At 56.8% G+C, this 57,671-nt stretch carries 52 protein-coding genes, 1 tRNA gene and 1 pseudogene (2 of these 54 only partly in view); 28 read left to right on the plus strand and 26 right to left on the minus strand.

Annotated features, from left to right (window positions below):
• A protein-coding gene (locus AB4N47_RS10665) for a hypothetical protein (protein WP_341637626.1) crosses the window boundary here: on the plus strand, positions 1-715 show its 3' portion. Its footprint begins 1,631 nt before the window's first position; only the last 715 of its 2,346 coding nucleotides appear in the window; its start codon lies off the left edge, out of view; the stop codon is at positions 713-715.
• 410 nt (positions 716-1,125) lie between these two features.
• Positions 1,126-1,485 carry a DUF6124 family protein gene (locus tag AB4N47_RS10670; RefSeq protein WP_341637627.1) on the plus strand — a complete coding sequence of 120 codons (360 nt, stop codon included), beginning with the start codon at positions 1,126-1,128 and terminating at the stop codon, positions 1,483-1,485.
• Between the two features lie 204 nt (positions 1,486-1,689).
• Here the strand turns inward: AB4N47_RS10670 and AB4N47_RS10675 are convergent, their stop codons facing one another.
• The 10 genes from AB4N47_RS10675 to AB4N47_RS10720 form a co-directional block, all read right to left on the minus strand.
• Positions 1,690-2,670 (minus strand): LysR family transcriptional regulator, encoded by a 981-nt coding sequence (locus AB4N47_RS10675; RefSeq protein ID WP_341637628.1) that lies wholly within the window; start codon positions 2,668-2,670, stop codon positions 1,690-1,692.
• A gap of 166 nt (positions 2,671-2,836) precedes the next feature.
• Entirely contained in the window at positions 2,837-3,784 is a 948-nt protein-coding gene (locus tag AB4N47_RS10680) for a peptidylprolyl isomerase (protein ID WP_341637629.1), read from the minus strand.
• Positions 3,781-4,251, minus strand: coding sequence for a YbjN domain-containing protein (locus AB4N47_RS10685; protein WP_258606381.1), 471 nt, complete (start codon positions 4,249-4,251; stop codon positions 3,781-3,783). Before AB4N47_RS10685 ends, AB4N47_RS10680 begins: the two co-directional genes overlap by 4 nt.
• A gap of 17 nt (positions 4,252-4,268) precedes the next feature.
• Positions 4,269-4,898 carry a DNA repair protein gene (locus AB4N47_RS10690; RefSeq protein ID WP_341637630.1) on the minus strand — a complete coding sequence of 210 codons (630 nt, stop codon included), beginning with the start codon at positions 4,896-4,898 and terminating at the stop codon, positions 4,269-4,271.
• A 17-nt stretch (positions 4,899-4,915) separates the two neighbouring features.
• On the minus strand, positions 4,916-6,613 hold the full coding sequence (locus AB4N47_RS10695; RefSeq protein WP_341637631.1) for a putative porin: 1,698 nt from the start codon (positions 6,611-6,613) through the stop codon (positions 4,916-4,918).
• Between the two features lie 39 nt (positions 6,614-6,652).
• The gene (locus AB4N47_RS10700) at positions 6,653-7,357 is read right to left on the minus strand and encodes an energy transducer TonB family protein (RefSeq protein ID WP_341637632.1); all 705 of its coding nucleotides are present in this window, start codon (positions 7,355-7,357) and stop codon (positions 6,653-6,655) included.
• A 3-nt stretch (positions 7,358-7,360) separates the two neighbouring features.
• Positions 7,361-7,786 (minus strand): ExbD/TolR family protein, encoded by a 426-nt coding sequence (locus AB4N47_RS10705; RefSeq protein ID WP_003201710.1) that lies wholly within the window; start codon positions 7,784-7,786, stop codon positions 7,361-7,363.
• An 11-nt stretch (positions 7,787-7,797) separates the two neighbouring features.
• Positions 7,798-9,597, minus strand: a complete 1,800-nt coding sequence (locus tag AB4N47_RS10710; protein ID WP_341637633.1) for a DUF2341 domain-containing protein — start codon at positions 9,595-9,597, stop codon at positions 7,798-7,800.
• Between the two features lie 12 nt (positions 9,598-9,609).
• A complete protein-coding gene (locus AB4N47_RS10715) occupies positions 9,610-11,208 on the minus strand; it encodes a ShlB/FhaC/HecB family hemolysin secretion/activation protein (protein WP_341637634.1) in 1,599 nt (532 codons plus the stop codon).
• Positions 11,209-11,262: 54 nt separating this feature from the next.
• Complete coding sequence (locus AB4N47_RS10720) at positions 11,263-11,874, minus strand: transposase (RefSeq protein WP_095179898.1); 612 nt, start codon at positions 11,872-11,874, stop codon at positions 11,263-11,265.
• Between the two features lie 414 nt (positions 11,875-12,288).
• Between AB4N47_RS10720 and AB4N47_RS10725 the strand changes: the two genes are divergently transcribed.
• From AB4N47_RS10725 to AB4N47_RS10740, 4 genes are all read left to right on the plus strand, one after another.
• The gene (locus tag AB4N47_RS10725; protein WP_341637635.1) at positions 12,289-13,914 is read left to right on the plus strand and encodes an NADP-dependent glyceraldehyde-3-phosphate dehydrogenase; all 1,626 of its coding nucleotides are present in this window, start codon (positions 12,289-12,291) and stop codon (positions 13,912-13,914) included.
• A 102-nt stretch (positions 13,915-14,016) separates the two neighbouring features.
• Positions 14,017-14,373, plus strand: a complete 357-nt coding sequence (locus tag AB4N47_RS10730; RefSeq protein WP_110599509.1) for a DUF3302 domain-containing protein — start codon at positions 14,017-14,019, stop codon at positions 14,371-14,373.
• Between the two features lie 2 nt (positions 14,374-14,375).
• The gene (locus AB4N47_RS10735; RefSeq protein ID WP_016774598.1) at positions 14,376-15,335 is read left to right on the plus strand and encodes an HlyD family secretion protein; all 960 of its coding nucleotides are present in this window, start codon (positions 14,376-14,378) and stop codon (positions 15,333-15,335) included.
• A 57-nt stretch (positions 15,336-15,392) separates the two neighbouring features.
• A complete protein-coding gene (locus tag AB4N47_RS10740; protein ID WP_281881380.1) occupies positions 15,393-16,433 on the plus strand; it encodes an FUSC family protein in 1,041 nt (346 codons plus the stop codon).
• Positions 16,434-16,436: 3 nt separating this feature from the next.
• Here AB4N47_RS10740 and AB4N47_RS10745 read toward each other — a convergent pair whose 3' ends face one another.
• Positions 16,437-17,330, minus strand: a complete 894-nt coding sequence (locus AB4N47_RS10745) for a DMT family transporter (RefSeq protein WP_123442578.1) — start codon at positions 17,328-17,330, stop codon at positions 16,437-16,439.
• A gap of 148 nt (positions 17,331-17,478) precedes the next feature.
• On the opposite strand from AB4N47_RS10745, the gene AB4N47_RS10750 reads away from it, so the two are divergent.
• Together AB4N47_RS10750 and AB4N47_RS10755 are read left to right on the plus strand one after the other, a co-directional pair.
• Entirely contained in the window at positions 17,479-17,916 is a 438-nt protein-coding gene (locus AB4N47_RS10750; protein WP_056785725.1) for an Lrp/AsnC family transcriptional regulator, read from the plus strand.
• A gap of 58 nt (positions 17,917-17,974) precedes the next feature.
• The gene (locus AB4N47_RS10755) at positions 17,975-18,304 is read left to right on the plus strand and encodes a YceK/YidQ family lipoprotein (protein WP_071172328.1); all 330 of its coding nucleotides are present in this window, start codon (positions 17,975-17,977) and stop codon (positions 18,302-18,304) included.
• Positions 18,305-18,369: 65 nt separating this feature from the next.
• Here the strand turns inward: AB4N47_RS10755 and AB4N47_RS10760 are convergent, their stop codons facing one another.
• Entirely contained in the window at positions 18,370-19,041 is a 672-nt protein-coding gene (locus AB4N47_RS10760) for a Bax inhibitor-1/YccA family protein (protein ID WP_341637636.1), read from the minus strand.
• A 123-nt stretch (positions 19,042-19,164) separates the two neighbouring features.
• Between AB4N47_RS10760 and AB4N47_RS10765 the strand changes: the two genes are divergently transcribed.
• From AB4N47_RS10765 to AB4N47_RS10785, 5 genes are all read left to right on the plus strand, one after another.
• Positions 19,165-19,252, plus strand: a tRNA-Ser gene (locus AB4N47_RS10765).
• Positions 19,253-19,617: 365 nt separating this feature from the next.
• Complete coding sequence (locus AB4N47_RS10770) at positions 19,618-20,637, plus strand: hypothetical protein (RefSeq protein ID WP_460154507.1); 1,020 nt, start codon at positions 19,618-19,620, stop codon at positions 20,635-20,637.
• 278 nt (positions 20,638-20,915) lie between these two features.
• Positions 20,916-21,134: a hypothetical protein gene (locus AB4N47_RS10775; protein ID WP_460154508.1), complete on the plus strand. Its 219-nt coding sequence runs from the start codon at positions 20,916-20,918 to the stop codon at positions 21,132-21,134.
• Positions 21,135-21,412: 278 nt separating this feature from the next.
• Positions 21,413-23,197: an ATP-dependent nuclease gene (locus AB4N47_RS10780; protein WP_460154509.1), complete on the plus strand. Its 1,785-nt coding sequence runs from the start codon at positions 21,413-21,415 to the stop codon at positions 23,195-23,197.
• Positions 23,190-24,971, plus strand: coding sequence for an ATP-dependent helicase (locus AB4N47_RS10785; RefSeq protein ID WP_460154510.1), 1,782 nt, complete (start codon positions 23,190-23,192; stop codon positions 24,969-24,971). Before AB4N47_RS10780 ends, AB4N47_RS10785 begins: the two co-directional genes overlap by 8 nt.
• A 1,000-nt stretch (positions 24,972-25,971) precedes the next feature.
• On the opposite strand, the gene AB4N47_RS10790 is transcribed toward AB4N47_RS10785, so the two are convergent.
• From AB4N47_RS10790 to AB4N47_RS10800, 3 genes are read right to left on the minus strand one after another with little or no spacing between them, the layout of a single operon-like run.
• Complete coding sequence (locus tag AB4N47_RS10790; protein ID WP_460154511.1) at positions 25,972-26,502, minus strand: restriction endonuclease; 531 nt, start codon at positions 26,500-26,502, stop codon at positions 25,972-25,974.
• Positions 26,502-26,945, minus strand: coding sequence for a hypothetical protein (locus AB4N47_RS10795; protein WP_460154512.1), 444 nt, complete (start codon positions 26,943-26,945; stop codon positions 26,502-26,504). Before AB4N47_RS10795 ends, AB4N47_RS10790 begins: the two co-directional genes overlap by 1 nt.
• Positions 26,942-27,571 (minus strand): nucleotide-binding protein, encoded by a 630-nt coding sequence (locus tag AB4N47_RS10800; RefSeq protein WP_460154513.1) that lies wholly within the window; start codon positions 27,569-27,571, stop codon positions 26,942-26,944. Before AB4N47_RS10800 ends, AB4N47_RS10795 begins: the two co-directional genes overlap by 4 nt.
• 605 nt (positions 27,572-28,176) lie before the next feature.
• On the opposite strand from AB4N47_RS10800, the gene AB4N47_RS10805 reads away from it, so the two are divergent.
• The 5 genes from AB4N47_RS10805 to AB4N47_RS10825 all read left to right on the plus strand — a co-directional run bounded on the left by AB4N47_RS10805 (position 28,177) and on the right by AB4N47_RS10825 (position 36,694).
• Positions 28,177-28,692 carry an Hcp family type VI secretion system effector gene (locus tag AB4N47_RS10805; protein WP_007949952.1) on the plus strand — a complete coding sequence of 172 codons (516 nt, stop codon included), beginning with the start codon at positions 28,177-28,179 and terminating at the stop codon, positions 28,690-28,692.
• 134 nt (positions 28,693-28,826) lie between these two features.
• Entirely contained in the window at positions 28,827-30,869 is a 2,043-nt protein-coding gene (locus AB4N47_RS10810; RefSeq protein WP_460154514.1) for a type VI secretion system Vgr family protein, read from the plus strand.
• On the plus strand, positions 30,859-31,596 hold the full coding sequence (locus AB4N47_RS10815) for a DUF4123 domain-containing protein (protein WP_460154515.1): 738 nt from the start codon (positions 30,859-30,861) through the stop codon (positions 31,594-31,596). Before AB4N47_RS10810 ends, AB4N47_RS10815 begins: the two co-directional genes overlap by 11 nt.
• A complete protein-coding gene (locus AB4N47_RS10820) occupies positions 31,596-36,470 on the plus strand; it encodes an RHS repeat-associated core domain-containing protein (RefSeq protein WP_460154516.1) in 4,875 nt (1,624 codons plus the stop codon). The genes AB4N47_RS10815 and AB4N47_RS10820 overlap by 1 nt, the downstream gene beginning before the upstream one ends.
• 2 nt (positions 36,471-36,472) lie before the next feature.
• Positions 36,473-36,694, plus strand: a complete 222-nt coding sequence (locus AB4N47_RS10825) for a hypothetical protein (protein WP_460154517.1) — start codon at positions 36,473-36,475, stop codon at positions 36,692-36,694.
• Between the two features lie 167 nt (positions 36,695-36,861).
• Here the strand turns inward: AB4N47_RS10825 and AB4N47_RS10830 are convergent, their stop codons facing one another.
• Together AB4N47_RS10830 and AB4N47_RS10835 are read right to left on the minus strand one after the other, a co-directional pair.
• Entirely contained in the window at positions 36,862-37,491 is a 630-nt protein-coding gene (locus AB4N47_RS10830) for a hypothetical protein (RefSeq protein ID WP_460154518.1), read from the minus strand.
• Between the two features lie 432 nt (positions 37,492-37,923).
• Positions 37,924-38,877 carry a hypothetical protein gene (locus tag AB4N47_RS10835; RefSeq protein ID WP_460154519.1) on the minus strand — a complete coding sequence of 318 codons (954 nt, stop codon included), beginning with the start codon at positions 38,875-38,877 and terminating at the stop codon, positions 37,924-37,926.
• A 792-nt stretch (positions 38,878-39,669) separates the two neighbouring features.
• Between AB4N47_RS10835 and AB4N47_RS10840 the strand changes: the two genes are divergently transcribed.
• Positions 39,670-40,539: an HNH endonuclease gene (locus AB4N47_RS10840; RefSeq protein WP_460154520.1), complete on the plus strand. Its 870-nt coding sequence runs from the start codon at positions 39,670-39,672 to the stop codon at positions 40,537-40,539.
• 58 nt (positions 40,540-40,597) lie between these two features.
• Here the strand turns inward: AB4N47_RS10840 and AB4N47_RS10845 are convergent.
• The 7 genes and pseudogenes from AB4N47_RS10845 to AB4N47_RS10875 all read right to left on the minus strand — a co-directional run bounded on the left by AB4N47_RS10845 (position 40,598) and on the right by AB4N47_RS10875 (position 46,235).
• Positions 40,598-41,200 (minus strand): annotated as a pseudogene (locus AB4N47_RS10845) (terminase small subunit).
• Between the two features lie 331 nt (positions 41,201-41,531).
• Positions 41,532-41,864, minus strand: a complete 333-nt coding sequence (locus AB4N47_RS10850) for a phage holin family protein (protein WP_008080174.1) — start codon at positions 41,862-41,864, stop codon at positions 41,532-41,534.
• Positions 41,865-42,393: 529 nt separating this feature from the next.
• Complete coding sequence (locus AB4N47_RS10855; protein ID WP_460154521.1) at positions 42,394-42,753, minus strand: PA0613 family protein; 360 nt, start codon at positions 42,751-42,753, stop codon at positions 42,394-42,396.
• Complete coding sequence (locus AB4N47_RS10860) at positions 42,746-44,965, minus strand: VapE domain-containing protein (RefSeq protein ID WP_460154522.1); 2,220 nt, start codon at positions 44,963-44,965, stop codon at positions 42,746-42,748. Before AB4N47_RS10860 ends, AB4N47_RS10855 begins: the two co-directional genes overlap by 8 nt.
• The gene (locus AB4N47_RS10865; protein ID WP_460154523.1) at positions 44,955-45,179 is read right to left on the minus strand and encodes a TraR/DksA family transcriptional regulator; all 225 of its coding nucleotides are present in this window, start codon (positions 45,177-45,179) and stop codon (positions 44,955-44,957) included. The genes AB4N47_RS10860 and AB4N47_RS10865 overlap by 11 nt, the downstream gene beginning before the upstream one ends.
• Positions 45,172-45,690, minus strand: coding sequence for a phage regulatory CII family protein (locus AB4N47_RS10870; protein WP_009049401.1), 519 nt, complete (start codon positions 45,688-45,690; stop codon positions 45,172-45,174). Before AB4N47_RS10870 ends, AB4N47_RS10865 begins: the two co-directional genes overlap by 8 nt.
• A gap of 320 nt (positions 45,691-46,010) precedes the next feature.
• Positions 46,011-46,235, minus strand: coding sequence for a helix-turn-helix transcriptional regulator (locus AB4N47_RS10875; protein ID WP_045123078.1), 225 nt, complete (start codon positions 46,233-46,235; stop codon positions 46,011-46,013).
• Positions 46,236-46,335: 100 nt separating this feature from the next.
• Here AB4N47_RS10875 and AB4N47_RS10880 point away from each other — a divergent pair, with 100 nt between their 5' ends.
• From AB4N47_RS10880 to AB4N47_RS10915, 8 genes are all read left to right on the plus strand, one after another.
• Entirely contained in the window at positions 46,336-47,085 is a 750-nt protein-coding gene (locus AB4N47_RS10880; protein ID WP_460154524.1) for an XRE family transcriptional regulator, read from the plus strand.
• Positions 47,086-47,162: 77 nt separating this feature from the next.
• The gene (locus tag AB4N47_RS10885) at positions 47,163-47,342 is read left to right on the plus strand and encodes a hypothetical protein (protein WP_134827538.1); all 180 of its coding nucleotides are present in this window, start codon (positions 47,163-47,165) and stop codon (positions 47,340-47,342) included.
• Complete coding sequence (locus AB4N47_RS10890) at positions 47,339-47,929, plus strand: hypothetical protein (protein WP_460154525.1); 591 nt, start codon at positions 47,339-47,341, stop codon at positions 47,927-47,929. Before AB4N47_RS10885 ends, AB4N47_RS10890 begins: the two co-directional genes overlap by 4 nt.
• A gap of 10 nt (positions 47,930-47,939) precedes the next feature.
• A complete protein-coding gene (locus AB4N47_RS10895) occupies positions 47,940-48,221 on the plus strand; it encodes a phage antirepressor KilAC domain-containing protein (RefSeq protein ID WP_460154526.1) in 282 nt (93 codons plus the stop codon).
• A 25-nt stretch (positions 48,222-48,246) separates the two neighbouring features.
• On the plus strand, positions 48,247-48,387 hold the full coding sequence (locus AB4N47_RS10900; RefSeq protein WP_164486587.1) for a hypothetical protein: 141 nt from the start codon (positions 48,247-48,249) through the stop codon (positions 48,385-48,387).
• Positions 48,380-48,733: a pyocin activator PrtN family protein gene (locus AB4N47_RS10905; RefSeq protein ID WP_460154527.1), complete on the plus strand. Its 354-nt coding sequence runs from the start codon at positions 48,380-48,382 to the stop codon at positions 48,731-48,733. Before AB4N47_RS10900 ends, AB4N47_RS10905 begins: the two co-directional genes overlap by 8 nt.
• Entirely contained in the window at positions 48,723-48,959 is a 237-nt protein-coding gene (locus tag AB4N47_RS10910; RefSeq protein WP_460154528.1) for a DUF4224 domain-containing protein, read from the plus strand. Before AB4N47_RS10905 ends, AB4N47_RS10910 begins: the two co-directional genes overlap by 11 nt.
• A gap of 2 nt (positions 48,960-48,961) precedes the next feature.
• Positions 48,962-50,029, plus strand: coding sequence for a tyrosine-type recombinase/integrase (locus AB4N47_RS10915; protein WP_460154529.1), 1,068 nt, complete (start codon positions 48,962-48,964; stop codon positions 50,027-50,029).
• Positions 50,030-50,437: 408 nt separating this feature from the next.
• Here the strand turns inward: AB4N47_RS10915 and AB4N47_RS10920 are convergent, their stop codons facing one another.
• Positions 50,438-55,033, minus strand: a complete 4,596-nt coding sequence (locus AB4N47_RS10920) for an NACHT domain-containing protein (RefSeq protein ID WP_460154530.1) — start codon at positions 55,031-55,033, stop codon at positions 50,438-50,440.
• Positions 55,034-55,405: 372 nt separating this feature from the next.
• Here AB4N47_RS10920 and AB4N47_RS10925 point away from each other — a divergent pair, with 372 nt between their 5' ends.
• Positions 55,406-57,112, plus strand: coding sequence for a hypothetical protein (locus AB4N47_RS10925; RefSeq protein ID WP_460154531.1), 1,707 nt, complete (start codon positions 55,406-55,408; stop codon positions 57,110-57,112).
• A gap of 111 nt (positions 57,113-57,223) precedes the next feature.
• Here AB4N47_RS10925 and AB4N47_RS10930 read toward each other — a convergent pair whose 3' ends face one another.
• Positions 57,224-57,671: the 3' end of a hypothetical protein gene (locus AB4N47_RS10930; protein WP_460154532.1), read on the minus strand. Its footprint extends 1,265 nt past the window's final position; the window shows 448 of its 1,713 coding nt (coding positions 1,266-1,713); the start codon falls outside the window, past its right edge — the gene reads right to left on this strand; it ends in the stop codon at positions 57,224-57,226.

Consider the following 57,671-nt stretch of genomic DNA (forward strand, 5'->3'; position numbering starts at 1 on the left):
CTGGACTCATGAGATTTCGGTTGATGAAGGGCAGCATCGGTTGTTTGCGAGGTCGTTGTATCACAGTGGTGAGGTGGATTCTGGGGATTGGAGTTTAACGGTTGTTGCCGAAATGATCGTCGACATAACGCCGGTAGTTCTCTCAGGACGCAACTTTACAATTGATTTAGAAATAATTAAATGGGAGCTAACTGGCAAAGATCTTTCAGGAACAGCTCTCCAAAGAAGCGCCATGGGAGGACTGCCTCCGTATACTTACACCTCAGACAATATCACAGTCGCTTCAGTTGATGGGGACGGAACTATCCGCAGTCAAGGAAATGGTGCAGCCATGATATCCGTATCAGACCAATCTGGCCAGACTAAACAAATCGCGGTGCATGTTTCCAACGTGCGGCAATTGGCTTGTTCAGCTAGTGTGATGACAACTGACCAAGCGAATCTGTGGATGAAAAACATCAACGGCTCCCCATGTCCTGCGGCATATGGCGACGATGATCTCGTTCAAAGATTGAATCTAAAATACCATATCAAGCCGACTAGCGAATCTGGAACCCCACAACGGCATTTTCTGCCGGGATTTATAGTGACGACATCCCCGCACACCTACTATATTTATTTAACATCACCGCCTGACGGACATTTTAATGCACCATTGAGATACAGCTCCGTTCCGTCAACCACAATTGGCTATCCACTTTGTTTTAAGGACTAATATCAAAATCGAGACCATAAAATTCAAATATGGCTCAGACATACAGAGAAAAAAGATGACAATGGGGACAGATCTATTTAATTTTTTAAACTCCACTGTTTAAAAGACACCTCCAGACACGCCTTCCAGGCTACAAATTCTTGCGCCTTTGCCTACAGCTACGCCAGAATCCGCCGGCTTGTGCGTCTTGGGGGCGGATTCTATTGTGGTGCGGTCGCTGAATGTTCAGTGACCGGGTTTAGCAGCCCGGGTTATCTCTAGACACACAAGGTCTTGCCGTTATGGCGGCTTTGCGTGGGGCACTTCGGTGCGCCGGGTTCTAGAGTCCTGGTCTGCTAACCCGCGTACAGCCGCCACCTCCTTCGTTAGCAGCGAACGGTGGCAGCTTCACCACTCTAGAGGCTTCACCCATGATCAAACCAACACCCAACCCACCCGAAACCGACCCCACCTCCCCCTACGAATCCCTCGACTCCAAAAAACTACACCAAGCCGCCGACCGCGCCCTTGATCACTACCTCTGCCCACCCGGCTCTACTCCACCGCCGTACAGCCCCCGCGCCATGTACGCCGTCACCGCCGACACCAAAAACGAAGACCTTCTGGCCAACGCCTGCGAAACCCTTGCCTCAGCGAAAACCATCGCCCAGGAATTCGCGGGACTGGTCAAACCATCGCAGCGGGGGACGCTGATGGGGATTGCGAAGTTGATCATGCTCGGCGAACTGGCGGTGAATCGGGTGCTGGATAATCTGGAGTTGCCACAGTAGCGGGCCTTTGATGATCGTCCCCACGCTCTGCGTGGGAACGATCAAGCCTGCTCGCGAATGCGGTGGGTCAGTCACTGAAGTGTCGACTGGCGGATTGCTTTCGCGAGCAGGCTCGCTCCCACTGTTGATGCGGTTTATTCAGCTACGGATGTGGTGTCTGTGCTGGCGTCATCGCGAGCAGGCTCACTCCTACAGGGGGGCGGGTCAAGGCTGGAACCATTCGTGGCGTTCGTTGAAGGTTTGCTGGATGAGGTCGGTGAGGGCCTGGATTTCGGGGGAGTTTTGCGAGTCGGTGTTGACGGCGAGCCACGCGTGTAACTGCATCGGTTCGGCGAATAATCCGGGCAGTGCGATGAGGCCTCGGTCGAAGCGGCTCATGTATGTCGGCAGCAAACCGATGCATGCGCCGCAGCGGATCATCTCCAGCATGAGTTCATAAGACTGCATCTGCACCACCCCGGCCAACCGCTGCTCGACCAATTCATTCCACGGTCGAAAACTCGGAACCTGTCGATCATGCTGCCACTGCACCAGCATGAAGTCCGCCAGATCATCCGGCGTTTCCGGTCGCGCTGTCACCCGCGAATAGCGCTTGGCGATGTGCGGCAGATACGCAATCCGCGCGATGTGTTGCGGTTCGCTGATGGCAAATGCTGGGCCGGGATCTGGGCTCTCCCCGGGTGCGAGCCACAGGACAATGTCGGCGCTGACCGCACGCAAGGCCAGTTCACTATCCAGAGCAATAATTTCCAGGCGCAGGCTGGCGTTGCGCCGCAGCAGGGCGATGAGGTCGCGGCCGAGAATGTCGTGGAGGATGGATTCGGCGATGGCCAGGCGGATCAGTGGTTGTTCAATGACCGGGAGCTTGCGTTCGTGGGCGAGGGTGCAGAGTCGGGCCTGCAACTGTTGGCCTTCGCGGGTGAGCGTTAGGGCGCTGCCCTGGAAGCTGAACAGGCTGTGTTGCAGTTGTTGTTCGAGTTGCGCGAGTTGTTTGCGCAACAGGGTCGAGCGCACGTTGAGGCTGCGCGCGGCTTGCATGAAGCAGCCGCAGCGGGCGCTGACGAGGAAGTATTGGGCGACTTCGCTGTCGATAGTTTCGGCCTGGTTGAGCCAGGGTTCGGGTTCGGATTGCGGCGATTGATAATCAACGGTGCCCGGGCGTCCTGCGGGTTCGGTGAATGACATTGATGACTCCCTGTCGATCTAATGTGGTTGCTCTGAATACACCGGATCTCATTGTGGGAGCGAGCCTGCTCGCGAAAGCGTTGGCACATTCAACATCTTCGCTGACTGACCCACCGCATTCGCGAGCAAGCTCGCTCCCACAGGGGTGATTGGTGTTTGGCTGACGTCAGTGTTTTTCCTCGAGGATTTTGTTCAGTTCAGCGCCGTCGATGCTCAGGGTGGCGGTGTTGAGCATGCCGTCCAGATAAGCCTGGGCGATCTGTTCCTGGCGTTGCGCACGCAGGGCCTGGGTCAGTTGGTCGCGCAGTTCCTCCAGCGTCGCGGTGCGGGTCGGTTGTTGGTCGGTGAGTTTGATCACGTGGAAACCTGCGGCGCTTTGCACCGGATCAGACACGGCGCCTACCTTGAGCCGCGCCACGGCGCCACGCACTTCCGGCACCAGCTGTTGCAACGGTTGCAGGCCGGTATCACCGCCCCGCTCTGCCGTCACTCGATCCTGCGAATATTGCGTAGCGAGCGCCGCAAAATCAGCCGGTGCTGATTGCGCCTTCTTGCTCAATTCAGCGGCTTGTTTGCGCACGGTTTCCAACGAAGCGGAATCACTGATAGCAAGGAAAATCTGACTGACCCGATACAGCGCCGGCGTCTGCCAATTGGCCTTGCCGGCGTCATAGGCCTGCTGCAACTCGGCCGCGCTCGGATATTCCGCCGGCACCTGACTCACCGAGCGCAAATAATCACGAAACACGATCTGCTCAGTCGCCGCGCGAGTCTGCCGGGCGACGTCGGGGCGCTGCGCCCAGCCCTGCGCATCGGCCTGTTCCAGCACGGCCTTTTCCGCCAGCCGCGTACGAATCCAGCGCTCCAGTGCCTCACGGTTGCCGCGCAGCTGTTCGCGGGTTTGCGCCGGGACAGTGGCCAGCAGCGCCTGCAATTCCTCTGGCGAAACCTGCTGATTGCCCAACCGTGCGACCGCTGGCCCGGCTGCAACCGGCATCACCGGCGACGGCTGCTGAGCGGCAACCGGATCACTGCCCGGCCGCAGCACCAATGCCACGGCCCCCACCAACAACGCCAGCGCTCCGGCGCCGATCACCATGGCAGGCTTTTTCACAGCGCGACTTCCTCTTGTTCGGCGATAGCTGATTTGGCGGTTTGCACACCAGTGGCCTGGCTGAAGTCGCGCAGGTAAACGATGAATTCCTGCAACAGGCGGTCCCACAATTCCAAATTGCCGCGCAGGTGCTCGTTGCTCACGCCAGCAGCCACGACCACGTCCATCTCCATGACCAGAAACTCACCCTGCAACGACAACCGTGCAAAACGTCGAGTAGCATTCCACTGCTCTGCGACTCCCTCAGGCAACTCACCCTGCACGCGCAGCGCACAGCTGAAAGTGAAATCAACGAACCCGCCCTGCTCAAGCGCCGGGTTACCGAACCGCACGGCGTAGCCGATGCCCTGACTGGCGCTGAGCAACTGGACGATGCCGTTCTGTTCGCTCTGGTTGACGCGGTAACCGGCGGCTTGCAGGACGTCGGTCAGCGATTGCGGGGAAACGTGGGTGATCAATTGAGTCATGGCTTTCTTCCTTGTTATCAGTGAGTGATCGCGGCTTGCGGCGCGTCGAATTGGGTTTTGTACAGCTCGTCGCCAAAGCCTTGCGCCAGCTCATCGAACTTGACCCGGGCGCTGCCGGCGAAGGGCTGGCGGATCTTCATCACTTCGGCGACGTCGATGTTTTCGTAGGCCGTGAGGATCTGTTTGGCGACGCCGTACATTTGCTGATTCTTGGCTGAACATTGCTGCACTTGTGTGTCACGTTCCGCCAGTTGCGCTTGCAGCTTCGTGCGTTCGGCTTCTTTGCCACGAGCGAGGACGAGCAACTCGTCGTAGGCTTTCTTGAACTTGCCAGTCTGCTCGGCACTGGCCGCGACTTGCGCCTGCGCCTGGCTGTGCAGGCTCTGTTGTTGCCCGGCCAGTTGCTCGGCGAGGCCTTTGGCTTTGGCCAGTTCGGCAGTCAGCTGCTTGATCTGCGCTTGCGCTGCCTTGGCTTCGTTCTGCGCCGCCAGTTGTGCGGCGCTGGCCTGGGCCTGTTGGCTTTGCAGGGCCTGCAATTGTTGGGTGGTGCTGCGCAGTTGCGTGCGCAAGCGTTCTTCCATGCCTTCGCCGTTCGCCCCGGTGGCAATCAACAAACCCAGGCCCAGCGCGAGAAAACGCGTGTTCATAAAGCTCTCCCGGCGCCTTAGAAGCGCGTGTTGATCTCAAGCTGCAAGACGTCGATGTCGAACGGCGCGCCGTACACCGCTTCGGTGCTCATCCAGCGACCCGTGGCGGAAACGTTCTTCGCCAGGCCGTAGTTGCCGCCCATGAAATAGCCCTTGGCGTTGGTGCCGCCGAGGTGGAACGACGAGTCGTTGAAGCCGTCCGGCAAGGCGTCCGGCTGGATGTACTTGTAGCCGGCGAACAGGTTCCAGTCGCCCTTGCGCTTGAGGTCCAGCGCGTTGCCGAGGGTAAACTGCACCATCCACGCATTGGCGCCGCTTTCGATCTCGCCGTTGCTGTCGAGGTTGTTGACGATCTGCCCGGCGGAGCGCTTGCGCATGTCGCCTTCGTCGTAGCTGAGGTTGTGGATGTAATTGCCCTGGCTGCGCAGTTTGAAATCCTGCGGCAGGTCGGCGTCCCACACGACGTTGAGATCGAGCAGGTTGAACTCGGACGCGAGGCCGACGAATTGCGGCTGCGGCGTGGCGCTCGGGTTGAGCGGGTTCGGCGTGATGTCGCGCAGCAGGAACACGCTGTTGCCCTTCTGCATGAACGCCGCGCGAGTGCCGTCGCTGTCGCAGCCCGGCGCGCCGGCCCACGGTTCGCAGGGGCTGGAGCGCTGGCCCTGAATGTCGTCGAAGCGGTAATAGGCCAGCGCACCTTTGAGGCGGTTGTTGCTATTGATCGCCCATTTCGCGCCGAGCTGCGCGCCGTACAGCCATTTGTTGTCGCTCTCTTCCTTGTCGAAACCGTTGCTGCTGGAAGTGTCGTTGGTGTAGTCCACCGGGAACGCGCCGACGGTGCCGAACACGCCCAAATCGCGGTTGAGCTTGTGATCGAAAATCGCCGCCACACCGTCGAAATTCAGGTCGTTGGAATAGAGCATGTCGGTGGACATGAACGGGTTGGCGAAGCGCCCGCCGGTCAGGGTCAATTCGTCCATTGGCTTCCAGGTCAGGTAGCCCTGATCGAGCCAGATGTCCTTCTTGGCAAAGCCGCCGCCGAGGTTCTGCGTGGTCGATACCGGGTTGTTGTCCGAACCGGTGCCGATGCGAATGCCGGCGGTCCATTCCTCCGAAATCACCGCTTTCATGCCCAGGCGTGCGCGCAGGCGAAAGAGGTTTTCGCGGTCTTCGCGGGTATTGAGCAACGGCGGCAGACTGGTGCTGCTGTTGGGATTCACGTCGTACGGGCCGTTGTTGTTGAGCTTGGCGAAGTCGACGATTTCGTTGCTGTTGTTGCCCGAGTAGTACCGCGATTCGTCGCGCAGACGAATATCGCCGTCGAAGCTGATGCGCGAGGCCCAGTCCGGAAAGGTATTCGGCGCGGCCCAGTTTTCCTGTTTGGCGGTGGCCATGACCTCGGCTTTGACCTGATCGCGGATCTGGTCGCGCACCGCTGCCGGCACGTACTGCACACGCACATCGCCGGGCGCGGCGACCGGCCCGGCCGCGACCGCGGTGGACGCGGCGGCCTGTTTGGCCTGCGCCGCTTCGTTCTGCGCCTGGGCGATCAGCGCGTCGGCCTTGTCCTGTTTGAGAATGCCCTGCTCGACCAGCAAGCGGATCAGATTGATCGTGGCGTTCTCCGACGGCGCAGGCGCTGCCACGGCCTGACCGACCAGGGTCGCAATGACCATGCCGACCGCCAGGGACAATCGATTCACGTTGGAAATCATCTGCACACAACTCCTTTTGCCGAAGCTTGAATAAGTGAATTAACCCGGACGCCGCCCTTGCAGGGACAAGCGCACGGGCAAAGTGATGGAGGCCGGAGGCCGTTCGCTGAGGGCTGGCGCACCGCGTAAAGCGGCCAGCACCTGGGTATCGATTTGCGGGTTGCCACTGGATTTGATCAGCTCGACGCGAGTGATCTCACCGACGCTGCTCAGCCAGACATCGGTTTGCAGCGAGAATGCGAGGTTGCGCAGCTCGGGGTTCTCACGCAGCAAACGCTGGAAGGTGAACGCGAGAAACTGGCTGTACGTGCCCGTGCCCAAACGCCCGCCGCCAGCACCGGCCATGCCGCCGCCCTTGCCCGCGCCGATGTTGAAAGCGTCGCTGCCGGCCTGCGCGTCGCCGTCCATTTGCATCGGGTTGGCCAGATCGTCCGCCGGCGATGGCGGCGCCTCCTCTTCAGGCTTGACCTCCTCCGGCTCCGGCGTTGGCTCGGGCTCGACGACTTTTTCTTCCACCGGCGTTTCCGGCTCTGGCGGTTTCTCCGGCGGCGGTGGTGGCGGTGGCGGCAACGGAATGATCGTCGGCACTTTCGGCGCTTCGCGGCGCACGCCGGCCATGTCGTTGGCCCACTGCCAGAGGAACCACGCGGCGAGCGCGCCGACCAGCAATCCGGCGCCCCACTTCACATAGCGCAACGGCGACTTTTTCACGGGCGGCGGTTCGATCGGGAGTTGTGCGGTCATGACTCAGCCCTGACTCGGTTTGCCGGTGACGAGACCGACCTGGGACAGTTCGAGCCGACGCAGCAGGTCGAGTACTTCGATGACTTTCTGGTACTGCACCGTCGCATCGCCACGCACGATCACCGGGAAATCCGGGCTCTGCGCTTTCTCGATGCGCAGGCGCTCTTCCAACTCGGCCAAAGTGACCGGATAGGCATCGAGGAACACCTGGCCGCCGTCGTTGACCGAGATCGCCTTGGTCTTGGCTTCCGACAGCGACACCGACGCGCTGGCCTTGGGCAGGTTGATCTGGATCCCGGAGACCTGCGCAGTGGCGGTGAGGATGAACATCACCAGCACCACCATCAGCACATCGACCAGTGGGGTGATGTTGATGCTGTCGACGGCGGCATCGTCATCATCGTCATGAGAGGCATTTACGGACGCCATGACAGTGCTCCTCAGGCCGGTACGGAGTGGTTGGCGTGATGGCCGCGCTGGTGCGACGCCTCACTGAACTGGCTCTCGCCATGCATCTCCGCTAGACGAGTGATGAACTCGTCGACGAACACACGCATGTCGGCGCTGACTTCCTTGTTGCGGGTGATCAGGCGGTTGTAGCCGAACAGCGCCGGGATCGCGACGAACAGGCCCATCGCCGTGGCCAACAGCGCGGCGGCCATGCCCGGCGCGATGGCGTTGATGTTGACGTCGCCGGCCATTGCCGTGCCGAGGAACACCACCATGATCCCCAGCACCGTGCCTAGCAGGCCGATATATGGCCCGCCGGCGATAGCGTTGGACAGGGTCGAGAGTTTCGAACTCAGTTGCTGGTTCTCGCGGGTGCGCACGCCATCCATCGAGCAGCGGATGGCTTCGATGGTCGCCGCTGAAACCGAGGAGGTATCGGCGCCCTGCTCACGACGGGTACGGATCTCTTTGACCGCCACCAGATACAGGCGCCACAGCGACGAATGCTGCAGACGCTGAGCCAGTTGCGCGTCGTCGGCGAACATTTCCAGGCGCGTGCCGACCTTGGCGAATTGCACGCGGAAGTCTTCGTTCGCCGCAGTCACGCGGCTGAGGCTGCGGTTCTTGCGCAGCATGATGATCCACGACTGGAACATCATCAGCACCAGCACGGCGATGATCACCCAGGCGTCGACTGGCACCGCGTTGAGCAGGAAGCCGAGGCTGCCAAAGCCAAAGCCGGACTGCTCTTCATCGACGCCGTAAGCGACCAGTTTCGACTCGGCGCCTTGCGAGGTGGCATCAGCCAGCAACAGCGCGGGCGGACGGGCGACTTTCGACAGGCGCAGCTCATCAATAGCGCCAGCGAATGGCTGGAACGCGCCTTCCTGCAGATCAGCGCCGATGGCCATGACCGAGTTGAACGCCGGCATCGCCTGAGCCAACGCAGCGCTTTCGCGACCGTTGATGTACAGGGTGACTTTCGAACCCTCGGCGGTCAGCGCAACGTGTTGCCATTGCGCCGGAGCCAGAGCTTGCGTGGCGGCGGCGCGCTGGCCGTCGATTTCCACGAACGGCAGGCCTTGGCTGACGCCGATCAGCAGACTTTGCGTGCCTTCGCGCCGAGCGAGAATCAGTTGCTCGCCACTTGCCTGATCCAGACGCAGCCAGGCGCTGAAAGTGAACGCGCTACCAGCGTTGTGTTGCAGTGACGGACTGGCCGGCAGCAGCAACGGTTGACCGCTGAACTGCAACGCACGGCCGACGACGCCATCGATCGCTGTGCCGGTCGCGCTTTGCGCGGTGTTGCCGTACGCCGTGGTGTCTTTCGCCGGGGTGCCGGTGGCGCCGTCGAAGTGATACAGCGCGGTGTAATTCGGATCGAAAGTGAGTTGGCCGTTGCCAGTGGCCGGGGCTTTCTGGTTGCCGTAGTACATCCAGATGTCCTGACGCTGACCGCCCTCTACATTCGGCACATCAACCCAGATCAGCGCCATGCCCATCAGCGCGTCAAAACTTTCGATCTGGTGGTTGAGCACGGTTTTGTCATCCGCCGCGACAAAGCGCAGATCGGAGCCGTCCTCTTTCACGCCGTCGAAGGTGAAGTTGCCAGTGTGCAGGCGCACCAGCAGCGCGGTGCGGCCGAGGGCCTGATTGATCGCCGCGCCTTGTGGCGTGGTGTCGACGGCGATCTGTTTGCGGTAATGCCAGTCGTCCTGCCACCAGGCCTGAGCCGTGGCCGGGAGCACGAAGCCCAGGCAGATCAACAACGAAAGGAAGAGGCGTTGCATGGACGTGCTCCGTTAGAAAGTGGCTTGGAGGTTGAAGTGCAGGCGCGATTCCTGCTTTGAGGTGTTCGGCCCTTCGAGTAGCGGGTAGCCCCAGTCGAGGCTGCCGGACAGCCATTTACTCAGGCTGGCGCGGGTGCCGAGGCCGACGCTGGCCAGGGCGTAATTGGCGTCCTGATCCGGCAGTTCGTCGCGCAGGTACAACTGCGCGCCTTCGGCGAAGGCATAGAAGCGCCAGTCCTGCATCCACGTGCCGGCAAATTTCGCCAGCGACGGTGTGCGCAATTCCTGGCTGAGCAAATAGCCGTCATCGGCGGTACGTTCAGCCGCGAGATAGCCGCGCACGGAGGTGGCGCCACCGGCGGAGAATTGTTCGTTGGAAACCAGCGGCCCCGAGGCGAGTTGGAATGCGGCTTTGCTTGCGCTCTGCCAGTCGCTGTCGAAGGTCCAGGTGTAGTTGGTGTCGCCCTTGAGCACGGCGAAACCCGGTTTGGCGCGATAACGTTTGTAGTCGAAGTCTTCGTCGTCGCTGCCGTAGCCGAACACGCTGCGGGTGGCGGCAACCAGACTCAGGCCGAGGCCGAGCTGGCTCTTTTCGCTGTAGCGATAGCCGTTGTAGGCGAAGGTGAACGGCACGTATTTGAGCGGCACCTTGTCGCTTTCGCCGGACAGGCTCAGGCGCTCGTCGAAGTCCTTGAAGTCGATGCCGGCGGACAGCGAGTTCGACCAATTGCCGCTCGAGGGCAACGTGTAAATCGCCGCGACGCCGTAGCTGTGACCCTTGCCGAGCACGTTGCTGCCGCCGATGGTGGCAACGTTGCTGTCGGACTGGTAACCGGAGAACTGCACGCTCCAGCGCTCGCTCAGCGGCGCGGTGTAGGAACCCGACCAGACCTTGGCGTTGTCGGTTTCCTGCGGCGCGGTGAAGAACGTCAGGTTGACGCTGTGGCCGAGCTGCCAGAGGTTGTTGTAACCGAGACTGGCGACGCTGCGCAGCTTTTCGGTGTCGGCACTGTAATCGTTATTGAGACCGACGCTGGCCGTCCACGGGTTCTGGTCTTCGACCTGCAAGTCGACATCCATGGTGCCGGGGCGCTGCCCTTCGCGCACCAGCGGCATGACCTGGCGACCGGGGGTCTTGTTGAGCTGCGCCAGTTCGCCCTGGACTTTGGCAAAGTCCGGCACCTCGCCTTCTTTCAGCGCCGGGACGTTGTCGCGAATGTCCAGCGGCGAATAGTGTTTGGCGCCGACCACGCGCACCCGACCGACCTTGGTTTCGCTGACTTGCAGATAGACGATGCCATCGGCCACGGCCTGCTCGGGCAGCTCGACAAACACCGATTGATAGCCGCGTTCCTGGTAGGCCTTCTGCAACGCATCGCGGGCGCCTTCGATGTCGCTCAAGGCTTTCTGCGGGCCGAGAAACGGGTACACCGCTTCTTCGATCGCCCGGGCATCGAGCACGGTATTGCCGCGCACGAAGTATTCGTTGACGTCGACCAGTCGCTGCGCGGCGGGCGCTTCTGTGCCCTCCTCGGCCAGCGCCGGCTGCGCGCCCGCCGTCACCAGCAGCCAGCCCCACAGTGCCAGCCGTGACGTGAAAATCCGTTCCACATTACCCCCTGAAATACGCGATGACCTGTGGGCGTTAGCGCCCGGTGTGCTGCGTCAATTGCTGATCGTTGTGGCGCAGGCGTGCTTGCCCAGCCAGGTGTGCAACAGCGCAAAGTTCAGCGAGAACTCGGGCATTTGCAGCAAGGCGCCGCAGAACACTTCGCCGATGATTTTCTGAATCAGCAGCACCGCGCGCGGCTCGTTGAGCAGCGTGGCGATGTCACGGCTGAGGGCGGTGAAACTCCAGACTTTCTGGTTCAGGCCGAGGCCGACGAACCAGCGGAACAGCAGGTTGTAGTTCAGCTGTTCATAGAGCTGCTGTTCACTGGGCACCGAATAGAGCAATTGCAGGAGCAGGATGTGCATCACCGTCTGCGCGGGAATGAGCATGCCGGGCGCGGCGTTCAGGTCGCGCAGCAGATCCTGGTGAGCGTCGAGCAGGTCGTCGATCTGCGGGCGCAACAACACCAGCGAATGGCCCGGCGGAATGTAGCTGGACACTTCCTTCAGAGCGCCCTGCCAGTCATCCTGCGAGACGATCCAGACCCACGGCGCGCCGTAGCGATACACCGAAACCGGCTTCTTGCGCGCGGCTTCGACGATCTTCGACAGGCGTTGATCGAGCTCCTGCATGCCCACTTTCGAATAGCGTTCCATAGTCCCCATTGCCTCACTCCCGGCGTCCCGCCCCGACTCGCAAAGTGCGCCCCGAAAGGCCCCTCAAGCGCGTTACACAGGCATGACCGGACTGGCAAAGGGCTACCGAACTTTTGTCATAAAAGCTTCATTACGAAACTGCACATGGCCCGCGAAATCACTCAGACCCTGTGGGAGCTGGCTTGCCAGCGATGGCGGTGGGTCAGTCAATCAAGCGGGTGGATGTGCCGACCCCATCGCTGGCAAGCCAGCTCCCACAGGGATTCGGGGTGGCATGAAGATTCGGCGACGCGGCCGCCCTTCTGCCCTGCACCGTTGCGTGACATTCGCGTGACATTCACAGGGTTAAATCCCGGCCCATTCAGGCGTATAACCTTCACAAGACTTTCAATCGGCACGCCGACTTCAACACAGGGTAGTGACATGACCACAGCAAACATCCTTGGCAACCTGTTCCCTTCGGTCAGCGACATCCCGGAAAAATATCGCCTCGACGCTCAGGTCGAGCAGCGTGAATACCTGGTCGATGGCCAATTGCACCGCTGGGACGGCCCGCTCGCGCAGGTGCGCAGCCCGGTTTATCTGAAAAGCGAAAACGGCGAAGAACAGGTGATCCTCGGCAGCACGCCGCTGCTGGATGCCGACACCGCGCTCACCGCCCTCGACGCTGCCGTTCGCGCTTACGATAGAGGTCAGGGCCTGTGGCCGACGATGCGCGTTGCCGAGCGCATCCAGCACGTCGAAGCATTCCTCGGCCGCATGCGCGAGCAGCGCGAGGCCGTGGTCAAGCTGCTGATGTGGGAGATCGGCAAGAACCTCAAGGACTCGGAAAAAGAGTTCGATCGCACCTGCGATTACATCGTCGACACCATCAATGCCCTGAAAGAACTCGACCGCCGTTCCAGCCGCTTTGAGCTGGAGCAGGACACCCTCGGCCAGATCCGCCGCGTGCCGCTCGGCGTCGCCTTGTGCATGGGGCCTTACAACTACCCGCTGAACGAAACCTTCACCACGCTGATTCCGGCACTGATCATGGGCAACACCGTAGTGTTCAAACCGGCCAAGCTCGGCGTGCTGCTGATTCGGCCGTTGCTCGAAGCCTTCCGCGACAGCTTCCCGAGCGGCGTGATCAACGTCATCTACGGCAGCGGCCGCGAGACCGTCAGCGCGCTGATGGCCAGCGGCAAGATCGACATCTTCGCCTTCATCGGTACCAACAAGGCTGCCAGCGACCTGAAGAAGCTGCACCCGAAACCACACCGCTTGCGCGCTGCCCTCGGTCTGGACGCCAAGAACCCGGGCATCGTTTTGCCCGAAGTCGATCTCGACAACGCCGTCAGCGAAGCGGTCACCGGTTCGCTGTCGTTCAACGGTCAGCGCTGCACCGCACTGAAAATCCTCTTCGTCCATGAAGACGTGGTCGACAGCTTCATCGAGAAATTCAACGCCAGACTGGCCACACTCAAACCGGGCATGCCGTGGGACAGCGGCGTGGCGCTGACGCCGCTGCCGGAGTCGGGCAAGGTCGATTATCTGCATGGTCTGGTCGCGGATGCGCAAAGCAAAGGCGCACAGGTGGTCAACCCGAATGGTGGCGAGTCCCACGCCTCGTTCTTCTACCCGGCAGTGCTGTATCCGGTGAATCCGCAAATGCGCGTGTATCAGGAAGAACAGTTCGGCCCGGTCGTGCCCATCGTGCCGTACCGCCACCTCGATACCGTGATTGACTACGTGCTGGAATCCGATTTCGGCCAGCAGTTGAGCATCTTCGGCACCAACCCGGTGGCGGTCGGCCGCCTGGTCGACACCTTTGCCAATCAGGTCGGGCGGATCAACCTCAACGCCCAGTGCCAGCGCGGCCCGGACACCTACCCGTTCAACGGTCGCAAAAACTCCGCCGAAGGCACGCTGTCGGTTCACGATGCCTTGCGGGTGTTTTCGATCCGCACGCTGGTGGCGACCAAATTCCAGGAGAGCAACAAGGACCTGATCAGCGAGATCATTCGCGGGCGTGATTCGAGTTTCCTGACCACCGATTACATCTTTTGACGGGTGATCGGCAGGATTGAATGATCCTGCCGATCCGTCAGCCCCCCGGCGATTCAGTGACTACACTGAGCCCAGCATTGCTGGATGCCCGGGAGGCTGACCATGCTCGATTACTTCGCATTGGGTCTGTTGGTTTTTGTCGGTCTCGTGCTGTTTTACGGGATCATCGTGCTGCATGACATCCCGTACGAGATCGCTGTCCACCGCAACCATCCGCATCAGGACGCGATCCATGCCACTGGTTGGGTCAGTCTGTTCACCCTGCATGCGCTCTGGCCGTTTCTGTGGATCTGGGCGATGGCTTATCGCGAGGATCGCGGTTGGGGTTTCGGCGATGGCAAACCCATCCAGAATCACGTCAATCAACTTGAGCAGCAGGTCGTCGAGCTGCAAGCCCGGATCGAGCGGCTCGAAGCGCAGTCGCCGGTTGCGCCTCACTCTGACAGCCGGGGGATCTGAGCATGGATCTGTTGCTCATCCTCACGTACGCCGCACTCTGCGTCGCCATCTTCAAGATCTTCCGCATTCCGCTGAACAAATGGACGGTGCCCACCGCTGTCCTGGGTGGCGTGCTGATCATCGGCGCGCTGATTTTCACCATGAACTACAACCATCCCTATTCCGAGGTGGCGCGCTCCTACTTTGTCTCGGTGCCGGTCATTCCGATCATCAGTGGCCAGGTGATCGACGTACCGGTAAAGGGCAACGAACCGCTGGAAAAAGGCGACGTGCTGTTCCGCATCGATCCCACGCCTTTCCAGAACCGCCTGAAATCGCTCAAGGCGCAACTGGTTGCAGCGAAGGGCGACCGCTACCGCATCACCGAACTGATCCGCCGCAACTTCGGCACGCAGCGTGAACTGGACGCGGCCATTGCCCGCACCGACGATCTGCAGGCGCAACTGGACAACGCTCAATTTGAACTGGACAACACTGTGGTTCGAGCGCCGAGCAAAGGCTTCGTCACCCACGTTTCGCTGCGCCCGGGAATGATGGCGAGCAAGCTGCCGCTGCGCCCGTCGATGGTGTTTATTCCGCAGGAAGGTCAGTACTTCGCCGCTTGGATGCGTCAGAACAGCCTGCTGCGTCTGACCGTGGGCGACGAGGCCGAAGTCGCCTTCGATGGCATTCCCGGCAAAGTCTTCGCCGGTCGGGTGAAAAGTGTCATCGGGGTGATCGCCGAGGGCCAGGTGCAACCTTCCGGCACCCTGATCAGCTACACCGGCTCACCACCGGCCGGACGGGTGCCGGTGATCATTGAAATCACTGACCCGGCGTTCGCCGAATACAGCGCGCTCATGCCGGGCGGCGCCTACGGGCAAGCGGCGCTTTACAGTCAGCACTTTCATCACATCGGCGCGATGCGCAAAATCCTGCTGCGCATGTCCGCCTGGATGAATTACATTTTCCCCTTCCATTGATTTGATTGACGTACGAGGTTCGCACTGACTACTTACAGCACCCACCGCCTGCCACCGCTGTTGCGCCGTATCCTGCGTCCGTTGCTGGACCCGTATCGGCGCTACCGTCACGCCCGCCTGATCCATTCCGTGCGGGTGGCGTTGGGGTTGCTGGCGACGATTCTGCTGACTACTGGCATCAATCTGCCCCACGGCGAATGGGCATCGGTGACCATGCTGGTAGTGATCGGCGGTTTGCAGCACCACGGCAACATCGGCAAAAAAGCCGCCGAGCGCGCCATCGGCACCTTGATCGGTGCAGGGGTCGGATTGGCCTTGGTGGCGCAGCACGCCTGGCTGGGCATGCCGTGGCTGACCTATTTTTCCATGGCCGTGGTCTGTGGGTTTTTCTCTTATCACGCGATTGGCAAGGGCGGCTACACCGCCCTGCTCTCGGCGATCACGGTGTTCATCGTCGCCGGGCATGGCGACAACCCGATCACCGATGGACTGTGGCGCGGCGTCGACATCCTGATCGGCATCGCCCTCGCCCTGGCGTTTTCCTTCGCCCTGCCGCTGTACGCGGTCTACTCGTGGCGTTACAACCTCGCCGATGCCTTGCGCGACTGCGCCACGGTGTACGGGCGCATCATCAATGGTGAAGCGGTCAGCGCCGACGAACACGTGCGGCTGATGAGCAAGATGGGTACGGTGATGGTGCAGTTGCGCTCGCTGATGCCGTCGGTGTCCAAAGAAGTGAAAATCTCCATGACCGAACTCGACGCGATTCAGCGCAACCTGCGCATGTGCATCAGCACGCTGGAGATCCTCGGCAATATCCGCCCCAACGCAAGCGACCCGCAGGCCACGGCACATCTGCAAACGGCACTGAAGGCTGAGCACCGGCAGATTCGTGTGCAACTGATCGGCATGGCTCGCGCGTTGAAAACCGGCGCTTCGCAACGGCTGGAGCGACCGATGGAGCTGCCAGCAGCGGACCTTGATGCGCCAGTCGCCAATACGCTCGACGGCTATCGGATGCTGACCCGGCAACTGGCGGCCAATATCAGCGAGATGCGCCAGCGCTTGGCAGCAACCGCACCGCGCTGGAACATCTGATCCTTATTGTGCCGCCAGCCGCCGGGCTTTCCAGCCCCAACCTTGTTGCATGCCGGCGGCGGCCAGCAGGATCGCCGCCACGCCGATCCACTGGAGCAATTCGAGGCGATGGCCGAAGGCGAACCAGTCAACAAAGATTGCCGCGATGGGATAGATAAAGGACAGCGCGCCGGTCAATGCCGTCGGCAATTTTTGAATCGCGCCGTACAGCAAAACGTACATCAGACCGGTGTGCACGATCCCGAGAGTCAGCAGACTGGCCCAGGCATCGACGCCTTGCGGCAACGCATCGAAATGCGCGAACGGCGCGAGCAACAACACCCCGGTGCAGACTTGAATCAGCGCGATCAGATGTGGCGGCGTGCCGGTCAGGCGCTTGATGATCAGTGCCGCGATCGCATACAGAAAGGCCGCGCCCAACGCCAGGGCAATCCCCATCAAGTAATCGTTACCCTCCTCACCTTGCGTGCCATGGGCGCTGACGATCGCCAGCATGCCCATGAACGAAATCGCCAGCCAGAACAGCTTCTGCAGGGTAATTTTCTCGCCGAGAAACAGTGCCGCCAGACCGACCAGCATGAATGGCTGCACGTTATAGACTGCGGTGCCGATGGCAATCGAGGCGCGGGAATAGGATGCGAACAGCAGCACCCAATTGCCGACAATCGCCATGCCACTGAGCACCGCCAGCAGAAACGTTGTGCGGGTCAGCATTCCCGGGCGCAGGAAGCCGAACGCGGCGCAGACCAACAGCAACGTACCGGCGCCGAACACGCAGCGCCAGAACACCACGTCGAGCACCGGTTGCCCGGACACCAGAACAAACCAGCCGATCGTCCCGGATATGAGCATGGCGGCGGTCATTTCCAGCGAGCCGCGGCGAATTGTGTTGTCCATTATTGTTCTCCTGAGGCTGTGAGCGAAGCATGGCGAAAGTATGCCAAGCGCACCTCGGGCTGCTCCAGCGCATAAAGCAGGCTAAACTTGGTTTGCGCCTTTTTTATCGAGGGTGATTTGCGCCCTTTGCCTAATTCGGAGTTTGCCTGTGACTGACGATATCGATCAGATCCTCATCAGCGCGCTGATGGAAGACTCGCGTCGCTCGCTCAAAGCGCTGGCGCAGATCAGCGGCCTGTCATCGCCCAGCGTGGCCGAGCGGTTGCGGCGTCTGGAAGAGCGCGGCGTGCTCAAGGGCTACACGGTGGAGATCGATCCGAAATGCTTCGGCTATCAGTTGCAGGCGATCGTTCGCGTACGGCCGCTGCCAGGGCAACTGCAGGAGGTTGAGCGGCAGATCATGTCGATACCGGAGTTCACCGAGTGCGACAAGGTCACCGGTGACGACTGCTTTATCGCCCGCCTGCACGTGCGCTCGATGGAACAGCTCGATACCCTGCTCGACCGACTGAATACGTTGGCCGAAACCAACACCGCGATCGTCAAGAAGACCCCGGTCAAGCGGCGCCTGCCACCGATGGCGTAGGTGTCTTTTACCAATGATCAGGGTAGATTGGAGTTTTTCGCGGCTAAGGAATGGCGCTATGAAAATTCAGGCAATACTGCTGGCCGGCATGCTGCTCGGCGGCTGTGGCACGATTCAGACGGTGGCGCGCGACGACCAGGCTGCCATTGACGGGCTCAAGCAGCAAAAAAGTTATTGCGGCGCGGTACCGAGAATCTACAGCGGCCTCGCTTATGACTTCTGTTCTTTGAATGCGCCGCTGGCCTCGGGTGTTGATGCCGATAATCATCGCAACACTGCGATCCCGGGGCTGTTGGTTGATGCCGTGGTATCCGGTGCCCTCGATACGCTGCTGCTGCCCTACACGATCTACCGTCAGCAAGTGGACGGCAGCATCGTCATCAACTGAGCAGACACTTTTCTCCAGACGATAAAAAACCCGCCGAAGCGGGTTTTTTATTGCAGCCATTACGATCAGTCGTCGCGGCTCATGATGCCGAACAATTGCAGCAGGCTGACGAACAGGTTGTAGATCGATACATACAGGCTGATGGTCGCCATGATGTAGTTGCGCTCGCCGCCGTGGATGATCGCGCTGGTCTGGAACAGAATGCAGACCGACGAGAACAGCACGAAGCCGGCGCTGATCGCCAGTTGCAGGCCGCTGATCTGGAAGAACAAGCTCGCCAGTGTAGCGCCCAGCAGGACAAAGAAGCCGGCGGTGATGAAGCCACCGAGGAAGCTCATGTCCTTGCGGGTGATCAGCACGTAGGCCGACAGACCACCGAACACCAGTGCGGTCATGGCGAAAGCCGAGCTGACCACTTCAGCGCCGCCCTGCATGCCCAGGTAACGGTTGAGGATCGGGCCGAGCAGGAAACCCATGAAACCGGTCAACGCGAAGGCGGATACCAGGCCCCACGCGGAATCACGGAGTTTGTTGGTGAGGAAGAACAGCCCGTAGAAGCCGATCAGCACCACGAAAATGTTCGGGTAGCCGACACGCATCTGCTGGGCTACGAAGGCCATCACGCCGCTGAATGCGAGGGTCAGAGCCAAGAGACCATAAGTGTTGCGCAGGACGCGGCTAACCTCTAGCTGCTCAGCCTGCAGGCTGTTATTAACTGCGTAATCCTGTTCGCGCATGGCGACACTCCTGTTGGTTTGAAACGTTCAGTCGCAAAGATCATAACAGACGCTCTGTAACAAGCCATGCAGAGAGTTTGACAGTGTGTTTCATTCAGGTATTATGGCGCCCGCAACGCAAACGGAGGTGTGGCCGAGTGGTTTAAGGCAACGGTCTTGAAAACCGTCGACTGTAACAGGTCCATGAGTTCGAATCCCATCGCCTCCGCCATATTCTGTACCGACAAAGCCCTGATTATGCAGGGCTTTGTCGTTTCTGGCATTCAGGAAATTGGCTCCTCTCTCTATGGATCGTTTCCGCATCTTTTCGGCCATTTCCGCAACCCTTCCCTTCCGACATCACTGTTTCGACCTCGACACACCTGAATGTGTGCCTGATACGTTTTGCGCGCGGGCTGCCAGGGCTCAGCTGTTTCAGCTTGAATGAGTTTTGCTCGCCTTGATTTTCGGAACCGTGTTGCATGCGACCCCTTCAGCTCCGCAGCCGAGAACAGCTCTACGTCAAATGGCTTCCCGCGCACAGCCGGCCTATGCTCTGCGATGGTTAATGCCTAGCCCCACAATGGGAGAAGTGGAATGACGAAGGACGCGGAACACCCCCTCACTGAGCTGATCTCCATCGCAGCCAAGGCAGGAATTGGATTGCTCCCCGGAGGAGGTTTGCTGACAGCGGGCTATGAAGGGTTGCAGCTGCTTAGTAACCAGGCGGCAGCGCAGATGGAGCGTCGGTCTGAAAAACGTTATCAGGAATTCATCCAAAGCGTCTTTGCTGGGGAGGTTACTCCAGAGGTCACGGAGCACCTGACAGCGGATGATTACACCGCTTTGCTGTCAGGTTGTATGGCAGATATGGAAAACGAGAAGGCCAAATACTATGGGCGCCTGGCTGCGGCCATTGGTCGTGGAGAGGTGCATGGAAAGAGCAGACGTTTCCTGATCATTACGCTCAGTCAGGTTTCAGATGAGCAACTGCAGATGCTCCGCAGGTCCTATGTCGCGACCCGCTTTGACCTAAAACCGAGCCGAGGTAACGGTCATGTTGATCCTATTGAGATACTGCATCTGAGTCACCCGGTACAAAAGCATGAATACGATGAGCTGGTTTCAAGATTGATGTATGTTGATAAAAAACTGACTGAACTAGCTGAGGAGTTGGTTCGGGCATGTTTTACGACTGAAGAGCTCAAACCATACTCCATCGGATATGTTGCCTGGTTCCCAAAGGTTGTGGATATCATCTTCGACACGAACCAATTCACTTTGATTGAATCGTTAATAGACGGTTTTTGGTTGGAAGCAATGCGCACGTCAAATCGTTCAGTTACCGTAATTGACCGTTCTGCAATGGCGAATTTTGCGTCTCCGCGTATCATGGTGGTGGGATCGGAGGCTACACCTGAATATTTGATAGCGCTCAAGGCACGCCTAAAAAATAATGATGTGTTGTTTGTATGTCTGCATGACCATGTGTTGCAGATACAAGCCCATTATCCAGACAGCACCATTATTAATGCCGAAGGGTGGAGTATTCCTCAAATCACTGAAGCAGTCGTGAATCATGTGAAAGCTACCAATGGGCTGTTAGAAGTCGCTTAGCGAGGGCGCAGGCGCTGAATCGCCTGCGTTGGGTAATAGATAATGCCAAGCGGGGAGGCATGCAGCTGTTAAGCGATTCCAGCTGGCACCCACCACCCTATTCAGTATCGGCCAAAAGCAGGTCTTAATATAACTTTTGCTTTTGGCCGTTAGCAGGCCTTCACGAAAGGCCGCTTTGGGTCGAAAACGGCTGCTGGCTCCAATGATGCGAATCTAAGCCACTCAACTGCGGCCGCATGAGCTAGGCTTTGCAAAACCCCATTTACAGGATGGATAGCATGCCAAGTAACTCGGCTCCCAATATCGCCACTGCGGACGCGCTGACATTGCTTCTGCACAACCAGCATGCACTGGCGGCGGCAATCGAGGAGGTCGCCGTTTGGCTTTCAGCCACTGGCGTGGAGGTGGTTGCAGATAACGCTGTGATGGCAATGAAGACCTTAGACACAAATGCAAAAGCAATCACAGATGCGATTATGCGGATACGGCAGTCCTAATATTGCCTTTGCAGGCAGCAATCGGCCATAAGGCGGTCAAGCGTGGCCGTCAGCTTTCGGCCAGAAGTGGCCGTTGGGCATCTACGAATTTCAAGTCGATTCAAGCAGACGGGCAGCAGTTGATGAGATTACGATAGAGGCCAATGGCTATCGAGTATTCATTGGCAGCCAAGAGTACCGTTACGTACCGCGAATCTCCTTATTCGAGCGTCGGTAAGTAATTCGACAGGATGACCGTATAAGCGGAAATACGAGATCCGCGTGCAAGAGGGAGTTTCATGCGCCTAACAAGTTTGAGCATTCGCAACCTCCGAAATTTTGTGTCAATCGATATTCCACTCGCCGGCAACATCGTGTTGCTAGGCGAGAATCGAGTCGGCAAAAGCAACCTGCTGTTTGCCATTCGGTTGGTGCTTGATCCCACCCTTCCTGACTCGATGCGACAGTTGAAACTGTCAGACTTTTGGGACGGTTGCGATCTGACAACGAACCCTCAAATTGAAGTGCATCTGGATTTTGCGGACTTCGACAGCGACGACATGCTGGTTGCCTTGTTAACTGACTTCCGCATAGCAGCCAACCCGACGGTCGCGCGGCTTAGCTATGTCTATCGCAAGAGAGCTGATATCACTGGTGCACCACAGTCCAGCGAAGATTGTGAGTTCGTTGTCTATGGTGGCGGTGATGAATCCCGCAGCGTGCCCAATCGCGTACGCCGCCGTATCGCGCTAGACATGCTTGATGCGTTGCGCGATGCCGAAGCACAGCTTGCGTCTTGGCGACACTCCCCACTTCGGCCTTTGCTCGAGGATGCGTTTTCTTCAGTCAGTCGGACTGAGCTGGAGGGCGTCGCTACTGACCTTGAGGCGGCGACGACGAAGATGGAGAGCTTCCCATCCGTTAAAACACTTGAGGAATCGCTACGTAGAGGCATCCTCGATCTGGCCGGCAGCGCGCATGATCTCAATGCACGGCTGCGCTTCGCGCCGACCGACCCGCTTCGGCTTGTTCGTTCGATCGCCATGTTCATAGACGACGGAAAGCGTGGCATCGCGGAGGCAAGCTTGGGCTCCGCGAACGTTGCCCTGATCGCACTGAAGTTGGCCGAGTTCGCCTGGCGCCGTGAGAAAAATGAGCGGAACTACTCGCTGCTTTGCATTGAGGAACCTGAGGCGCACCTTCACCCCCAGCTGCAGCGGGCAGTTTTCGACAAGCTCTTCAACAACCCTGATACCGCGCAGGCTCTGATCGTGACCAGCCACTCTCCGACTCTGGCTGCGATCGCACCATTGCGTTCAATCGTTACTCTGCGGCGAACGCCTGCTGGTTTGTCCCAGGCTTACTCGCTTGCCGCACTGCCGGTAACATCTAACGAGCTCGACGATATCGAACGGTATCTCACTGCTACGCGATCTGAGTTGCTCTTCGCGAGAGGCGTAATTTTCGTCGAAGGTGACGCAGAGGAAGCTTTACTCCCCGGTTTCGCCGATGCGCTAGGGCACAACCTCGACCATCTTGGCATTACCGTTTGCAATGTGGCGGGGGTGAATTTCGAACCTTATGTGAAGCTGGCGGGTAGTCTCGGTTTACCTTTTGCGGTCGTCACTGATTGGGATCCGCTAGACGGAACAAAACCTCCGCTCGGCAAAGCTCGGACTGTAGGTGTCTGGGACGCCTATTGTACGGTTACTCCCGGAGCGACTCCGTTAACGCCTGAGGGACGTGCATGGTGCGAAAAAGCCGACTTCGCACAATTTAGCGGTAACTGGGCAACGCATGGGATATTTCTGAACGATCAGACTTTCGAAGTAGCTGTGGCAAACACCCCCAGTCTCCAGGGGGCGCTGCTGGACATCCTTGACGAGCAAGGCTTCGGTTCTACTCGCTCGGCGCGCATTGAAGCTTGGCGTTCTGGAACGCCCGTCAATTCCGCCCAGCTACTTGCGATGGTCGCCGATATTGGCAAAGGCCGGTTGAGTGCAAAGCTTTCGATCAAACTGCCAGGGCTGACGCCACCTGACTACATCGCTGCGGCCATCAAGCACGTGGTGTCCCGTGTCTAATCGGCTCGCGTTGGAACACGCGCTTGCAGAGCTCAAACCCAATAGCGAGCAATATGATGCAGTCCTTGAACGCGGGCACTGTGTGGTTTTGGCAGGTCCTGGCAGCGGGAAGACCAAGACCCTGACCACCGCCATGGCGCGTGCTTTGATGGACGAGGTTATCGACCCGCGTGGAGTCGCCTGCATTACCTACAACAACGAGTGCGCGACGGAGCTTGAGGAGCGATTAGCTAAGTTCGGCGTTGCCAACAGCGATCGCAGCTTCATCGGCACAGTCCATAGCTTCGCGCTCACTCAAGTAATTGCACCTTATGCCCGGTGTATTGCTCAGCTGCTCCCGAACGGTTTTCGCGTTGCTACGAGTGGCGAGTGCCGAGCGGCTGTCGAAGCCGCTTATAAATCCGTTTTTGGCGATATGGGCAATGCACTCGAGCGTTGGCGTTTCGCCGAGGAAAAGCGACGTCGGGATGTGGACCGCACTCTACCCACCTGGAAGGGGAAGAATCCTGAGCTCGCCACGTTTATCGAGGCCTATGAGGCGGAGCTGCGTCACAAGGCACTGATCGACTTCGATGACATGCCCCTCATTGCCTTTCGAATGATCAAGGAACACCGTTGGGTTCGTGACGCCCTGAGGGCCCGATTTCCCGTCCTATTTGTTGATGAGTATCAGGACCTGGGCTACGCGCTCCATGAACTGGTACTGCTGCTTTGCTTTGAAAGTGGAATTCGGCTATTTGCTGTCGGTGATGCTGATCAGTCGATCTATGGGTTCAATGGTGCTAACCCCAGCTTGCTGCAAAGTCTCACCGAACGCGGCGACGTCAGAACAATCCGCCTACGCTTCAACTACCGCTCAGGTGCAAAGATCATCAGGGCCTCTTTGGGGGCGCTTGGCGAAGAGCGCGATTACTGCTGTAGGGACGGGGCTCCTGAAGGGGAATTGAGTTTCTTGCCTGTAGTGGGCGACCACGATAAACAGGCCCGATACATCGCTGAGGTCGTCCTGCCGTCACTGCTTGCTCGTGGATTTCAGCTTGAACATATAGGGATTCTTTACCGCGCAGCCTGGCTCGGCGATAAGGTTGCCGATGTATTCAAGGAGAAGGACATCGCCATCCTGCGCACGGACGGTAATGCGCTGGTGAAGCGAAACTCCCGTCTTGCTCGATTCGTCGAAGCTTGCACCCAGTGGGTCACTGGAGGGTGGCGTGATGCCACGCCCCCCTATCATCGGCTGCTGGGCCAGGCTCTGGCGATTGTGTATGGCGGAAGAGTAAGCGCGGCCGAGGAGCAGGCTATGTCTTGCCAATTAATGGCCTTCTTGCGCAGCGGAATCGACCGTAACGAGACTGCCCATCTTTGGCTGGCCCGTTTTGGTCGCGAGCTGATCGCGCCGTGGCGAGCTATTGCCAGAAACACCCATCAAGAGTGGGAGGTGTGTTCGGAGCTTCTAGCTCGGACCGACCCAGCACTGGGACTAGACATGGCGCTTAGCATCTTCTCTGGGCGGATCAATGGCTCTGGCCGAGTGACCCTAAGTACCCTCCACAGCGCCAAAGGCCGCGAATTTGATGCGGTTATTCTGTTTGGTATCAATGCAGAAGACTTCCCGAGTTGGCGCGATAAAAAGTCAGAGCGGGCGATGCGCGAGGCTCGGCGTCTTTTTTATGTTGGTGTGACTCGGCCGAGAAAAGAACTGTGTCTGGTTTTTGAGAAGGGAAATCACTCGCCTTGGGTCGCTGAGCTCTATCGACGGAGCCAGCAGGCGTGAACTTCACCTAAATTGATAACATGACTCCGCTAATCAACGTTCAGGTCACAACGGAGGTCACATTGGCTCGTGTCGCTTGTCTCGGATGGGGCTCCCTAATTTGGGAGCCGAAAGGTTTCGTGGTTCAGGGACAATGGTTTGAAGACGGGCCATTGATACCAGTTGAGTTCGCCAGACAGTCAAAAGATGGGCGAATTACTCTCGTACTGGTCGAAGCTGCAGCAATGGTCCCCTCCCTATGGGCGTTGATGGAGACTGCTGATCTAGCTTCTGCAGTTGAAGCCTTACGCAGCCGTGAAGGGATTCCAATAAAAAATGTGGAAAAGCACGTTTGCCGATGGTCTGCCGGCGAGCCTTCTCCAAGTCTGATTCCAGACTTATCCGAGTGGGCTAACGCCCACGACTTAGTCCACGTGGTATGGACCGGTCTACCCCCCAAATTCAACGGTGCAGAAACCACTCCCGCAGCAGAGCAAGTCGTGGAGTACCTGGAGACCCTAACCGGCGAAGAGCGTGAGATAGCCGAACGATACATTCGCCTAGCTCCACGGCAGATTGATACTCAGTACCGGCGCTCAATTGAATCGTCGCTCCACTGGCATGCCGTGGATGGTGATTAGTAGCCGATAACAGCTTGGTCTGTCCAAGAGCAGGTGGACAGGTAGTTAAGAGTGCAGGTTTTCTAGGCTAACTAGGCCAAACTCTGCACCAGACTCGAAGCTGACTGGCTGCCGGTAAGCACAAATGAGCCCCTGGCAGTAACGAACCGGATGACCTCATTTGGCCGGTAGCTGCCCTTCTTGAAGGGCAGCTTTGGGTCGAAAAGGCAGCTATTGGCCGAAAGCAGACGCTTTTTGAATGACCGCTTTCGGCCATAAGCAACCATTCACATGAACGCCCTTTTCGAGCCTAGACAGCTGGGTTTAGGTATACGAAACCAAGGGCAACTCAGATTATTTACTCGCCCAGCCTAATTCCGGTAGGCTCTATAAGTCAGACTTTATGTGCTAGTGAGTATTTCTTCTATAAGAGTTCTTAAGTTATCTGCCAGTAGCGTGTTCAGAGGGCAACCATTTATGTGCATATTGAGAAAGCGTCGGCCTCCTCCTAGCAGGTCGGACAGACGGATATGCAATAACTCTATCGTCCCCTCTGAGTTTTTACGCGTTAGCTCTGCTTTGGCATCCGGCGTAAGATTCGCAGCTGTCAGAATAATACCTGTGTTTATTTTTTCCCGGTCCATATCTAGGATGAACCCGCCCAGTTGCTCCCGCGTGAAGTCGCTTTGACGTACCTTTATATTTAATGCCGCATTGGTCTCAGGTGTAAGTGAACCATTTTTAATTTGCGAAAAACGTACTACTCCGTCGATTCCACCATCCGCAGCCCCCCGCCTTGCGGGGAGCCCTGTTACCTCGGTGAAAGGGGCAGCACTGAGCAGAGCTCGGATTCGCACTTCCATGATGTCGCGCTTAAAGCTAGGCGTGGTACGCAGCAGCTGAATGACAAGCGTCTCTTCTAAAATACCCACTACGCATCACCAAAAAGAGCTTTCATTTGTTCCGACGAGTATTTCAGACAAAAGTTAACTAATGCCTCAGAGCTATCAAGGGACGTTGGTGCTTGGCTTGCTATAATTATGATTTCCCAATTCATCGCCTTGATTTTTACCATTTCACTCTTAGGTGGTAGTTTCTCGTTTGAATCCTCAGCCTGAAGCTGCTTTACAATTGCAAGTTTGTCGAGGACGGCGTTTTCAAGAATGTCGCGATCTCTCAGGGCTAATCTTGCCGCAGCATTGGAGATAGCGCGTTCGATTGCAGCCGTCGTTGACCTCACGCCGTAAAAAATTCGAAGTTTTTCTACCTGCGGCTTATTTAAAGATTGCTCGCTGAGATTAATAGACACCTTTCGTCGAGCGTTAGTTTTTAATGCTTCAACTCCAATTTTTCGGGCTCTCGTAGAGTTGTTCATATGCCTATTTCCGCAAGAAGGCTGTTCAGTGCAGTATTATATGCTGCATCGCTTAACCGAATTGGAGCACTAGTCGTAGAGGCGTAAGGTACAGTGGTAGTGAGCATCAACACCTCGATGCCTTCGTTGGAGAGCGCGTTGCGCAGGCTTGTAGCCCCTTCTGCGGCATCGCCTGGATACGCCATGTTTGCGAATACCTTCATCTTTGGTCCATTGGGGGAAAGATACGCACCCACGGCGACAGCCCTAAGCTCGTGTGGAATTCTTATCAAGCCAACTTGGTCGAGAGGATTGATCGGTGAGATAACTCTCCAGCCGCTTTGATCCCCCCTAAGCAGATCCTCAAATACAGTGTAGCTGTCGTCAGTGTCGATTACCGCATAATCAAAATTCGACGAGCCGGGGAATCGAGTCGGAACCGCTTCAGTCTCCCTTGAGTCGATCTTATTACCTGTTCCTGCGGCAAACTCTGGAGTCTGTGCCAGCGCTTGGCTCATCAAGAGTCCACCTGCAAGATCCACGGCGAGAACCCTTTGGCCGCGCTTGGCCAAAAGTAACGCGATATTCGTAGCAGTTGTCGTCTTTCCAACGCCGCCTTTCGGCGTATTAATCATAATCTTTATCATTGGCTTCTAATCTTGTCTTAGAGGATGGCTGCTTGCTCTTTAGGTTGGAAGCCTTGCCGGACAAAGCAGAATCACGAGATTACCGCAAAGTCTTGTGGACTGGGCAACCTCAAGCGCCAAGGCAGTGAGTCGCCCAGATGTCCTCGATGCAGAGTGGTTTATTTTGGCTGATAGCCGTCCCTGAGGAATGTCCGCTTTTGGCCGAAAGCAGGTGTTCGTGAGCGGCAGCTAATGGCCGAAAGCAGCCAGCCCCCATCACATTATTCAGGAAGGTAGAACGAAATACTCGCCCGGCATGGCCTAACGCCATACTGCGCAAGAAGTTGCGCACTTGTTTTGTAAAAATGCTAACGGATTCCGCTGGAGGCCATGTACTTCAAGGCCTCCAGCCAAGTGCGCAAGAAGTTGCGCAGTACTGCGCAACTTCTTGCGCACTTCGAGCTACTGAGCTGATCAAAAAACGCTCAAAGACGCGATCCAGAGCGGTCAAGCCCCCGGCTCCCGTGGACGTGGCAAAAGCTGGCACGCTCCTTGATAACAGTCAGACACCCACCGGGCGATTTCGCCTCCGGGCACCCTAACTTTATCCGCAAGGAGAGCACCCCATGGCAACACCAGCGTACATGTCGGTTACCGGCGAAAAACAAGGCCTGATCACTGCCGGCGCTTTCACCGCCGACTCCGTTGGCAACACCTACCAGGAAGGCCACGAAGACCAGGTCATGGTTCAGGCGTTCACCCACGACGTGATCATCCCGCGTGACCCGCAATCCGGTCAGCCAACCGGTCAGCGCGTGCACAAGCCAGTTGTAATCACCAAGGTCTACGACAAGGCCTCGCCTCTGCTGCAAGCAGCACTGACTTCCGGCGAGCGCATGAGCGAAATCGTTATCCAGTGGTACCGCACTTCGGCTCAAGGCACCCAAGAGCACTACTACACCACCAAACTGGAAGACGCGATCATCGTCGCCATCAACAACAAAATGCACAACTGCCAGGATCCAGGCAACGCGCACTTCACCCACCTGGAAGAAGTGCAGTTCACCTACCGCAAAATCACCTGGACCCACGAAGTATCCGGTACTTCGGGTTCCGATGACTGGCGTGCTCCAGTCGTTTAATTACGGCTGACCGTTACACGCATCGGCCAGCTCTGCTGGTCGATGTTGTTTACGCCCCTCCAGAATTTCGCGTACGTTGAGCCGCTTTTTTGCGGTCGTCGACGAGCGCCGCTGTACAGCACGAGGAACAAGGGATGTTCGCGCCGGCCAATGAAACCCACTTTGCCCTGACCATCGAAGGGCTTTCCGCCGATTTTCAGGTATTCATCCTGACCGGCCGGGAAGCCATCAGCCAGCCTTTTGTCTTTGAGGTGGAGCTGGTCAGTGAACAGCCGTCTCTGGACCTCGAAACCCTGCTGCACAAACCGGCCTTCCTGCAGCTGTCGCCTGACGGCAGCGGCATTCATGGCCTGATCTACCGCGCCGCGCAAGGCGATTCCGGCAAGCGTCTGACCCGTTATTCGGTGACCTTGCGCCCGCAACTGGCGTATCTGGCGCACCGCATCAACCAACGCATCTTCCAGAACCTCAGCGTGCCGAAAATCATCGGCATGGTGCTGGAAGAGCACGGCATTCAAGGCAACGCCTACGAATTCAAGACCGGCTCGATCTATCCGGAACGCATCTACTGCGTGCAATACGACGAGTCGGATCTGCACTTCATCCAGCGCCTGTGCGAAGAGGAAGGCATTCACTTCCACTTCCAGCACAGCGCCAACGCGCACAAGCTGGTGTTCGGCGACGACCAGACGGTGTTCCCGAAACTGGCCCCTGTGCCCTATCAGCAAGACTCGGGCATGGTCGCCAGCAACCCGGTGATCAAGCGTTTCGACCTGCGCCTGGAAACCCGCACCAGCCGCACCACGCGCCGCGATTACGATTTCGAAAAACCGCGTCTGACCCTGGAAAGCGAAAACCGTGGCGACGCCCTGCCCGACCTCGAAGACTACGATTACCCAGGCCGTTTCATCGACCGCGAGCGCGGCAAGCACCTGGCCAAACGCGCCCTCGAACGCCACCGCAGCGACTTCCAGCTCGCCGAAGGCAAGAGCGATCAGCCGTTGCTGGTCAGCGGTCATTTCCTCGCCCTGACCGAACACCCGAAAGCCAAGTGGAACGACCTCTGGCTGCTCACCGAAGTCCTGCATGAAGGCAAGCAGCCGCAAGTGCTCGAGGAATCGGTGACCAGCGACACCACCGCGCTGAAAGACGATTTCCATCAGGGTTATCGCAACCGCTTTCAGGCCACCCCGTGGGACGTACCCAACCGCCCGCCGCTGCGCCACCCGAAACCGCGCATCCTCGGCAGCCAGAGCGCGGTGGTTACCGGCCCGAAAGGTGAAGAAATCCACTGCGACGAATACGGCCGCGTCAAAGTCCAGTTCCACTGGGACCGCGAAGGCCAGGCCGACGACAAGACCAGTTGCTGGCTACGCGTCTCCAGCGCCTGGGCCGGCGCCCAATACGGCGGCATCGCCATCCCGCGCATCGGCATGGAAGTGCTCGTCACCTTCCTTGAAGGCGACCCCGATCAACCGCTGATCAGCGGCTGCCTGTACCACAAGGAAAACACCGTCCCGTACGCGCTGCCGGCGAACAAGACCCGCAGCACCTTCAAGACCCTGAGTTCGATGGGCGGTGGCGGCTACAACGAACTGCGCATCGAAGACAAAAAAGGTCAGGAACAGATCTACCTGCACGCCCAGCGCGACTGGGACGAAAACATCGAGCATGACCAGAAAATCCGCGTCGGTAACGAACGCCACGACACCGTCGAGCAAAACAGCTACAGCGAATTCAAAGCCGAAGAACACCACACCGTCTACGCCGACCGCAAAGTCGAAACCCGCGCCAACGACCACCTCACCGTCGGCGTGAATCAGCACATCAAGATCGGCACCGGCCAGTTCATCGACGCAGGCCAGGAAATCCACCTGAGCAGCGGCATGAAAGTGGTCATGGAGGCTGGCGCGGAACTGACTCTGGTCGGCGGCGGAAGCTTCATCAAGATCGACGCCGGCGGCGTGACCTTGAGCGGCCCGGTAATCAACATGAACTCCGGCGGCAGCCCCGGCGTTGGTACGGGCGCCGCGCCGTTGATGCCCGGCGTGCTGAAACAGGCGGATGCCGACAAGGCCGGCCAGGTCCTGACCCCGGCCCAGATCAACACCCTCAAACGCAACGCGCCGTTCTGCGAAGAATGCGAAAAATGCAAGGCAGGTGCCTGTGCCATCTGATCGATTGACACCCAAAGACTGGCTGGCGCAACAGCCGTTGCAGAGTGGCGAGCGTTTGTATCTGGTGATCAGTGCGGCGAGCGATGCCGACGCCCTGAAAACCCTGTACCTCACCGAACCCACCGCCCAGCTCCTGCCGATCTGGGGCGGCACACCCTACGCCACTTGGCAGCCGGTGATGCCTTACGTCACCGAGCTCAAAGCGAACTCCGCCTTCCTGCCATGGATCGCCGAAACCGACGCCCTCGACTGGGGCTGGCTGGCGGTGTCGCGTTCAGAGCCGAACGAAGTGTTCGAGCATCTGCGCAGCCTGACGCAGGTAAAAATGCCGGAGGGCACCGAGGTGTTTTTCCGGTTTTGGGATGGGCGGCATATTTATCCGATTCTGCGGGGGCTTGGGGAGAAGGCTGGAGAAGTGCTGCCGATGTTTGAGCGGTATCTGATTAATGGGCAGTCGCTGGAGGTTGGGACGCGGGTTGTGCCGAAGGTGAAGGATTGGCCGTGGTGGGAGGTGCCGAAGCCGTTACTGGATGGCTTGGCCAAGGAAAACCCGACGACGCTGATCAGCAACTTGATGCAGTGGCTGGAAGAAGACCGACCAGACATTTATACCGCCTGGCCCGAGAACAACCTGAAGCTGAAAATCAGCCGTTTCGTGCGCCGTCCGGACGTACCAAAAAACCTTAAAGAAGCACTGTTAAATCACCTGATTCTGGAGCAAGGCTGATGGATCGCGTTGCCACTATCGAAACCCAATTGGACTCCTTCAAAAACAGCCTCAAGCTGTACCGCGAGGAAACCAAGAGCTGGTACGCACAGCTTGCTGACAAAGCCAGCCGAGCCGCAGACATGCCCTCCCTGCTTGGAATGGAGCGCGTGATAAAAGCCGGCGACTCTAGCAAGTCTGTCAGCATGACTGATGGTGATTTTTCATACGTCGCCAAGTGCCCGCTTGTAGGGCCGCTGCTGATTGAGAGCAAATTCGAATCGGTTTTCGACATTCCTATCGGCGATATCAAAGTCGATATCATTGCCGTGGATGGAGGCGCCAAGTCGACGATTACCTTGGATAAACAGGGTAAAGGCAGTTTTCAGGGACAGCCTGGAAAATCCTACAAGATCCACGTCCACGATCAGGTGACACCTGCGCAGATCGATACGCTGTTCAAATCCTACGACGGTTTAGCTGCCGATCTAGAAGGATTCATGCGCAAAGAATGGGCAGGCTTCAAACCGCAGTGGTCGAACCAGAGTGCATCAGCCAAAGCGATGGCAATTGGGGTCGGCATTCTCGAGGGCGGATGGGAAGCTATCAAAGGCGTTTGGGATGGCATCTCGAAGGCCTTGGACATCCTTCAAAACCCTAAAAAGTTCGCAGAGGATTTAGGGACCGGTGCCGAGGAACTGATCAAGCTGGCCAAAGAGGCGCCAGATGTGATGAAGCAGGCCATGTTGCTTGCCAGCGACGAGGCCGCGCTGTTCTTGATGGTGCATTGCGCTTCTATCTGGGTTTCAGCATTGCCACCGACGCAAGCGGCTGGCCAAACGGCGAAGATGACATCTGCAGCCGTTATCGGAATTCTCATCGACATCGTGATTTCCGTCGTACTGACCGTCGCAGCAGAAGGCGCCGGGCTATTTTACCTGGCCGCACGTTTAGCAAAGTACGGCCAGATCATCGTCAAGGCTGTTACCGGATTCGTGAAGTCGTTATTCAGCATCATCAAAGGCTTCATGGGTTACGTCGGTAAATACGTCGCTGTCGCCGCTCGTGGAGTAGCGACGCGAGTAGAAAAAGGAGTCGCACAGCTACGTTTTGATGGCAAACGTAACACGACCGTTGAACACGGCAAGCGCCCTGATGACGCCTCGAAACAATCGAAGAATCCTGACGACAAGAGTGCGGCGCCGGCGCAAGACACCTGCACCAACGGCTGCCCGGTCTCGATGGTCACGGGCGAAGAATTACTGACTCTTACCGATGGTCAACTCGATGGTCTGCTTCCGTTTGAGTGGACGCGCCTTTATCGCACCAGTGCGGTCGAGATCGACAGCCGCCTTGGGTTTGGTTGGAGCCACGCACTTTCTCACCGACTGGATCTGGATGATGAAGGCGTCCTGTGGACGGATAACGAAAACCGAACCACTCGTTTTCCGATGCCGACACAGCAACGCCCCGCCATCATCAACAGCCTGTCGAAAGCGGCCATCTACCTGGGATCGACACCAGGCGAACTCATCCTGACGCAGGCCGGGCAGAATCCGCGCTTTTATCATTTCCGTGCGGGACGCTTGATCACCATCAGTGACGCGTACAACAACCAGTTACAGCTGAGTTACGACTTCGCTGACCGAATCCAGCGTATCGACAACAACGCCGGACGCTCCCTGTTAGTCCGCCACGAAGATCGTCACATCGTTGCCGTGGATTATCAGCAGCGCCGTGCTGAGTACACGGAGCAGGGTCAACGGCAGGAGCCATGGATCACCGTTCAAACGCTAGTGACCTATCGGTATAACGCACAGGGCCAGCTCATCAGCGCCACCAATGCTGCCGGTGAAACTGAACACTATCGTTACAACGACCAACACGTCATTTTGGAACGACAACTGGCCGGTGGTGCGAGCTTTTTCTGGGAGTGGGAAAACGAAGGCAAATCGTCACGCAGCATCCGTCACTGGGCCAGCTTTTCGCAAATGGACTCGCAGTACGCTTGGGACGATGCCGGCAAGGTTACCGTTACAAACGCGGATGGGAGCGAGCAGGTTTATGTGCATGACGAAAATGCTCGACTCATCAGCGAGCTCGCTGCGGACGGTGCTGAGACTCAAAAGGCTTATGACGACAAAGGTCGGCTGATTGCAGAAAAGGATCCTCTCGGAGCAATTACCGAATACCGTTACAACGATGCCGGCCTGCTTGCCGTTGTTATTCCTCCTGAAGATGCGCCGACGTTCTACGAATATCGACATGGCTTTGTGAGTGAGATTCACCGAGGTAAAGCGAGCTGGAAATACCAGCGAAATAGCCAAGGCGATATCACCCGCCAGACAGATCCTGACGGCAACGAAACACACTACAGCTACGATGCCCAAGGTCGTGTGCTGGAGATCGTTCATCCAGACGGCGGACGGCATCAGCTTGCCTGGAATGGACTGGGCCAATTGCTCGAAGAAGCATTGCCCGATGGTGGTCGTCGTAAATACCGCTACGACGCACTGGGTCGTCAAATCACCCGGCAGGACGAACACGGCTCGATCACCCATTATCAATGGGACGCGGCTGGCCGCTTGACGCAGACCACACAGCCCGGCGGTGCAACTCGCACTTATACGTATAACGCCTACGGCAAAGTCACAGCCGAGCGCGATGAACTGGGCCGTATTACTCGCTACGAATACGCCGACAACCTGCAACTTGTCAGCCGCCGCATCAACCCGGACGGCAGTGAGCTGCGCTATCGCTACGACAACTCACGCCTGCTGCTGACTGAGATCGAAAATGAGCGGGGCGAACATTATCAGCTCGACTATTACTCAAACGGGCTGATACAGCAGGAGACGGGATTTGATGGTCGCCGTACTGCCTACGAATATGACCTGAATGGCAACCTGCTGAAGAGAACTGAGTACGGCGACGACGGTAGCGAGCTGGTCACTGAATACCAACGTGACTCCGCTGGCCGCTTGCTTGTGAAGAAATTGGCCGATGGTGAGGAAGTTCACTACAGCTATGACGCACTCGGTCGCTTGGTCAATGTTGATGACGGTCACTGGCCACTGGCTTATGAATACGACTCCCAAGATCGGCTGATCACCGAGCATCAGGGTTGGGGCACCCTGCGCTACGAGTACGACAGCGTCGGCCAGCTCAAACATTGCCGTCTACCGGACGGTAGCAAGCTCGACTATCGCCGATTGTCCGGCGGTAATCTCAGCAGCATTGACCTCAACGGTTCTCGCCTCACATCTCACCAGTTTAAGGCTGGTCGTGAACAGCAACGTCAACAAGGCTTGTTGTTGAGTCAGTATCAATACGACGATCAGGGGCGCTTGCAGGCTCACAGCGTTAGCCAACGCGACAGCATCGTGCTGCAGCGCCGATATAACTACGACGCGGCGGGTAACCTTTCAGGCATAAATGATAGCCTCAAAGGCACCCGCAATTTTCACTACGATCCGCTTGATCGCCTGATCAGTGTTCGCGGTGCAACACCGGAGAGCTTCGCGCACGACCCAGCTGGCAATCTGCTGGGCCAGAACAACGAAGGCACCGCCAATCTTGCGAACGTCCAAGGCAACCGGCTGCTCATGCAGGGCGACCGTCACTACGACTACGATGCCTATGGAAATCTGATTCGCGAGCGCCGAGGTACCGGGCAGAAGCTCGTCACTGAATACCGCTATGACTGCCAGCATCGCTTGATCGGCGTCAGCCTACCCGGCGGGAGTATCGCGACCTACAAATACGATGCCTTCGGTCGCCGTATCGAGAAAACAGTCGATGGCCACACCACCGAATTCCTCTGGCAAGGCGAACGGCTGATTGTAGAGAGTGGTGAAAATCGATATCGCACCTATGTCTATGAGCCGGACAGCTTTCGCCCCTTGGCGATGCTCGACGGTGAAGGCCCACTGAAAGCCACGCCCTTCTATTATCAGCTCGATCACTTGGGCACGCCGCAGGAGCTTACCGATTACAGCGGCGCGATCATGTGGTCGGCCAAATATCGGGCCTATGGAAACCTGGCTGCGCTGGATGTCGCGGAGATCGACAACCCGCTACGGTTTCAAGGCCAGTATTTCGACGCAGAGAGTGGACTTCATTACAACCGCCACCGGTACTACAACCCGAGCACAGGACGGTTTCTAACTCCCGACCCGGTAAAGCTTGCAGGTGGCCTGAACAACTACCACTACGCCCCCAACCCTACCGGCTGGGTAGACCCGCTCGGCCTAATGTTCAGGGCGATTACTAAAGCGATTTCTGGTGTTGCGAAAAAGGCACCACTGAAGCCCGCTGCGAACTGCCCCAAGCCTGGAGGATCATCTTCTCCGAGCACTACCCCTACCCTTGCAGACTCCAGCGTAAAGACTGGAGACGTCACCCCGCCGACGGTCGTCGAGTCAAAGCCCGATTTTTATGTTGGCCCATCCGGACCGGACTCGACCTTACCTTCGACGGCATATCGATACATGGGATACAAGGACGCAGACGGAACCGTAAATACTCACGCGCAGAACACGATCAACTCAGGCGACGCACGGCTGTCGTATTTCGGGTTCGATAAATTTGAGACTGGAGACGCGGCTACGGAAGCATTGCAAATGAGGGCGCCGAAGCACATCACTCCTGCTGACCCTGACCCTGCATGGAGTGATGGTCGTCTGCGATTAAAGTTCGACACGCTGCAACTCTATAAGGACGGCGTGCCAACCGTTACAGTGCCATATGAGCTTGGTGGTAAGGGTCCGAACCTGGAGCCCTTCACAAAAGCGTACCCTGGCTACGGTACGGGTGGTGCGCGACAACTTATTCCGAAACCGGGTACCACCACCATCATCAAAGCAGATGAAGTCACGATTTTGCCGGAGAAGTAACAGTGCTAACCGATCTAGAGGCGCGCGTAGCGCTCAAAGAACTGATTGAAAAATACCTCAAGGGAAGAGATCCGGATTTCGACCGTCTGATCGAAATCGTTCAGGACCCTTCGCGTCAAGTTCCGATCAGAGGTGTGCTTGAGGACATTAGACGTTTCAACAAAGTCCAGTACACACAGCATGAGCTAGAGCTGATCGACGACCTTTTATACATGTATGGGTAAAGCGCGCTCGGCGCTAAGAACTGCCACGTATGGAGCGGAAGTAGCTATCAAGCAGTGGTGCAGCCTCCAGCAGCCATCCAATAACGGGAGCCTGGCGAGTGTTGATAGCCCTGTCGTCGAGACCTGACCTGTAAAAAGCCCAGCCGAAGCTGGGCCTAATTTTTTTACTATCGCAGCGCCCAGTTGGTCTGGCCGCGTGCAATCACGCCAGGAGTACGACCGTAGCGCTGCGCAAGAGAGGGAGCCAATTCAGGAAAAAGCTCTTCCATATACGGGACCATCATGGCCACGTATACCTCGAAGGAAGGGTGCTTACGCCATTGTCCTCCTTCGATAGTATTGTGGTATGAACGATCAAACCATCCGCGCAAAACTAGCAGCGCCCCCTCAATACGATCTTCCAAGAGATCGGCACTGCGCGCCTTGGTGTGGCCATCCTTTTTCAAGGTTTCTCGCTCCACGTAAGTTCCTGGTCGATAGCCAGTGATCTCGTGAACCTCCATGATCCGCTCATGAATCTCGCGATGCTCCTTTTGATCGCTTCTAAGATCAGCAGCAAATCGGAAGTCACAGTAAAGGCAATGTGCGACAGCATTCGGACCACCTGGTGAATCCAGGTAATGATCGATCACTGCCTGAAACCGGCTGTTCAGCTCTTTATAATTGCGAACACCGAGAAGCTCCGCCGCGGCAAGGTCTAATCGCTTACCGTGAGGCAGTTCTGGATGCGCTTGTCTGAGTTGCTTCGCGAGGCGCTTGACGCTTTTTACGTCAGCGAAAGTAAGGGCGTGTTGCATATCAGCCTCCAAGGGCTGGGCCTGTTGTCCACTACGAGAACCCAATACAGGGCTTGTCTGAAACGGGTGAAATCACGATAGCGCTATTGCTTTGCTAAAAGTGGACGGCGGGCACCTACCGAATGTGCCTATTAATAGGTTACTGGAATCCTAACGAACGCCGCAAGGTAACCAAAAAAGAAATGAGTCTCGTGCTCCTACTGAGGTTGTAGAGTCGTCGAGCGACTAAAAGCGCGGGGCACTGACAATGCGGTTATCGATTTCCCTTAGAAGATTTCACGACACGTTGGGCGAAAGGAGTTTTCTGAATGGAGTTTCATGAGGGTGAGCCGACTATCACCCATAGTTTCAGCGTTAAGTCTGGGCAACCAGACTTAACGCTGCGCTTGAAATTCTCTAGAAAGCTTTATCCCTAAACTCCAACGCAGCACGTTACTCCTCCGGCTGCTCTTGAACTCCGAGATCCCGATACCTTTGCTTACCCCAAACGTTAGGATCGGGTATCACCTCGATCACCCTAGTTGGCGGAGTGTTTATACGAAAGCCTGGCTCCATCTTTTCACGCATTTCGAGGTACTGACCCAGAAAGGCATCGTAAGCCAGGCGAGGCGCGTACTGAACGTTTCCTTTTTGGTCTACCGCTTCTCCATGGTAGAAGAAGTCCACGCCCTGGCTAAGTGGCACTAGAACGCTGGCGGCAGATTTGTAGTCGCCCTCATAAAGCGTGAGCCGCAACTGGGCTTTTTCGCCGTACAGCAGGCTCATCTGCTCAGAGAACCAATTGACGTATCGGTCGCCGTTGATCCGCATGGGGTCCCCAGGCAACGTATAAGCAGTGTCTATATCTCGGTTCTTACGAATGCGGCTCGCCATTCCATTCAGTTCCAGTCCCTCAGCGAACTCGACATCAACCTGCTCTCCAGCATCGATTTTGATCGGCTTGCTCATCGAAATCACGGGCCACAACAAATTCTTGGAGAAGAATGAGGCGCCGCCCTTCGACAAATTCCTCGCCTGCACAATCTCCCATTTAGCTGCCGTCAGGAGCATTGGCGCCGCCGTAATGTTTGTGACACGGACTGTAATGTAGACCTGCTCATTTACTTTTTGCCCATCGCTGGTTTGTCCGAACATCACAGTAGGACTGAGCCAAGCCTCTTTAACAACAAGCCCGCGGCCCTTGCTCACGGCTGTGGTTTCGCTAAGACGCTTCAGCACTTCTTTCGTGATGCCAATGCACGTGCTGCTAACGGATGCACCCGCACCAGTGACGATCGACGAGCACGGTCCAGTGGTTTGCATATTCTGAGATTGCGCCAGAGCAAACTGAGGCAATGCAAGCACCGAAATCATCATCACCACCCAGCGAACTTTTTCCTTCATCATGGTCGTGTATCGACAGTGGATTTAACCACTGCGCCTTCCCCGGTCACGATTGGTGAGGCCGCACCGTGGGTGGACATCCCGCTGTTCGGAGTGGTACCAGCAGCCTGCGACCTGTTCGGTCCTTTGGCTTCAGTTACGACATGCGCACCAGGTCCAGTAACGATGGGAGAGGAGGGATTGTAAGTGGACATAGAGGGGCTGGGTTGCTCTGCTGGTTGCAACGTTAAGCCTATCTGTTTGGGATTCACTTCAACACGAAACCCTCGATTTTGAACGATTGCTGAGACGGCAATCACCGCAATCAAAACAACGAGTGTGAACGTCACTAACGTTATCTTACGGTCACTCTTCCGTCTTGCGGGCGCCTTACGCGAACGTCTATTCAATTTTGAACTCCTGTAATTATGGCTTTGCAATATCCCTAGGGCCGCTGCAGACAGTTGCTGATTCATCTAAGCGAGTGCGAGGAGAGTATCCTAGTTCGCACATGAGACGCGACAGGCTCACTACTCACTCGTTTTCATGCATCAAGACCGACGATATCCATACCTCGCGGCACAGGTAATCCAAATCCCCTCCGCGTCCAACACCGAACAAAGCAACTTTGAATCATGGATGTGGGTCCAGTGCAGGCTCGTACGACAGTCGGAGAACGCTCATGCGTTTGACCAACACGGCACTGCTTAATATGCATGGGTCGTATGCATACCGGAAGCAGATGTAGACTCAACGTCCGAGGTTAAAAGGACCAGCATATTTGCTTTTATGATCATCAACGGAGCCGAACGCCCAATGGAAAACCTGTCATCAGCGCGACTAAAGCCCGGCGGGATCTACACAAGAAACGATCTCAGCCAGCTTTTTGGAATCAAAGACGCCACCCTCAAAACCGGCATCTTTCGGCCCAAGGGATACGATTCGGTTTGGTTGTTTGTGACTGAACAGAAGACACCTGACCGAACCCAGTACGTTGATACCCTTACGGATGACACGCTGCGCATGGAAGGTCAATCCAAGGGACGCACTGACCATCTCATTTTCCAGCATAAGCAACTGGGGTTGGAGTTGTTGGTCTTCCATCGTCGGTCGAGAAAAGAGTACTCCGGCGCGGGTTTCCGATACGAAGGAGCTTTTTGCTACGAAGACGCTTCTGGCTCTAAACCTACCTCATTCGTTTTAAAACGCGAAGGCGCAGATAGTTACGACGTCGATCTGAATGAGATGGAGAGGAAGCTTGGCACTCAAGGGGCATTCGATCCTTCAGACGTCACAGACTCACGCGAGCGGACCTTCGCCGCAATAGTGCAGCGTCGTGGCCAGACTCGTTTTAGGGCCATGTTGTTGAAAGCCTACAAGGGAAGGTGTGCCATAACAGGATGCGATGTTGAACCGGCGCTTGAGGCCGCTCACATCCACCCCTACCAGGGTGATCAGACAGATATGATCTCGAACGGGCTTCTCCTACGAGCTGACATTCATACGCTGTTCGATCTGGGACTGATTTGGATCGACCCAAAGAATTTGTCGATTCAGATCTCGGAGCGCATTCGGAAAAGTAGCGAGTATGCTTCGCTGGATCAAAGACTCCTTACTCTTCCCGAAAACGTGTCAGACCATCCAAGTAAAGCAGCTCTGGAATTCAGAATGAGTTCTAAAAAATGAGGCCACTGGCGCACAACCGCGATGTCAATCGAGTGACCTCAAGTCAGCACGCATATCGTTAGACTTCGCTCAATGCGAATCCGAAGTCGTCACTGGACACTTGAGCTGCTTCGTTAAGCCGCTGGCGCAGCGCAGCCGTTAGCTGTCTCTCCACTTCCCATGGATCCTACAGTGCAGCGAGCTTTGGAGCCAATTGAGGCGACAAGCTCATCAGCGAATGATTCAGCGATCGCGCCGTTTCAAAAGCAGCTTTCTGCACAAAGCTGATTTCCACTAGTTCCCCCTGCGCCTTGCGAAACTCCACCTCAGCCATCCGCGCCAGATAATGTTCGCGATGCGCACGTGCTTTCTGAAAGTCTGGAGTCTGCCCATGAGCAGGATCAGCGGGCGGCGGCGCAGCCATGTTAGTCGGCTCGGATTGAGCTGCAACGTGACTGTACACATCACGCTGAAGCCGCTCCTGTTGGTGGCGAGCAGCGACGGCAGCCTTGCTCGGGTCGGCGGTTTCGCGGATCAATGCTTCGGTGGCCAGCACGTCGACTTACTTGCCATTGGGCGACAGCACCAGTCGACCGTTCTCCTTGAGCCAGGTGATATAACTCGGTGACCGGCCGATGTGCGCGGCGAAGGCGCTCTTGGACAGGTACGTGGCTGCGGTCATAAGCCCTCCTTTTCAGCGGCTTTTCAATGAATCCTTTCAAGATTTCAGTGGATTGAAATTTCAGTAAGCTGGCGGGCCTCCCACTAACAAGATCCCGCGGGTTTCCGACCCCGTACCCTTTGAAAGTCCCCAGGGTCCCCGGCGGGTTTTCTGCCCGGTCCGGTCGGTCGACTCAACATCCGAGTGCCATGCCCTGCCCCCATCCCTTTGGAAAGACGGACATCCCTGCGAAGGTTTCAGCTAGAGAGAATCCGCGAGTTCGATAACCCGTGTAGGGGGCGGCCCTCAGGGAGGACCCGTAAAAATCGGCGCCCTCCCGGGCCTGCCCGGCTCATGCCTTCGGCTCGGCCTCGCTCAGGTCCAGCCGCTTGGCCACCCAGCGCTCGTACAAGCCGATGGCGACATCGGCGCCGGCCATCGCAGTCAGGCAACCGAGGGCGCCGGCTGTCCAGATCGACAGGCCCGCACCGAACAGCAACATCATCGCTGACACGCCGCACACGATGCAGGCACCGGACCGAAGTGCGAGGCGGCGCAACAATGCCCAGCCTCTCGCCCCGTCCTTGTCGGCGCGCCACATCTCGCCGGATACACCGCCAACCAATGACAGGGCAATCACCAACCAGATCGGCATCTCTGCCAGTGCCTGTTGCTCGTTCGTCATTGCCCTGCCCCTTAAACAAAAAGACCCGGCGCAAGGGCCGGGTCAGGTGGTGGGTGGCCTGCCGCGCTTTGCGGTCGCACCCATCGAAGATGGCCCCTTTTTACAGGTCGATTCTGGTGGCAGCAAGGCCGTTTTAATGCCATCCGGTGAATGTGTGGGTTACGCCCGGTGAACGGCTGGCGAATGTCGGTGAATATCTATCCCGGCTGTCTTTTGCTTTTCTGGCGTCCCATGCGTCCCACCTCTCTAAAACAAGGTGGGACGTCTGAAAGCCCCGTAGATTGGGGCTTAGCCCCACCGTCCTACTTTTAACTCTCCTTTCTCGTGTATAGAGAGAATATTTAAAAACACGCGTGCGCGTGAACACGCGCATTGATGCCCGCTACGCATACACGGGCGGGAGGCATGAAAAAGGTGGGACGGTGGGACAGCCCAACAACGACGGGGCCTGCGCCCGTCCCACCACCGCAAAAAGCAGTGGGACGGAGGCAGGCCAGTGGGACGGCGTGAGCCAGAGTAATGCCCACGTTCAAGCCGCTTCCCCCAAGAGGAAGTGCTCGACCACGATGTGAGCGTCATGCAGGCGCTGGTAGTAAAGATTGCGTGTGCAGCCACTCTCGGCCAGACGCGCAGTCAAAGGCGCATCAGGCTGGAAGTAATGCACCTGCACCACCGTCATCAACTCGGGATCGAGGCGTTTCTTGACGATACGCTCGATGTCCAGAGAGGCTTCCAGCGGCACCCTGCTCCCACGCCTGCCGCGCACGAGCTGGCCACCGCTCTCCATCATCATGGCGACGATATTGCCGCCCGAGTAACCGGCGGCCACCTCGTCGCTGTGCAGCTCCTGCGCCCATTGTTTGAGAGCCATATCGATTGCTTTAATCATCGAAGCACGGCTCCTCAAACTCCGGTTGTTCCAGCACAGGCGCCCTGCCCCAACCATCCGGTTTCTTGTAGGCCCAGGGCCGCTGGCCGCTCTTGCTCAAGGCGCCCAAACGGAAACGTCGCCAGCCCAGTCGATGGAGGATCGCTCCCACGCGCATCTGCTCGGGTTTGCCCCAATGACCGGGATCGAGCTTGAGCGCCTGACTCATCACTTCACTGCCGGTAGTGGTCTCGCCGATCTGCGACTCTTCGAGCCAGGTCAGGATGGGCGTTTCCCATTCGTCCACCACAAAGCGTTCGTCCTGTTCCTCGCTGAACATCGGCGCTTCCTCTCGCGTTACCCACCAGAGATCGCCGGCCTCAAAGCAAAACATCGCTTCGGCCCACAGCTGGTCGCGGATCTCGCGCAGCAACGCCACGTCGACCTTGGTACATGCCACCGGCCAATAACGGCGGTTACCAGTGGCGTCCTTGAGGTACTCGTCCTGGTTGGTGGTACCGACGAAAACACACTGGCGTGGCACGTCCAATGTTCTGCGGCCATAGCTTTCGCGGTAGGTGTCGGTGGACGCCGAGAAGAACTGCTTAGCCTTGGTACTCTCAGCCTTGTTAAAGCTGTCCAGCTCGCCGAGCTCGACAATCCACTTACCGCGAATCGCCTGAAAGCCATCCTTGTCACCGAGGGCAAACGGCGTGTCCATGAACCACTCACCGCCGAGCACGCTCATGGCGGTCGACTTACCGGCGCCCTGCACGCCTTCGAGGATCATCACCGAGTCAGCTTTACAGCCGGGCTTCATCACCCGCGCCACGGCCGAGATCATCCAGCGCTTGCCGACCTTAGAGGTGTAGTCGGTTGCCTTCACCCCCATGACATCCGTCAGCCAACGCTCCAGGCGCGGCACACGATCCCATTCGAGTTTCTTCAGGTACTCACGCACCGGGTGAAATGCGTGATCGTGGGCCACGACACTGACAGCCTCGATCACGTGCGAGGACTTCACGCGCAGGTTGTACTGCTGCGCGAGCCATTTCATCACGCGCACATCATCGATGTCGGCCCACTCGCCGGTGCCACCGCCATAAGGCGCCGCACGCAGCTTGACGATCTTCGAGCTGAAGGCGCAGTAGCTGATCACCCCGGCCCAGCGTTCGTCGTGAGCCAGGATCAGTTCGACATTCTGCATGTGCGCGATCAAGGCGCCGCTTTCACTGCGAGCCAACTGATCTTTCCAGCCACCGGCTGCCGGTGGGCGCACCACGGCCAGCACCTGACGACGCACCGCGTCGAGGCCTTCGGCGACGTGCAGGTCGTTGAAGTCGGTCCACTTGTCGTGACGCTCAATCGAGAAGATAGGCGAGACCACTTGGGCTCCGACGATCAGGGCGGCGTTGCTCGCTTTCTCCTCACCAGGGTTCCACGCATCGCCGTTGGGCTTGGTGGTCTTCCAGTCGTCATCGCGGCAGATGATCAGCGGGCAACCGGCGAAGCGCTCGCGCATGACCTTGCACACGGCCAACAGGTTGCCCGCATCGAAAGCCACCGCCACAGCGAGCGACGTCGCCATGTGCAGGCTGGCGCCGGTGGCGTAACCCTCACAAACCAGCACCGGTTCGCCCGGTACCGGGTGCGGACCGAGCAGGTGGAAAGTGCCCTCCTTTGCCATCCCGTAAGGCCAGTAGGATTTGTCGCGGCCGGTGTCTTCCTGCTTGTTTGGAAAGATCACCTGAAGGCCCATGATCTGATCACGGGCATTGTTCATCGGCACCAGTACCGCACCGGTGCGCGGCGCGTAACGCACTTTGATACCAACGATCTGCTTACGGTCCAGGTAGTCGCTGCGGCCGGTGGTCGGCATGCGCTCGAACAAACCCTGCGCCCTTTTCGCGGCCCGCCGCGCAGCGTTACTCGCGATTTCGGCAGCGCGGCGCTTGGCTTCCTCCTGGCGGGCGCGCATCACTTCACGCTCTTCAGGCGACATGCGGCCGGCCTTGACCTTGATCTTCTGCGTCTCGCCCGAACGCCAGTCACCGAAGGCGCCGAAGATGAGCGTGTCGCCCTTCTCCGTGCGCTGCTCGTGGACCACGTACCAGCCGTTCTTTTCCTTGCCCTTGTCCTGCGATGTCTTGCAGCGGGTCAGCTTGCCGAACACCAGTGGTTGCGCTGGCTCCAGACCGTAATCGGCGAATTGGCCCAATACCTCATCGAGCATGCTGAATCCCCCGCTCAGAGAGGGATTGGCAGCTGACGCACTGCGAGCAACCCGGTGAGGCCAGGCGACGGGCTTCCGGAATCGGATCGTCACACGCTTCACAGAACAGCAAGGAATGGGCAGCGCTTTCGGCTTTGGCAGCGCTGCGCGCAGCCATGGCCTGATCGATTCGTTCCTGCACCAGGTCGTTGGCGAAATCGGCGATGTCAGCCACGGTCAGCACCTCGCGTCGTCTGGTTGACGTAGGTGGCGCGGTTGAACAAACCCAGCAGCCCTTGAATGCCTCGGAATACCTGCAGGCGAATCGCCGCCAGTTCCTGATCAGTCACCACACCGTCGCCGATGCTCTTGGCCCAGGTCTCGGCGAGATCCGCGACCTGGCGGAAGTATTCGGCGATACCCGTGGTGAGAGTCTCGGGCATGTCGTTGGTGTAGGTGTCGGCCAGCTCCTGCCAGATCGTGTCACCGACCAGCGCATGCACCGCATCAAGAATGCGGCGATCCTTGGTCAGTTCAAGGATCTCGCCGAATTCCTGAATGTTGATGGAGTGGCTCGGGTGGGTCGGCGACAACTTGTGCTGCAGCGTGGTCGGGTTACGACCGGTCGTGGCTGCGATGGCAGCAGCGCCGCCCGGGTAATCGCGAGCGGCGTGGTACAGCGCTAAATCGAGCGGCAGGATTTCCCGCTGCGCCCGTTCCAAAGAACTCAGAGCAATTCGGCTCATGGCATTAATCCTAAAAGTTGCCAGTGCCGCGCGACAGAAGTTGGTGATACATTTGCCGCGTGGTCTGGAGAGGCCCAAACGCCGGCTAGGTTCGTAAGACCAACACCGGCACCGTGCCGGGGCGAACAATCCGTTGTTCACCCCTGGCGCAACAGCTGCCAGCTCTGTGGTAAGAACGGCAGCAACACCAAGGCTTCCGAGCCTTGGAAACGCGATGAAGGTCGGCGGCATGTGGTGTGCTCACCTTTCGACATCGCGACCCGAAAGCATTGTGGTGATGCTGTCGGGAGAAACTGGGCGACCCTTGGGTCGCCTTTTTTCTATGCGGCTTGGGACTCTTCCATTTCCGGAGGAAATACGTCATCAAGACTGCACGGCGCTCCTAACTTATTGAGCGCTCTGACTATGGCTCTGCACTCCGTAAGCCCTGCGATTCGACGTCCTGCCTCGTAATTGCTTATACGTGCCTGAGTCCACCCAAGAGCTACAACGAGTTCCTTTTGCTTGATCCCAGCTTTCTCTCGATGTTCAGCGATCAGATTCATGATGCCCTCCAATTAGCCGCAGCCATCATAATCACGAATCGTAGATATTTCAACACGCAAAGTGATGATAAATAATTTCAGAGCGTGGTAAAAAAAGTACATGAACACACTCGGCGAACGTATCAAGCAATACCGCAAAGCCAAGGGCATGAGCCAACAAGCCCTTGCTTTCGCTTGCGGTTGGGAATCCCAGTCTCGGATAGGCAATTACGAGAAAGGGGCTCGTCAGCCCAATCTCCACGACTTACAAAAGATAGCGACAGCGCTGGGAGTGTCTTTTCCAGATTTGGTAGCAGGAAAAAATCGTTCCGACGTTGAGTCTTACTCAGACGCCATTCAAGGTCGGATTCGGTCTGAAGACCGTCTTGTGAGGGACTACGGAAGATCGAAAGACAAAGACCAACCTGTTAGCAGCCGTGTAGGCTGGGCTAAGGATGGAAAGGTGCCTGTGCTATCAAACGCACAGCTTGGGAATGAGGGCCTCTTCGACACGGTAGAACCGCCACCAGGGCAAGGTGAAGGCTTCCTAAACATACACAGCGATGACCCAGATGCCTATGGCATAAGAGTCATGGGCGATAGCCTGATGCCCCGCATAAAGAATGGCGAATTCGTGCTTATAGAGCCGAACAAACGCTTCAGTAGCGGTGACGAGGTCATAGTTCGAACGTCCTCCGGCAAAGCGATGATCAAAGAGTTTATTTATCTCCGTGACGGAATGTATCGCTTGGATAGCGTCAATACCGAGCACGAAACTCTTCACATTGCAGAACAAGAGGTGGAGGAAATCCATCTCGTAGGCGGAATATTGAAGTCATCACGCTTCCTACACAGTGCCGCGCTATTTTAAACACATTATGTGTTGACACAAACGAGCACAGTGCGTGATATTTGCCTCACTCTTTACCACAGAGCGAGGCAATACCTATGCGCACCACCGCAACCTTGCATGTCCATCCGGCATGCGTCAGCAATCGCAAACTGATCGAACAGCTGCAGCTCGCCACGGGCTGTCTGGTCGTCATTCATAACAGCAAACCCAAGCTTGTCGCCAAGTCCTGCCAGCCCTCTCCTATCGATCCGAACGGTGGAGGGCACGCGGCATGATCAAGTACAAGATCGACAACCGCACCCTGCAGTTGCTCAACGCCCAGGTCAACCTGACCGAGACCTTCAACCACGTCCTGCGAACAGCACCGAAACGTGATTGCCTGGCGTTTCGCCTCAAGGCTGAGCGCGGCACAGTGGAAAGCACTTTTGTCGTCGAACTGGGTAGCGAACGCCACACGCTGACCCTGCAAAACGACAAGAAGATGCACCTCAAACTCGCCGACTTCATCGAAGAGATTGCCAACGGTCCGTTCGACGCGAGCAACTCCAGCGACCTGGTGCATCTCCCGCATGCCGATCGTCAATACGGCCGTTTTGAAGTCCAAGACAAGCAGCGCGTGTTCGAACTGGTGCACACCGGCGGCGTGCTGAGCCTCGACATGGGTTTTGAACTTCCCCTGCATGTAGCGCTGCATCGCACTCATACACGCCGGGGCGTCACCGCGATCTTGAGCATCGGCAACAAGAGTCCGCATACGCGCTGCTTCACCTTGTACGACCCCGATGCCGAGATCTACGCAAGGCTCCTTGAGTCCATCAACCACCTTGCTGCAGCGGCCACTCCTGCTGCGCACGCGGCATGAGGAGGACGATATGGAACGCACCCTCGCCCAAGCAGCCGCACAACTCGGCCTCACTCGCCCCAAATTGATCGCTCTCATGCGGGAAAAAGGTTTGCTCAAGGGAAACCTGCCGGCGAACCCGAAGCGAGACAAAGCGTACCTGCGGGTCAAGGACAGTCCCTGGTATGACGAAAAATACGGAATGCAGTACAGCCAGTCGACTCGGGTGAAGCAGGCCGGTATCCGTTGGTTGGCCGAGCAGTTGGACATTGATCTTCCTGCCATCCCGGCAGATCGCCGTGACGTGGCCTAGGGAGTACGCCCGCCAGATTGTCGCCATGCGCACACGCGAGGAGCGCAATGCCGCGCTCCTCGAAGTGCCGGAACATCTGCGCGAGCTGACCAGACGCCACTGCCTGAACGCCTGGAACCACCCGGCACGACAACAACGCAAGGAGGCTCGACAAGGCCATGAGTAACGCTGCACAGAATCCGCTTCGCCTGCATCCGGCGCCCGAAACGGCCACCGTCGAACTGCTCTATCGAATCTTCGGTGACGTCCTGATCCCGCTGGAAAAAGTCCGCGAGCAGTACTTTCGCAACCTAAACGAGCAGTCGTTCGTGACGGAGATCAACAGCGGCCGGATCCAGCTTCCGATCACCACGCTGGACACCAGCCGCAAGGCGCTGAAGTACGCGCACATCCGCCACGTCGCCTCGCTGATCGACATCCGCGCCTACAAAGCCGACGAGAGCATGCAACGCCAACAGGGCGAACCCATACAAGCAGAAGCGAATTTAGAAAGGAATAAACATGGAAATTAATAGCGAAACTCTTGCCGAGGACGAGCTGGTCGCAATCACCGGGTATCAACGACCTTCATTGCAGCTGGACTGGCTCAATCGAAATGGCTGGAAGTACGTACTTACAGGTGCAAGACGACCCGTTGTTGGTCGCGTGTACGCCCGAATGAAACTGTCCGGTGTGAAGCCTTCATCTGAAAATATTGCGACCGAAGCCTGGTCGCTAGATCTTTCACGCGTGGGGTAAAAATGCGACCAAGAAAGGCTGCTAATCGGGATCTGCCACCTCGAATGATTAGGCGGGTCAGGTCAATGAAAAACGGCTCAGAATGGGTCGGGTATTACTACGATGGGAGAGATGATCAGGGGAAGAGGAAGGAAATTCCGTTGGGTGGCGACTTGGATGTCGCCAAGGCGGAATGGGCGAAACTCGATTGCAAGCCAATTCCGCAAAAGAACACCCTTCTGGGAAAAGTTTTCGACCGATACGAAGCCGAAATCATTCCGGCGAAAAAGCCTAGAACCCAAAAGGACAACTTGCTTTCACTGACGCAACTCAGGAAAGCATTCAGCGAAGCGCCGATCAATGCGGTGACACCACAGGTGATAGCCCAGTACCGCGACAAACGGACCGGGAAGGTTCGGGCAAATCGCGAGATCTCACTGCTCTCGCACATCTATAACATTGCCAGGGAATGGGGTATCACTGACAAGGAAAATCCAGCCTCCGGTGTGCGCAAAAACAAAGAGACACCACGTGACTTTTACGCTGATGCCGCGATCTGGAATGCCGTCTATGGTGTTGCCGTGCCAGAACTCAAAGACGCCATGGACCTGGCCTATCTTACGGGCCAGCGCCCTGCTGATGTCCTATCCATGCGCGCTACGGATGTCACCAACAGCTTTCTGCTGGTTGCGCAGGGCAAGACCTCGAAAAAGCTCCGCATCCGGCTCGATGCAGGCGAGATCATTAACGGTTTAGGTGAGCTGATAGAAAAGCTGCTCGCACAGCGGAAGGCGCGCGCAGTACGAAACCCGTATTTGATCATTACGGAGGATGGTCGCCGCGTGACCGCGCCAATGCTTCGCCTACGATTCGACGATGCACGCAATGTTGCTATCGCGAAAGCTCTAGAGGACGAAGATGCGCAACTCGCTTCAAGCATTCGACAGTTTCAGTTCAGGGATATCCGGCCGAAGGCAGCCAGTGAGATTGACGACCTTGGTCATGCCAGCCGACTGCTTGGGCATACCGATAAACGCATAACAGAAACAGTTTATCGACGCGTCGGCGAGATCGTGAAACCCACACGATGAACCCTACATAATTGGTTAAATTCGCTCAGGAGTGCTCTAACCGTTCACCTCGAACTTTTAGAGCTGCTCTCCGCGATATGCAGTTCTCGGCCAATAGCTGCCAGTTGTATCCGGCAGCAACCGGCCCAGACCGTGTAAAACCGTTTTTGAGCGCGTCAGGTACTCAAAACCGGACTGGAAATCGCGTTTCTACGCTAAATCCACATCTGCTGACGTGCCGATAAATTTCAGATTTAACGTAGACGCGCACACTTCAATTTTGGCGAAGCGTTTTTACACACTCTGGGCCAGAAGCAGACATAGAGGTGAGATTTCCCGGGGCAGCTTTGCGCTCTTATTTCGGCCATTCGCGAAGCCGATACCTACCGACGAAAGCGGCCAAGCTTTCGCCTCTGCCTTCGCACTTCATTATTCGAAACTCAACATTACAGATGAGGGAGCTTTTTCACCGAAGAGCTTCTCTTGGCGCTTTTTCTGGACCTTAATTGCTCTATTGCTGATCTCCCGACTTATCGTCGGCATAAACGCCGTGAAGATGGCTGTTGGTGCTATCGAGGCTTCGGACCATATGTCAAAACGGCCATCGACGATCTTCATAAACAGAATGGACGCGCTCCAGAAATCCTCCTGCCGTTGGGCATTTAGCATCTTTGCATACCAAGTCTTTGCCCAAAGGTTCCTCGCATACGAATCGCTCGCAGTTGAGTGGGCATTGCCAATGAAGCCCTCGGTGCCCTCGAAGCGGGACAGAACCGCCTCAGCGTGGACGCTATCGTCGCAAAAGCCTGCAATCATGAGCGCAAGTGCTGTCTCGTACGGACGGTCCGTGGCAAGAAGTTCATCAATGTAGGTCTGTAGAATTGCCACCTTTCCGCAGAGATGGGCCGCGATGACCTCGCGCGCGATGTCGCTGTCACTTTGCGGTGTCTGTAGGCGCCTTTTGCATATGTCCACCATCGCCGGGCTGGCAGTGTTGCTCCAGAGGACAATGGTCTCTACAGGGATTTTTGCAGCGCCGGTGACACGACGTATGGTTGGGTCCAATGCCAAAATGCGGGTAATGAACTCAGGTGCTAGCGGATTGCCGCTGGCGCCAAGTGCGACCGCTACCTGGAGAGCGACGTGGTGAAGATGACGGAGCTTTCGATCGGAGGTGGCGACCAACATCTTGAGCCAGCGCTGATCGCGATCAGCATCCTGTCCGATGATCGATTTGATGCCGTCGAACGTGAGGTCGGAGAGTATTAGGTCTGCTTCAACAGCCGTGAGCTCACCGGCAAAGTGTTCATAGGCGCTGTTCATGCGGCGTTGGCGCTCGTCGAACTGTTCTTCCGTTTCCGAAAGCCGATTCATCTGGGACGTAAAGTCATTTTCCGACGGAGCCCGTTCCGTTAACGAAACCAGGGGAGGCGCGAGGTCGGACACTTTCGGCGCCCCAGTCTCAATCTCCGGCAACTCCACATCACCCTCATAATCCAATGCCTTCACAAGCGCGGCTTCGATGCGAGCGGCGATGGCATCATCCTGTTCGGCATGTAGCGTTTCGGCGGCGAACCCGTAGTGGGACACGTTCATTCGATCAAGCGCGGACTCCATCTCTATCAGGCCCGCTTCCAACGCTTTCAATATCGCCGTGGACCCGTGCCACTCTTCGAAACTGTTGTCGCGCTTGCTCGGCTTTTCTGCGCTCCATCCACTATTTATGACTTCCTGTAGTAATGAAGTGTCGCCGCTTGATGCGGCGAGGGCGAGCGCTTCATGCCGGAGTTTTTTGAGTGGAGATCGGATGAAGCCTTTCACAATACCGGCAGCGCGCGGTGTGAGCGGCGATTCAGAATAGTGGATTGAGGCAAGAACCGCTGTCTGCGCATGCTCATTTCCACTCTGCAGAACACCCTCCAGCACCTGTTCCACTTTTTCGGGTGTTGCACTGCGCACGCATGAGAGCAGCTCCAGCAGGAGGGTCTCGCCCTGCATTTTTGCGATCGCGTCGAGCTGCTCGTCGGCGGTGAGATGCGGCAATGCGATGATTGCGGAAAACTGTGCCGTAAGGAATTCGTCCCGATCGTCTTGCCCTTCTTTATGCGACGCGGTGCTAGATACACTGGCCGAAAGGAAGCGTTGGGCAAAGTCTTTTGTGAGGGCCGCACTATGCCGTAAAAGCATCAATACGCCCTGAAGCCGCGCATGCCCGCTTCGGCCGAGCACTTCGCTCGCGAGTGCACGGTGCGTATGTATTGCATCATCAGGTACGAAGCGTGCGACACCGGCCCGAGCGCCACGGAAGTAATGGTCCTCTTGGGCCATACCCCGGCTCATGGCAATTTTTTCTGGGTCAATCTGTCGATAGTTTTTGGCTGTCGCGATAACATTATCTGGTTCAACGGTATTGGGATTGCAAGGATCAACAGCGCTGTATTTTTCTTTTATAGACCAGCCTTCAAAGCGTTCTTGGTCGCGTGTGAGTTCACCGCGGATACGGCCCCCCTCTTTGGCGTCGCCGACATCCCCGGTGCCGTACAGGATGCCAACGCGTGTCCACGTCCCCACGCTGGACGCGTGTTCCGCCGGCAGCGCTTCCAATCCCTTCAGGATTGCTGATCGAGTCTCCTGCCAATCGACGCGGTTGTAGTGAAGAACCTGCTCGAATTCTGCATAGGGCACCGACGTTGATGAATTGAGTGCGGCAGAAAACCGCCAACGGACAAGATAAGTTGCAATCTCTTCTAGCGGCATACCAGCCAGAAGATAGAGAGCGAAGCGACTTATACCATCGAACCTAGGGTGCGGAGCGATTACGAGGTTCCTAGTCATGAAGGATCGCTCGACTTCAGTCAGTGCAGCCTGACGTTCTTGAATTTTAGCCAAGACTCTATTGCGCTCTTCGTCAGCCTGAGTGACAGATCCATGGCCCGACGTACGGTGCATCCCTCGTTCTGGTACAAGCGAATAAAAGGACAGCCACCGCTTCGTAGATTCCAAAATGTGCTGCCAAATTCCCGGCTCGTTGCGCCGGTTGAGTAGCGCGTAAAGCAGCCACTCTTTGCTGGCGATGTGCTCTTGAGACAGGTATACATTCTCAGCGGCTTGCAGGAAAGCGAGCGGAGCCGATTTTGCTAGCACGGCGAAGGCGTCGGCCTGGCTGTTCGGAAGATTCTGCAGTGATACGAATTTTTCGATCAGCGCGGAGCGTATCTCGGGGCTCGTTTCATCTTCAAGGCAAGCGATCTGCGTTGCGAGCAAGATAACCTTGGCCGTTTCATCAAGTGCGCTGATCGGTTCCAGTATTGTCGCTAGCTTTTCTCGCGGGTCGCGTTCGTTGCGCAACTCGCGTTCGAGTTGGCCGACGAGGTAGAGCGCGAGTGCCAGGTTGAGACCATCGAGTTTTATCTCATACTGTGACGCGCTTCCTTTTACCGAGGAAAAGAACCGGCTCGATGCAACAGCTTCGAGTTGGGCTTCTTGGACGGCATCGAACAGCCGAAGATCATCCGTATTCTGCGCATTCGCTCGAGCCAATACCTTAGCTGCAAGGTCTTTCAAAAGGTCAGCGAATGCGGGCGCCGAAACTGTAGCCGCCCCGTGCTGCTCCATCCTGCGCATATGTTCAAAGAGCAGCCGCCCGACGCTTAGCTCATCCAAAAGCTCGATGGCCTTGGCTTCTATCAGCTCAATAGCGATACCAAGCAGTCGAGGATTCCGAACGGATTCGAGAACCTCAATCCTGGTGTTGGAGAAGTCGATACCGCGACTGCCCAATATCTGTTTCACGTCATTGATGGACCACTCGGCCAACGTGATCGTCCTTACTGCACAAAATAGCGTTTTTTTGAGATACGCCCAGTGCTGCGTACGGGTGGTGACCACCAGGCAGCCGCCCAGCTCCTTCAAGCGTAGCGCGGCGCGATCGAGCCAGCGCCCCCAGTTCGATTTGAGCGGTTGGTTGAGCCCGTCCGCTATGAGAGTTACGCGGACGGAGCTTGCAGGAATGTTCGTGCGCCAATCTTTGAAGCGGCGCCGCCAGCGCGCGATCACTTGCGGCGTAACATTTCCATCTGTCTGATAGATCAGTTTGCGGATTAGGAAGTCATCGAAGTCTTCTGCATCATCTCCGGTCAAATCGTCGGCAGGACACAGGACGAGAAGTGATTTGGGATTTGACAGATTCCAGCTCTGGACAGCCAGCCAGGATTTTCCGACTCCCTCTTCGCCGACAATTGCGTAGATTTCGCTTTCTGGAGCTCCGGAGAATGCCTTTGTAAGAAGCGCACGCTCAGGTCGGTCGAGTGCCGAGGGGCCGGACGGATCAAATGGGGAGAGTGGTTGGCCGAGCTCGGCGCGCGCCTGCACTCTGTCTGTGAACAACCGGCCCAGCCATTCTTGGTTGAGCGTCTTGGCGTGGCCCAACCCAACGTCTGTGACGAGTGATTTTCTGAGCGCACTCAGCCTTGAGGGATAATCCCCGTGTTTTTCAAAGTGATCGATTGCTTTGATAGCGGGTGCGATAAGGCCCGATCCAAGCTTTCCGGTGAGTCCTTGTTCGATAATTGCTTTGGATTTTGAACCTGCCGCAACAGTGGCGACAAGCAGCGCCCCTAGATCGTTATTTGACCAGTCCAATACCGTGAAGCCGAAGCCGTTCTTGGCCGAAAATTTACGACCGTCTTCGACTGTTTGGGATGCCACCTCGCATGTTGCTCCGAGTATCCAGAGGTCCACCACGCCGGTGTCGTCGTTCGCAACGTCGAAAAGCTTTGTCGAAATATCGTTCTTCGAAAGGCCTTCTTTGTAGCGTTTGCCCTCGAAATATGTTGCCCCACCATCGAACGCCGAATCACCGTCACGTCCTCGCTGCGTACCTGACTTTGCGAGACGGAAAGATTGTCCTGTGATTTCACCTAGTACGACTCCGAGTAACCCTTCAAATCCTTCGGGGCCTGAAGGATCGAGGGCTAAAAGGGCGTCCTGTAGAGCCTTCGCGTGCATTTTATCTGCTGTGTTCATGCTGGAATGACGGTTCCACAAGTGTTGCAGCCAATGGGAGTTAGGGGGGCGTAGCTTTGTCAGGTGAACACTTTACTTCACCTTTTGGCTAGGTTCGCAAGAGTGAAGGTGTCGGTTGCAGAACGACAACTTTCCGGACCTCCCGTTTTTAAAAGCAACGAATGTCTTCAACTGGTCGATTTCTACCTGTCGCCATCACCAGCTTTGGGTCTATTGTAGCTGGTCGCGAAAGGCAGGAACCGGCCATACGCAGACGTTCGCAAGCGGTCGCAAGCTGCCAGAAACAGCCCATGTACTAAGTCGCAAATGAGTAGCGTCAAGCCGCCAATGATGTTATATCGAAAATAATAACCACCATCTAAAGAACGTAAAATGTCACTCAACAATCCCGAAACTGCGCAGCGACTTCTAGATGCATGGAAAGCAATAAGAGAGGGGACGTTGAAATTTCCTCCATCACTACAATCCCATGCGGATGAGCTATTAGCTGCTCCTTTGACAGCTACTGGATTGGTAGATACTAAAGATATTTCCAGGGAGACTGTATTGATGGCAACAAGCTTTGGTGCAGCGATGTCGGTACAAAGACAAGAGGCTTTAAAGGAAAAAGCTCATCAACCAACCACTGGCATGAACGAAGTTCAAGTTAAACTTTTTGCCCTTTTCAGCTCGCTTTTTTCTGCATTGACAGGTCGCTCGGTCGATCTGATAAATGACGTGGCCGAGATTAAGCAAAGGTTGATGTGGCGTGTTAAGTATCAGCCAGACGTGTTCGCCGGCTCAGTAAACCAAGTAGCAGAAGAGCTGAGTGAGTTTTATAATTGCCACTCCACAAACATTTATCAACATGCAAAGACTTTCGGTGGAATGAGATTAGTAACTGGTGGCCAGCGTCAATTTGGCCCATCCGCACTCAATGCCGTTCGCATAACCGGTCTTTACGCAGATACACAACTAATCCCAGACCCTATATATCCATTCATAAGTTCCGACCTAAACCTAAATGCTGCGCACTTGCAACTTGCCATTCAACTTTTCCACATTCTACAGTTGCGGCCATTAGTGGATGCTCAGTTTCCCGTGCCAGCCGTTTTTGTTTTTCCTAGCTTCGAGGAAGTATTGGAGAGGAACGATGCACACACCAAGCTGGGGCTTGAGGAGTTAGCGATTCGCTTGATCTCGCCACTTTGCCGAGGGCAGATTCAATCACTAGAGGAGCTAGTCGAGTATTCAAATAAACAGGAAACTGCATTTCTTGACGCACTGATGCCATCAGGCTTGTTCATCCCTCCAGGCGGAAAACTAGGGATTCAACTCAGCGCAGCCGAAGCGGCAAGCCAATATATCAAAGAGCTTGAGGGAGTACGGTCGCCTCTAGTTTTGGATCAAATGAAACGCGTGTCCACCGGCCCACTGCTTCTTAATGGCGTTCTGGAGAGAATTCGCCCTCAGTACCATTTATTTGAGAATTCCAACGAACTTGGGGCACAAGCACTTCTTTCACAGCCTGTTCACTGGCACTATTTCGAGAAAATTGCGCAAGCAAATGCCAGAGATCTACGCTCTAAAAATGTTATTTCTGATCAAGCGCTTCAGACGCTTCACGCGATTCAGGATGACAGTCTATCCTGGCTTGCTAATATCCGCGTAAAGACTCTCGCTCAGCTAATTTCAAATAACGAACATCGATGGCTCCGAGAGGAGCTCAACAAATATACAACCCAATTGGCGTCCACAGGCCCCATTGATACAAATGAAATGATCAAAGAAGTCAGCCACGGTCTCGCTTCGCTGGTACAGCGGCAACGCAAGAGTCTTAAGGATATTGAGTTAAAGTATGCACCGAAAAAAGCAGCAGTCCTTACAGGCAGCATCATGGGTGCAGGCCTAGTAGCATCGGCAGTCATGCTTCCCTTACTTTCCCCGTTCCTTGCAGTAGGTGTTCCCACAGTTGCACTGGCAGGCGCAGCTAGCGGTGCCCTCATTGGTTTTGGTAAAGAAAAAATAGGCGAAGTCGTTGAGAAGCGTCATGCGGGTCAATCTATGCTGGGCGTGCTCGCTACAACCAGGCCTATTTAATACCCCGCGTCCGTCCACTGCCATATCTGATTAGTTTGAGCGAGATGCTGGAGAGGGGCAGGTTGGTACGACTAACGCTCCAATACTGCCCCCTTTGAGGCCGTCCATTGCTCATTCGTCGATATCAATCTCGAGAGCTTTCAACACTGCTGCAAGAGCATGATCACAACCTTCGGCTAAGTGAAAGAAGTGCGAACGGAAATTCCCATGAGTGGTACGTGCTTCCCGAATAGCGACAGCTTTTTTTTCGTTAGTCGCATGTCCCCGGATCTCATTACGAAGCTCATGGAGTTTTCTCATCGGCGCCAAGATTTGCTTAGCGTCCTCCGCGGTGATTGAGTTTCCCACGAGATTTTCATACAACAACTTGAGCGAGCGCCAGTTCGGCTCCAGATCGCGTCCTTTTTTCTCAGCCATCTTACGCAGTGGCTTGTCGAGAAAGCCTTCTACCAGACATTGATCGAGAGCCATGACTTCATCACCCCATTCCTTAGGCGAGTCTGTGGCTGGAGCAAGCACGCTATCGATCAGCTCCTCACCGCGAGGGTTCCACCAAGCA

The sequence above is a fragment of the Pseudomonas sp. S3_G06 genome, from assembly GCF_054667565.1.

Coding starts and splice junctions, on each gene's coding strand:
- AB4N47_RS10905 (WP_460154527.1), top strand. CDS start 48,380: ATGAGTAACGCTGCACAGAATCCGCTTCGCCTGCATCCGGCGCCCGAA.
- AB4N47_RS10730 (WP_110599509.1), top strand. CDS start 14,017: ATGCTCGATTACTTCGCATTGGGTCTGTTGGTTTTTGTCGGTCTCGTG.
- AB4N47_RS10840 (WP_460154520.1), top strand. CDS start 39,670: ATGGAAAACCTGTCATCAGCGCGACTAAAGCCCGGCGGGATCTACACA.
- AB4N47_RS10745 (WP_123442578.1), bottom strand. CDS start 17,330: ATGGACAACACAATTCGCCGCGGCTCGCTGGAAATGACCGCCGCCATG.
- AB4N47_RS10675 (WP_341637628.1), bottom strand. CDS start 2,670: ATGTCATTCACCGAACCCGCAGGACGCCCGGGCACCGTTGATTATCAA.
- AB4N47_RS10910 (WP_460154528.1), top strand. CDS start 48,723: ATGGAAATTAATAGCGAAACTCTTGCCGAGGACGAGCTGGTCGCAATC.
- AB4N47_RS10830 (WP_460154518.1), bottom strand. CDS start 37,491: ATGCAACACGCCCTTACTTTCGCTGACGTAAAAAGCGTCAAGCGCCTC.
- AB4N47_RS10725 (WP_341637635.1), top strand. CDS start 12,289: ATGACCACAGCAAACATCCTTGGCAACCTGTTCCCTTCGGTCAGCGAC.
- AB4N47_RS10820 (WP_460154516.1), top strand. CDS start 31,596: ATGGATCGCGTTGCCACTATCGAAACCCAATTGGACTCCTTCAAAAAC.
- AB4N47_RS10700 (WP_341637632.1), bottom strand. CDS start 7,357: ATGACCGCACAACTCCCGATCGAACCGCCGCCCGTGAAAAAGTCGCCG.
- AB4N47_RS10695 (WP_341637631.1), bottom strand. CDS start 6,613: ATGATTTCCAACGTGAATCGATTGTCCCTGGCGGTCGGCATGGTCATT.
- AB4N47_RS10855 (WP_460154521.1), bottom strand. CDS start 42,753: ATGATTAAAGCAATCGATATGGCTCTCAAACAATGGGCGCAGGAGCTG.
- AB4N47_RS10895 (WP_460154526.1), top strand. CDS start 47,940: ATGGAACGCACCCTCGCCCAAGCAGCCGCACAACTCGGCCTCACTCGC.
- AB4N47_RS10860 (WP_460154522.1), bottom strand. CDS start 44,965: ATGCTCGATGAGGTATTGGGCCAATTCGCCGATTACGGTCTGGAGCCA.
- AB4N47_RS10920 (WP_460154530.1), bottom strand. CDS start 55,033: ATGAACACAGCAGATAAAATGCACGCGAAGGCTCTACAGGACGCCCTT.
- AB4N47_RS10925 (WP_460154531.1), top strand. CDS start 55,406: ATGTCACTCAACAATCCCGAAACTGCGCAGCGACTTCTAGATGCATGG.
- AB4N47_RS10770 (WP_460154507.1), top strand. CDS start 19,618: ATGACGAAGGACGCGGAACACCCCCTCACTGAGCTGATCTCCATCGCA.
- AB4N47_RS10900 (WP_164486587.1), top strand. CDS start 48,247: ATGCGCACACGCGAGGAGCGCAATGCCGCGCTCCTCGAAGTGCCGGAA.
- AB4N47_RS10720 (WP_095179898.1), bottom strand. CDS start 11,874: ATGGGGACTATGGAACGCTATTCGAAAGTGGGCATGCAGGAGCTCGAT.
- AB4N47_RS10735 (WP_016774598.1), top strand. CDS start 14,376: ATGGATCTGTTGCTCATCCTCACGTACGCCGCACTCTGCGTCGCCATC.
- AB4N47_RS10875 (WP_045123078.1), bottom strand. CDS start 46,235: ATGAATCTGATCGCTGAACATCGAGAGAAAGCTGGGATCAAGCAAAAG.
- AB4N47_RS10880 (WP_460154524.1), top strand. CDS start 46,336: ATGAACACACTCGGCGAACGTATCAAGCAATACCGCAAAGCCAAGGGC.
- AB4N47_RS10810 (WP_460154514.1), top strand. CDS start 28,827: ATGTTCGCGCCGGCCAATGAAACCCACTTTGCCCTGACCATCGAAGGG.
- AB4N47_RS10870 (WP_009049401.1), bottom strand. CDS start 45,690: ATGAGCCGAATTGCTCTGAGTTCTTTGGAACGGGCGCAGCGGGAAATC.
- AB4N47_RS10710 (WP_341637633.1), bottom strand. CDS start 9,597: ATGCAACGCCTCTTCCTTTCGTTGTTGATCTGCCTGGGCTTCGTGCTC.
- AB4N47_RS10795 (WP_460154512.1), bottom strand. CDS start 26,945: ATGAACAACTCTACGAGAGCCCGAAAAATTGGAGTTGAAGCATTAAAA.
- AB4N47_RS10805 (WP_007949952.1), top strand. CDS start 28,177: ATGGCAACACCAGCGTACATGTCGGTTACCGGCGAAAAACAAGGCCTG.
- AB4N47_RS10835 (WP_460154519.1), bottom strand. CDS start 38,877: ATGATGAAGGAAAAAGTTCGCTGGGTGGTGATGATGATTTCGGTGCTT.
- AB4N47_RS10780 (WP_460154509.1), top strand. CDS start 21,413: ATGCGCCTAACAAGTTTGAGCATTCGCAACCTCCGAAATTTTGTGTCA.
- AB4N47_RS10705 (WP_003201710.1), bottom strand. CDS start 7,786: ATGGCGTCCGTAAATGCCTCTCATGACGATGATGACGATGCCGCCGTC.
- AB4N47_RS10890 (WP_460154525.1), top strand. CDS start 47,339: ATGATCAAGTACAAGATCGACAACCGCACCCTGCAGTTGCTCAACGCC.
- AB4N47_RS10915 (WP_460154529.1), top strand. CDS start 48,962: ATGCGACCAAGAAAGGCTGCTAATCGGGATCTGCCACCTCGAATGATT.
- AB4N47_RS10760 (WP_341637636.1), bottom strand. CDS start 19,041: ATGCGCGAACAGGATTACGCAGTTAATAACAGCCTGCAGGCTGAGCAG.
- AB4N47_RS10885 (WP_134827538.1), top strand. CDS start 47,163: ATGCGCACCACCGCAACCTTGCATGTCCATCCGGCATGCGTCAGCAAT.
- AB4N47_RS10670 (WP_341637627.1), top strand. CDS start 1,126: ATGATCAAACCAACACCCAACCCACCCGAAACCGACCCCACCTCCCCC.
- AB4N47_RS10755 (WP_071172328.1), top strand. CDS start 17,975: ATGAAAATTCAGGCAATACTGCTGGCCGGCATGCTGCTCGGCGGCTGT.
- AB4N47_RS10775 (WP_460154508.1), top strand. CDS start 20,916: ATGCCAAGTAACTCGGCTCCCAATATCGCCACTGCGGACGCGCTGACA.
- AB4N47_RS10685 (WP_258606381.1), bottom strand. CDS start 4,251: ATGACTCAATTGATCACCCACGTTTCCCCGCAATCGCTGACCGACGTC.
- AB4N47_RS10690 (WP_341637630.1), bottom strand. CDS start 4,898: ATGAACACGCGTTTTCTCGCGCTGGGCCTGGGTTTGTTGATTGCCACC.
- AB4N47_RS10850 (WP_008080174.1), bottom strand. CDS start 41,864: ATGACGAACGAGCAACAGGCACTGGCAGAGATGCCGATCTGGTTGGTG.
- AB4N47_RS10800 (WP_460154513.1), bottom strand. CDS start 27,571: ATGATAAAGATTATGATTAATACGCCGAAAGGCGGCGTTGGAAAGACG.